Source organism: Pseudacidovorax intermedius (assembly GCF_003350475.1).
Classification (GTDB): domain Bacteria; phylum Pseudomonadota; class Gammaproteobacteria; order Burkholderiales; family Burkholderiaceae_C; genus Xenophilus; species Xenophilus intermedius.
Genome location: NZ_QQAV01000010.1, coordinates 1 through 56,753, shown reverse-complemented (window position 1 = coordinate 56,753; position 56,753 = coordinate 1). Strand labels below are relative to the sequence as shown.

The window sequence follows — 56,753 nt, the reverse complement described above, 5'->3', positions numbered from 1 at the left end:
GCCCGCTGGGGCCGCGTGGTAGAGGGCTATGGCGAGGACGTGCTGCTCACCCGCCGCTTCGCCGCCGCCCGCGTGCGGGGCTTCCAGACCGCGGACCTCTCGCGCGCCGACGCCATGCTGGCGACGCCCAAGCACTTCGCCGGCTACGGCGCGGCCGAGGGCGGGCTGGACTATGCGGCTGTGGACCTGTCGGAGCGCACCCTGCGCGACGTCTACCTGCCGCCCTTCAAGGCCGCCATCGACGCCGGCGCGCTGTCGGTGATGGCCGCCTTCAACGAGATCGGCGGCGTGCCCTCCAACGCCAACCCCTGGCTGCTGACCCAGGTGCTGCGGCGCGAATGGGGCTTCGAGGGCTTCGTGGTCTCGGACTACACCGCCGATGAGGAGCTGATCGCCCACGGCTTCGCCGCCGACGAGCGCGAGGCCGCGCGCCGCGCCTTCCTGGCCGGCACCGACGTGAGCATGCAGAGCGGCCTGTACATGCGCCACCTGCCGGAACTGGTGAGGAGCGGCGACGTCTCCATGGCGCGGCTGGACCAGGCCGTGCGGCGCGTGCTGCGCGTCAAGCAGCGGCTCGGCCTGTTCGAGCATCCCTTCCGCGGCCTGCAGGAGGATGCGCCCGGCGCGCCGCCGCGCTTCGACGGCACCGCCCACCGCCGGCTGGCCCGCGAGGCAGCGCAGCGTTGCATCGTGCTGCTGAAGAACAGCGGCGACCTGCTGCCGCTGCCCAAGTCGGGCAAGCGCATCGCGCTGATCGGGCCCTTTGCCGATGCGCAGTCGCTCTTCGGGCCGTGGCGGCCCTTTCCGGGCCAGCTGCCGCCGGTGGGCATCGAGGACGCCATCCGGGCGCAGCTGGCCGATCCCTCGCTGCTCAGCACGGTCCGCGGCAGCGACGTCGAATCGCCGCTCGATGGCGGCATCGCCCAGGCCGTGGCGGCCGCACGGCAGGCCGACGTGGTCGTGATGACGCTGGGCGAAAGCGACCAGATGTCGGGCGAGTCACGCTCGCGCACCGACATCGAGGTGCCCCAGGCCCAGCAGCAGTTGGCCGAAGCCGTGGCCGCCACCGGCAAGCCGGTGGTCGTGCTGCTGCGCAACGGCCGCGCGCTGGCCCTTCGCGGCGCGGTGCGCAACGCGCAGGCCCTGCTGGTCACCTGGTTCCTGGGCACCGAGACCGGCCCGGCCATCGCCGACGTCCTGTTCGGCGATGTGGCGCCCTCGGGCCGGCTGCCGGTGAGCTTTCCGCAGACGCCAGGCCAGGTGCCCTTCTACTACGCCCACAAGCGCACCGGCCGGCCCGATGCGCAGGGCGGGCCCGGACGCTTCCGGACCCGCTATCTGGACGCGACCAACGAGCCGCTCTACGCCTTCGGCCATGGGCTCGGCTACTCGGCCGTGCACTACGGCGCCCTGGAAGTAAGCCCCAGCCGCATGGCGCCCAGCCAGCCGCTGCGTGTGGTGGCCAGCGTGACCAACACCGGCACGCGCGCCGTCGACGAGACGGTGCAGCTCTACATCGGCGCCCGCGCGGCCAGCTTCACGCGGCCGGTGCGCGAACTCAAGGCCTTCCACCGCGTGCACATCGAGGCCGGGCAGACCGTGCAGGTGCACTTCCTGCTCACCCGCGACGACCTGCTCTTCACCGGTGCCGACATGCGGCCCACGGTGGACACCGGCGAGTTCGACCTGTGGGTGGGCCCTTCGGCCATCGCTGGGCTGCATGCCACCTTCATGCTCGTGCCGGGCTGAACAGCGGCTGCGACGCCCGCGGACAGCGGCGCTCGGCCATTCCGCGAGCCATGGCACTCGTGCCCACGCGACGACACACCGGTTGCACATGGAAGGACATACCGCCCTGACAGGCCGCATCGGCGCTCTCCCACATGGCGCCCAACGTATGCCACGCAAGGTGCTCCCATGTGCTGGCGCACTGCCAGCCGACAAAGGAGCACACCATGGCCAGAAGCAGCATCCTGGGCAGCGCGGACAACACCCTGCCCCACGACGACGACACCACTCTCCTGGGCCCGAGCGACAACTCGGACAGCGGCAGCGACACGGTGGGCGAAGACGCCTTTCTCGCACGTCCCGAAGACAGTCCGGGCGGCCCCATGCTCGAGCCGCTCGGCGGAGCCACCGATGCTTCCGGCACCGGCGAGCGTGCCGATGTCGAAGGCACTGTCACCTCCGATGCCGACATCCTGCCCGACCGCGTGATCGGACCGGGGGAGGGTATGACCGATGAGGACGTCCGCGTCGCCGTGGGTGAGATGGTCGACGACGAAGAAGACGCCGACGCCGAAGAGGACGGCGACGTCTGAGGCCCATTGAAGCGGGCGCCATTACGAAACGCCCTTAGACGCCCACGAAAAAGGGTGGCCCGACACCCGTCGGACCGCCCTTCCCTTTTTCTGCTGAAAGCGCCACTGCCTTGCGCAGTGGCAGGCCTTCGTCAGTCCGCCTGGATGCCCAGCTCCTTCACCACGCGCATGAACCGCTCCAGATCGGCGGCCGTCGTCTTGGCCAGCACCTCCGGGGCGCCACCGACGGGGATGGTGCCCAGCGTCTTCATCTTCGCGGCCACGTCGGGCATCTTGATGATGTCGTTGAACTGCGCGTTGAGCGTCTTCACGATCTCGGGCGGCAGGCCCTTGGGACCGTACAGCCCATTCCAGGCCGTGACCTCGACATTCTTGTAGCCCAGCTCGCCCAGCGTCGGCACATCGGGGGCCAGCGGACTACGCTGGGCCTGGGCGACCGCGAACAGACGCATCTTTCCATCGGCAAGGTAAGGCGCGATGGGGCCGTAGGTGATCCAGGTCAGCGGCACATGACCGCCGGCGATGTCGGTCAGCGCCGGCGCGACGCCGCGGTACGGCACATGGCGGAAGTTGGCGCCGGTGCTCTTGTTGAACATCTCGCCCAGCACATGCATGGGCGAGCCGCTGCCGGGGCTGGCATAGGCCAGCTCACTCTTCTTCGACTCGTCCATGGCCTCCTTGAGCGACTTGGCCTTGGTGCCCGGACCTGCGGCGATGAACAGCGGCTGCGCGCCGGTCTGGATGATGGGCGTGAAGCCGTTCAGCACGTCATAGCCGGCCTGGGGCGTGGTCTTGAGTACCAGCTGTGCCATGGCGAAGGTATTGGGTGCCATCAGCAAGGTGTAGCCATCGGGCTGGGCCTTGCCCACGAAGGCGCTGCCGATCACGCCGCTGGCGCCGGGCTTGTTGTCCACCAGCACCGGCTGGCCCAGGCGCGGGGCCAGCTTCTCGGCGAAGACACGGGCCAGGGCGTCCGTGTCGCCGCCCGCCGGATAGGCGACGACGATGGTGATCGGCTTGGACGGCCAGTTGCCCTGCGCCAGTGCGGCGCTGGCGGCACCGACCAGTCCCAGGCCCAGCATCAGGGAGCGGAGGAGTTTCGTGGGAAAGGACATGATTGATTAATAGGTGAAACGACGATTCTTTTCTGAAATACGACAGCGAGAGTAAGGGCTGCCAAAGGCTTTGCTATGCGGGTTGTTCCCAAGTTGGAGGGTTCGTTTGATTCACCAATGAATCAACGATCTATTACAGGAACATTTTATGCAGGAAGCATGCCCAAGCAAAACGCCCCGGCGCATGTGGCGGCGGGGCGTCTTTGGGGAAATTGGGCAGACGTCGGTGCGTCCGGCCTGGCAGCCGCACCGTACGGGTGCGCGCGCCTCAATACGTCTTGTAGGGCAGGAACTTGCCCGACAGCACCACATTCACGCGGTCTCCCTTGGGGTCGGCCTCGCGCACGATGTCCATCTTGAAGTCGATGGCGCTCATGATCCCGTCGCCGAACTCCTCGTGGATCAGCTCCTTGATGGTGGTGCCGTAGACATTGACGATCTCATACCAGCGGTAGATCAGCGGATCGGTCGGCACGGCCGTGGGCAGCGAGCCCTTGTAGGGCACCACCTGCAGCCATTTCTGCTCGTCGGCGCTCAGGCCGAAGATCTCGCCGATGGTGGCGGCCTGGGCCGCGTCCAGCGTCATCTGGCCCAGGCAGGCGGCCGTGACCCATTCCTTGGACAGGCCCACCTGCTCGGCCACGGAGGTCCAGGTGATGCCCTTGGACACCTTGGTGGCGATGATCTTTTCGGTGACGTCGTTGCGGTTCATGCGATGGCTCCTTGTGCGGGGCAGGGTTGAAAGAGGGAAACGGGTCACGCCGCATGCGCGCGGCTGACCAGGAAATCGACGATGTGGTTGCGCAGCTCGTAGTAGCCGGGCAGCCGGTGCAGGCCGGCGCGGGTGCGCTCGCGCGGCAGCGCCACCTGCACCGATTCGGCAATGCCGCCCGGCCGCCATTGGCCGTCCGGCAGTTCGACGCCATTGCGCATCAGCAGGACGCGGTCGGCCAGCAGGATGGCTTCGTCCACGTCGTGGGTGATCATGAACACCGTCTGCTGGCTGCGCTGGACGATGGCCAGCAGCTCGTCCTGGATCGTGCCGCGCGTCAGCGCATCAAGGGCGCCGAAGGGTTCGTCCAGCAGCAGCATCTTGGGTTCGATGGCGAAGGCGCGGGCGATGCCCACGCGCTGCTTCATGCCGCCCGAGAGTTGCGAAGGCTTCTTGTCCAGCGCTGCCGACAGGCCGACCAGGGCCACGTACTTCTCGACATGGGCCACCACCTGCGCCCGGCTCCAGCGCGGCCAGCGCGACTCGACGGCGAAGGCGATGTTGCGGCGCACGGTGAGCCAGGGCATGAGCGCATGGTTCTGGAACACCACACCGCGCTCCAGACTGGGCCCGCGCACCTCGCGGCCATCCATGAACACATGGCCTTCGCTGGCCTCGTCCAGCCCGGCAAGCACGTTGAGGATGGTGGTCTTGCCGCAGCCGGAGTGGCCGATGATGCAGACGAACTCGCCGCGCGCGACGCCGAAGTCGACGTCGGCGAACACCGGGCGCCCGGGCTGGAACACGCGGCCCAGGCCCTGCACCTGCAGGAAGGCGCCGGTGGTCGGCGAGCGCGGTGCGGCAGCCTCCGTCGCAGTGAGGCCGGCCTGGACCGGGGACATGGACATCATGGCGGGCTCACTCCACATAGGTCACCTTCTTCTGCAGCGCCGCGAAGCCCAGGTCCAGCAGCATGCCCACCACGCCGATCAGCAGGATGGCGAAGATCACATGGGCCAGCGACAGGTTGTTCCACTCGTTCCACAGGAAGTAGCCGATGCCGGTGCCGCCCACCAGCATCTCGGCCGCCACGATCACCAGCCAGGCGATGCCCATGCTGATGCGCATGCCGGTGAAGATGGTGGGTGCGGCGGCCGGCAGGATCACCCGCAGCGCCCGCCGCAGGGGCCGCACTTCGAGCGTGCTGGCCACGTTGAGCCACTCCCGCTTGACCGAGGCCACGCCGAAGGCGGTGTTGATCAGCATGGGCCACACCGAGCAGATGAAGATCACGAACACGCCCGACACCGACGAATCCTTGATGGTGTAGAGCGCCAGCGGCATCCACGCCAGCGGCGAGATCGGCTTGAGCACCTGGATGAAGGGGTCGAAGGCCTTGCGCATCAGCGGCGACATGCCGATCAGGAATCCCGCCGGCACCGCCACCACGCAGGCCAGGGCAAAGCCCAGCCCCACGCGCAGCAGCGACCAGCCCAGCTGGATCGCGATGCCCTTGTCGTTGGGCCCGTTGTCGTAGAAGGGATCGGACAGCTCCTCCACGATGGTGCGTCCCAGTTGGGCGGGCGTCGGAAAGCCGCTGCTCTTCTGGGTCCCGGCTGCCGGGTCCTTGCCCATCAGCTTGAGGTAGTCGATCTGCTCCTGCGTCAGGCCCGCCGTGCTGCCAGCGGAGGCCACCGGGGCGGTGGCCAGGTGCCAGCCGCCCAGCATCAGCACGAGCAGCAGCAGCGACACAATGGCCGCACGCACGGTGAGCGAGGTCGAAGTCCTGTTCATGGCCATGGCGGTGCCCGCCTCAGGCCGTCTTCGCGATGGCGAAGCTCTTGACGTACGCCTCGGGGCGGGCCGGATCGAACTCCTTGCCCATCACCTTGAAGCGCGGATAGGCGCCCTCCGGCGCCTTCCAGCCGGCGGCGGCCATCTGCCTCTTGGCGTCGGTCAGCAGGAAGACCTTCTCGGCGATCTGGCGGTAGTCGATCTCGCCCTTGACGTAGCCCCAGCGCTTCATCTGCGTGAGCATCCAGACGGCCATGCTCTGCCAGGGCACGGGATCGAAGTTGGCGCGGTCGGGCACGTTCTTCACGGCGCCCAGGCCGTCGGCGTACTTGCCGGTGAGCACCTGCGCGATCACCGTCTCGGGCTGGTTGAGGTACTGCGTGGGCGCGATCACCTTGGCGATCAGCTCGCGGTCCTTGGGCTGGCTGGCCATGAACGAGGCATTGATCACCGCGCGGTACAGCGCCGCGAAGCTGGCCGGGTTCTGCTGGATGAAAGCCTCGCTCACGCCGAAGGCGCAGCACGGGTGGCCGTCCCAGATCTCCTTCGACAGGATGTGGATGAAGCCCACCTCGTCGTACACCGCGCGCTGGTTGAACGGATCCGGCCCCAGGAAGCCGTCGATGTTGCCGGCGCGCAGGTTGGCCACCATCTCGGGCGGCGGCGTGACACGAATCTGCACGTCGGTGTCGGGGTTCACGCCATGCTCCGCCAGGTAGTAGCGCAGCAGGAAGTTGTGCATGCTGTATTCGAAGGGCACCGCGAACTTCATGCCCTTCCACTGCTTCGGGTCGCGCTTGTCCTTGTGCTTGACGTGCAGCGTGATGGCCTGCCCGTTGGTGTTCTGGATGGTGGCCACCTTCATCGGCACCTGCGTGGAGCCCAGCCCCATGCTGATGGCCAGCGGCATGGGCGACAGGAAGTGGCTGGCGTCGTGCTCGCGGCTGAGCATCTTGTCGCGGATGAGCGCCCAGCCCGCGGTCTTGTTGAGCTGGACGTTGAGGCCTTCCTTCTTGTAGAAGCCCAGGGGGTCGGCCATGATCAGCGGCGTCGCGCAGGTGATGGCGATAAAGCCGATCTTGAGGTCCTTCTTCTCGGGCGGGCGTTGCTCCTGGGCCATGGCCTGCAGCGAGGCCACCGGCAGCAGCGAGGCGATGGCCGCGCGCGCGGTACTGGCACCGACGGCCTGCAGAAAACGCCGCCGCAGCGGCTCGTGCGGGAACAGCGCCTTCACCAGGCTGGCCTCGACGAAGTCGCGCGAGGCTTCTTCCACCGAGGTGGCGGTGGTCGGATGGTCGCCCGGGGCGTGGTCCTGGCCGCAGGCGCAGCGCAGCATCAGCGGACGGTCGGCGTCGTAGGGGTCGGAACGGCGGTCGATGGCAGGCAGACGGGACATGCTTCACCTCTTTGATGGAATGTCCTCGCCCTTGCAACGCGCGGGCCGGAACAGGCCAACACGGCCGCGCCATCGGCAAATCGTGCCCGCACCGTCGAGCCCGTGTAGGGCTGCCACTACACGGGCAACCCGTTTCAGGGCCGGGTGCCGCCCTGGGCCAGCCGCTCGGCGTAAAGCGCCAGTTCCACGTCGTTCTTCGTGCCCGTCTTTTCGAGGATGCGCGCGCGGTAGGTGCTGACGGTGTTGGGCGCCAGGCCCAGGCGCGCACCAATCTCGCTCACGCTGTGCCCTGTCGTGAGCAGTCGGAAGACCTGGTGCTCCCGGTGCGAAAGGGCCTCGGTGGCGGCGCCGCCCCGGCCCACGGCCGCGGCCAGCGCCTCGGCGGTGGCCGCCGTCACGTAGATGCCGCCCGCGGCCGCCTTGCGCACGGCGGCCACCATCTCGTCCGCATCGGCGCTCTTGTTGAGATAGCCGGCCGCGCCCAGGCGGATGCAGCGCACGGCGTACTGGCGCTCGGGGTAGGTGGAGATCATCACGACCGGGAGCTAGGGCCAGTCGGCGCGCAGCGCCTGCAGCACGTCGAGCCCGTCGCGGCCCGGCAGCGCAATGTCCAGCAGCACCAGGTCGAGGCCGGCGCGTCCGCCCAAGGCGGCCACCTGCGCCAGCACCTCGGGCCCGGTCACGGCCTCGGCGGCGACCACGATCTCGGGCGCGCCATTGGCCGGGTCGCCCAGCACCTGGCGCAAGCCTTCGCGCACGATGCGATGGTCGTCGCCGATCAGCACGCGCACGGCGATGGGGCGCGAAACAGAGACCGAGGTGTTCATGTCGATGAGACAGGCATCCGCAGGTGAAGCGTGGTGCCCTGCCCCACCGTGCTGTGCACGTCCACGCCGCCGCCGAAATGCAGCGCGCGCTCCCGCATGCCACGGATGCCGTACGAGCCCGGCGCATGGAAGGCCTGCGTCGGCGCGCCCACGCCATCGTCGCTCACGATCAGGTGCAGGCTGCCGTTCGCCACGTGGATGTCGATGTCGACCCGGCTCGCGCGGGCATGGCGGACGACGTTGCTCAGCATTTCCTGGAAGATGCGGAACACGGCCATCGCGGCCGGCTCGGGCAGATCGGGCGCGCCCTCCACGGCCATGCGCCAGCCCAGCGCCAGTTCGGCCGACTGCACGAACTCGTTGGCCTGCCACTCCAGCGCGGCCCACAGGCCCTGGTGGTCGAGGATGCTGGGCCGCAGGTCGGTGATGATGCGCCCCACGTTGTCCACGGCCCGCTCGATGAGCCGGCTCATGTTGTCGCACTTGGCCTGCAGCTGCAGGCGCATGGCCTCGGCCTCGGCCGGTTCGCGCGCCTTCTGCTCGCCCAGGCGGCGGTTGACCCAGTCGACGTCCATCTTCATGCCCACCAGCAGGCTACCGAGCTCGTCGTGCACTTCGCGGGCGATGCGCGTGCGCTCCTCCTCGCGCACCGAGTCCATCCAGGCCGACAGCGCACGCACATGGCTCAGCGCGGCGCTGAGTTCGGCCGTGCGCTCGGCCACGCGGCGCTCCAGCTCGTCGCGCGATTCGCGCATGGCCTGCGCGGCACGCTTTCGCTCGGTGATGTCGACGAAGGTGATGACGGCGCCGCGCACCGTGTCGCCGTCCACGATGGGATAGCTGGAGTATTCGACCGCGAAGCAACTGCCGTCGCGGCGCCAGAACACCTCGCTGTCGATGCGGCACGGCAGGCCGCGTCGGAAGGCGTTGAAGATGGGGCAGTCGGTGTCGGCGTAGACCGAGCCGTCGGCATGCGAATGGTGCGTGAGCTCGTGCATGTTGCAGCCCAGCACCTCGGCGGCCTCATGGCCCAGCAGCGCAGCACCGGCCCGGTTGATGAACATGCAGTGCCCATCCAGGTCGATGCCGAAGATGCCCTCGCCGGTGGACTCCAGCAGCAGGCCCAGGCGACGGTGCCAGGGCACCCCATCGCCCAGGTCCATCGGAGAGAACGCGCCCGCGAAGGCGCCAGGATCGTGCACAGCCATGCACCAGAGGCATGCAACCGCCGTGCCCGCGAGATGCACGGCGTGCAGCTCAGAGACCGAGTTCTTCCAGCCCCGGATGGTCGTCCGGCCGCCGGCCCAGCGGCCAGTGGAAGCGCCGGTCGCTTTCGACGATCGGCAGGTCGTTGATGCTGGCGAAGCGGCGCTGCATCAGGCCCTGGGCGTTGAATTCCCAGTTCTCGTTGCCATAGCTGCGATACCAGTGGCCCGAGTCGTCGTGCCATTCGTAGGCGAAGCGCACCGCGATGCGGTTGCCATCGAACGCCCACAGGCCCTTGATCAGCCGGTAGTCCAGTTCGCGTGCCCACTTGCGCTGCAGGAAGGCGCGCGCGGCCTCGCGGCCGACCGGGAACTCGGTGCGGTTGCGCCAGACGGTGTCCTCGGTATAGACCTGGGCCACCCGGTCCGGGTCGCGGGAGTTCCAGGCGTCCTCGGCGCCGCGCACCTTCTGGGTGGCGGTCTCGAGCGTAAAGGGCGGCAGGGGTGGGCGGGTGTCGGTCATCAGAGTCAGGCTCCTGGGGTGGCAAGGGTGGAAAGCGGCCGATGTAGACAGACCTGTCTATATCGGCGGCCGCACGATACTGCATGTAGACAGACCTGTCTACAATGGCGGCATGCCCTCCCCTGCCCCCCAGGATTCCGAGCTGCCTGCGCGCGACCGCATCCTCTCGACCGCCCACGACCTGTTCTACCGCGACGGCATCCGCGCCACCGGGGTGGACCGGCTGATTGCCGAGTCGGGCGTGGCCAAGCTCACCTTCTACCGGCACTTTCCGAGCAAGGATGCGCTGGTGCGCGCCTTCCTGGACCTCCGGCATGCGCGCTGGATGGCCTGGTTCATCGACGCGCTGGGCCGCCATGGCGCCGGCGAGGCCGCGCACGGCAGCGCACACATCCTGCTGCTCGCCGACGTCCTGGACGAATGGTGCGCGCAGCCGGACTTCCGCGGCTGCGCCTTCATCAACACCGTGGTCGAGCTGGCGCCCGCCATGCCCGATGCCGCCGCGGTGGTGCAGGCTCACAAGGCGGAGATGACGCAGGTGATCGCGCAACTGCTGCCGGAAGGGCCGCTGCAGGGCCTGCTGGCCGATGCCGCGGCCCTGGCCTTCGACGGCGCCATCGTGCGGGCACAGATGGCCACCGACGAGGGCGGACGGCAGGCGGCCGTCGCGACGCTGCGCGCCGTGCTGTCCGCACTGGTCGCGCGGCGCTGAGCGCCCTCAGAGCCCCAGCGCCTGCCGCAGTTCGGCTGAACCCAGGCGCGGCGGCGGCGCGGGCCAGCCGCCATCCATCAACGCGACCATGCGCGCGTTGCGCGGCGCATCCAGGCCGTGGCCGCGGGCCAATCGGACCACGGCGCCGCACAGCGCATCGACCTCGGTGCGACGGCCCAGCGCCACGTCGTCGGCCATGCTGGAGCGGGCCTTGGCGTCGACCTTGAGCATGGGCGCCGCCACGCGGCGGAACAGCCAGTCCGGCAGGCGCAGCAGTCCGGGCAATCGGCCGGGCGGCACAGCGGTCATCTGTGCGGGTTCGATGCCAGCGGCACGCAGCACCGCCAGCGCTTCGTCGATCAGCGCGGCGAAGCAGCGGCGGTAGCCGCGGTCCAGCAGCTCATCGCGCAGCGGCAGGCCCGACAGCGCGTTGACAGGGTTGTTGAGGTTGAGCAGCAACTTGCCCCACTGCACGCCGGCCATGTCGGCCTGCAGGTCCAGCGGCAGGCCGGCGGACTCGAACACCGGCACCCAGGCACGCAGCGCCGCATCCTCCTGTGCTGCCAACCGGCCCGGCGTGCCGCGGTGGTAGGCACCGGGCGCCAGCTCGGCGATGTTGTAGGGCACCATGCCCGGCAAGGCGCGCAGCGCGGGCGCGGTCTCTTGCACCACGCGGTCGTTGCCGATGCCGTTCTGCAGCGAGAGCACCGGTGTGCCGGACGGCAGGCTCGCTGCCAGCTCGGCCGCCGCCTGCGCCGTGGCGCCGCCCTTGACCGTGAGCAGCACCAGCGCCGGTCGCGAATCGGCAGGAACGGCCTCGGTCAGGCGCAATCGGGCCGCGGCGACAACGCGGCGTGCGCCATCGCGATCGGTCAGCGTGAGCCCGTGGGCCGCCAGTGCCTCCATCACGCGCGGACGGCCGATGAAGGTCACCGGTACGCCTGCGGCAGCCAGGCAGCCACCGACGTAGCAGCCGACGGCGCCCGCGCCCATGACCAGCACCTCGCCCGGCACGGGCGGCTGGGAGGCGAGCGGCACGTTCATCTGCCTGGAGCGAGCAATGCGGCTGCGGATCAGACCCGCTCGGCCACCCAGCCCTGCACCGAGGCCAGGGCCTGCGGCACCGCCGCGGCATCGGTGCCGCCGGCCATGGCCATGTCCGGCTTGCCGCCGCCCTTGCCGCCCACCTGCTGGGCGACGAAGTTGACCAGCTCGCCGGCCTTGGCCTTGGCCGTGAGGTCGGCGGTGACGCCCGCGGCGATCTGCACCTTGGCGCCGTCGACGGCGGCCAGCACGACGATGGCGCTCTTGAGCTTGTTCTTGAGCTGGTCCATGGTGTCGCGCAGCGTCTTGGCGTCGGCGCCATCCAGCTTGGCCGCCAGCACCTTCACGCCCTTGACGTCCACCGCCGAGCCGGCCAGCTCGTCGCCCTGGCTGGAGGCCAGCTTGCCCTTGAGCGAACCGATCTCCTTCTCCAGCGCGCGAACCTGGTCGAGCACCTGCGCCAGGCGCGGCTGCACCTCGGTGGCGGGCGTCTTGAGCGTGGCGGCCACGCTCTGCACGGTGCCTTCCAGGCCCTGCAGGTAGGCCAGCGCGTTCAGGCCGGTGACGGCCTCGACGCGGCGCACGCCGGCGGCCACGCCCGATTCGCTGACGATCTTGAACAGGCCGATGTCGCCGGTGCGCTGCACATGGGTGCCGCCGCACAGCTCGCGGCTGCTGCCGATGTCCAGCACGCGCACGGTCTCGCCGTACTTCTCGCCGAACAGCATCATGGCGCCGGTCTTCTGCGCTTCTTCCAGCGGCAGCACGCGGGCCTGCGTGGCGGCATTGGCCAGCACCTCGGCATTGACGCGCTGCTCGATCTCGGTGATCTGCACGGCGGTCACGGGCGCGTTGTGGGCGAAGTCGAAGCGGGTCTTGTCGGCATCGACCAGCGAGCCCTTCTGCTGCACATGCGTGCCCAGCACTTCGCGCAGGGCCTTGTGCATCAGGTGGGTGACGCTGTGGTTGCGGGCGGTGGAGGCACGGCGCTCGCCGTCGACGGCGGCCGTGACGGCATCGCCCACCTTGAGCGTGCCCTGGGTCTGCATGCCGTGGTGGCCGAACACGTCGGCCTTGATCTTCTGCGTGTCCTGCACGCCGAAGACCACGCCCTCGGCCGTGATCAGGCCCTGGTCGCCGACCTGGCCGCCGCTCTCGGCGTAGAAGGGCGTGGTGTCCAGCACCACGATGCCGGCCTGGCCGGTGGACAGCTGCTGCACGGCCGCGCCCTCGTGGTACAGCGCGACCACCTTGGCGGCCTCCTGCAGGTGCTCATAGCCGGTGAAGACGTTGCCAGCGCCGGCATATTCGACGGCGCGCTCCATCTTGAATTTGCCGGCGGCGCGGCCGGCGGCCTTCTGGCGCTCCATGGCGGCGTCGAAGCCGGCCTCGTCGACCGTGACGTCGCGCTCGCGGCAGACGTCCTGCGTCAGGTCCAGCGGGAAGCCGTAGGTGTCGTGCAGCTTGAAGGCGACCTCGCCCGGCAGCGTCTTCTGGCCACCGGCCAGGGCCGTGTCCAGGATGTCCATGCCGTTGGCCAGCGTCTCGTAGAAGCGCTCTTCCTCGGCCTTGAGGGTGTCGGTGATGTGCTGGGCTTGCGCCTGCAGGCGCGGATAGGCAGCGCCCATCAGCGCGACCAGGTCGGCCACCAGCTTGTGGAAGAAGGGCTTCTTCTGGCCCAGCTTGTAGCCGTGGCGGATGGCGCGGCGGATGATGCGGCGCTGCACGTAGCCGCGGCCTTCATTGCTGGGCACCACGCCGTCGCTCACCAGGAAGGAGGTGGCGCGGATGTGGTCGGCGATGACCTTGAGCGAAGGATTGGCCAGGTCGGTGCAGCCGGTCTCGCGCGCGGCGGCCTTGATCAGCGCGTCGAAGATATCGATCTCGTAATTGCTGTGCACGTGCTGCAGGATGGCCGCCAGGCGCTCCAGGCCCATGCCGGTGTCCACGCAGGGCGCGGGCAGCTTGACCACGCTGCCGTCTTCCTTCATGTCGAACTGCATGAACACGTGGTTCCAGATCTCGATGAAACGGTCGCCGTCTTCCTCGGGGCTGCCCGGGGGGCCGCCGGGGATGTGCGCGCCGTGGTCGTAGAAGATCTCCGAGCAGGGGCCGCAGGGGCCGGTGTCAGCCATCATCCAGAAGTTGTCGGACTTGTACTTGCCACCCTTGTTGTCGCCAATGCGGATCACGCGCTCGGGCGGCAGGCCGATTTCCTTGGTCCAGATGTCGTAGGCCTCGTCGTCGTCAATGTAGACGGTGGCCAGCAGCTTCTCGGCGGGCAGCTTGAAGACCTGCGTCAGCAGTTCCCAGCCCCACTTCAGCGATTCGCGCTTGAAGTAGTCGCCGAAGCTCCAGTTGCCCAGCATCTCGAAGAAGGTGTGGTGGCGGGCGGTGTAGCCCACGTTCTCCAGGTCGTTGTGCTTGCCGCCGGCACGCAGGCAGGCCTGCACCGACGCGGCGCGGACGTAGGGCCGCTTGTCCTCGCCCAGGAACACGTCCTTGAACTGCACCATGCCCGAGTTGGTGAACATCAGCGTCGGGTCGTTGCCCGGCACCAGCGGGCTGGACGCGACCACGGTGTGGCCCTTGGATTCGAAGAAGTCGAGGAAGGTCTTGCGGATGTCCGCAACCGTGAAGGTGGGCTGGCTCATGTGGTGTGGTCGCTCTGTACCGCGGTGCGCCGCGGCTTGGGGGCGCCTGATGCAGGCCCCGATGGCCGGCCCAAGTGCCTGATTTCGCAGAACATTCGATTATAGGTTTGGGGGTGTGGCCGATTCGCCCCGCAAGGGATAGCGGGCCAGCACCTCGTGGTGCACCGGATGCGGGGGCAGCCAGGAGCGCACCAGCAGGAATTCGTCTACCGCCCAGTCGATGACCTCGCCCTGCGGCGCAGCCGCCTCCCAGGCGCGGTGCGCCAGCGTGACATGGGGTGTCCAGGGCGGCGGCTGGGGCACCCAGCGGCCCAGCACCTGTGCGATGTCCGCGTGCAGCCGCACCAGCGCCGGATCCCCCTCGGCCAGCAGCACGGCGACGCCGTTGTGCGTCCAGACGCGGGCACCGCCGAGGCGCAGGTGCAGGGCCGGGCCGTCCACGGCGGCCAGCGCCTGCCGGATGTCCGCGATCGCCGTATCCGGCTGCGGACCGAGTACCGCCATCGTCAGGTGCAGCCGGTGCGCCTTGGGCCGCTTGGCTGGCTGGGACCAGTACCACCGCGCCCGGTGGCCGTCCAGCGCCTTCTGGACGGCCGGGCCGGGCATGAGGAAGACGTAGAGGACGGGCGGACGGAGGTCGGTCATCGGACGAATGTGGGCCTTGCCCGCGGAACAGATCTCCCGGCGAAAGCCGGTCGGAGGCTCAGGGCGCCGGTGGTCATCATGCGGTCAGCTGAATGGCATGCGAATTGGGGCATCATCCAGCACGGCTCGGACGGTTCGTGACGATTTCCTACTGAATGGAAACAGTAAAAGCCCTAGTGTGTCGGCTTGCCGGCACGGCATCCGCCGAAGCCCGCAAGGAGAACCCATGCTGGATGTGCCCACCAAACCGCACTGGACCCTGGATGACCTCGACTTCTCGCGCATCGACATCGACAAGGCGCGCGGCGACGACACGCTCTTCTACCTGGCCTGCTCCGCCTCCTTCATCGAGAGCGGCTCCGACCTCTACACCCGCAACCTGATCGACTATTTCGAGGGCGACGACGAGGTGGCCGGCTGGCTGTGCAGCCAGTGGGAGCCCGAAGAGCTGCAGCACGGACGTGCGCTGCGCGCCTATGTGGAGCATGTGTGGCCCGACTTCGACTGGCAGCCGGCCTACGACGCCTTCCTGGCCGAATACGCCACCTACTGCAAGGTGGAGCTGCTCGCGCCCACGCGCGGCCTGGAGATGTCGGCCCGCTGCGTCGTCGAGACCGGAACTGCCACCTACTACAAGGCACTGGCGCGCTTCACCCGCGAGCCGGTCTTCCACGATCTGGCCACGCGCATCGCGGCCGACGAGGTCAACCACTACAAGCACTTCTACCGCTACTACCGGCGCTACCGCGCCCAGGAGAAGCTGGGCCGCGCGCGCGTCTTCGGCACGGTGGCCAAACGCACGCTGGAACTCAAGAGCGAGGATGCCGACTGCGCCATCCGCCACATCGCGCCCGCCCGGGCGCCTGCACAAGGCCATGATCCCCAGTACCTGCGCAAGGTCAGCCAGGACCTGAACCGCGTGATCCGCACCAACCTCGAAGTCGGCCCCACCCTCAAGATGCTGATGCGTCCGCTGGAGCTGCCGCCGCGCGTGCAGGCGGCCATGCAGGTGCCGGTGGCCCAGTTCATGCAGAAGGTCTTCCTGCGCTGACCCTGCGCCCGAGCCGCGGGGCGGCGCCCCATAATCGCCGCCCCATGAAAGCCGCCGACATCGGTCCCTTCTTCGCCACGCTCCAGGCCGCCAACCCGGCGCCCGCCACCGAGCTGGAATACACCACCCCCTTCGAGCTGCTGGCCGCCGTGCTGCTGTCGGCCCAGGCCACCGACGTCGGTGTCAACAAGGCCACGCGCAAGCTCTATCCCGTGGCCAACACGCCGCAGGCCATCCTGGACCTGGGCCTCGAAGGCCTGGAGGGCTACATCAAGACCATCGGCCTGTACCGCAGCAAGGCCCGCCACCTGATGGAGACCTGCCGCATGCTGGTGGAGCAGCACGGCGGCGAGGTGCCGCGCAGCCGCGAGGCGCTAGAGGCCCTGCCCGGCGTGGGCCGCAAGACGGCCAACGTGGTGCTCAACGTGGCCTTCGGTGAGCCCACCATCGCGGTCGACACGCACATCTTCCGCGTCAGCAACCGCACCGGCCTGGCGCCGGGCAAGACGCCGCTGGCGGTGGAGCTCAAGCTGGGCAAGCGCGTGCCGGCCGAATACCGCCTGCATGCCCACCACTGGCTGATCCTGCACGGCCGCTACGTCTGCGTGGCACGCAAGCCGCGCTGCTGGGAATGCGCCGTGGCGGCCTGGTGCGACTTCAAGCCGAAGACGCCGGCGCCCGCCACGAAGTAGCCCGGGCGCCTTTCTCAACCAACTGATCCACACAGCCACCGCCACCCGTCCTTTCACCCGACGACCGCCGCCATGACCCGCCACATCGTCCTCATCCACGGCGCCTGGCAAGGCGCCTGGGCCTTCGACGCCTGGCTGCCGCTGCTGCGCGAACGCGGCTGGCAACCGCATGCAGTGGACCTGCCGGGCAATGGCTGGCCGCCGCTGGGCGATGCGCCCGCCAGCCTCGACAGCTACACCGCCCATGTGGCGGGCGTGATCGACGCTTTGGGCGAGCCGGCCGTGGTGCTGGGCCACAGCGGCGGCGGCATCACCGCCTCGCAGGTGGCCGAGGCGCTGCCCGAGCGCGTGGCCGCCCTGGTCTACCTGGCCGGGATGATGCTGCCCTCGGGCGTGGGCTTCGGCGAACTGGTCCGGCAGGTACAGGCCGAACAGCCCGGCCGCGATTTCTCGGGCATCGGACCCTGGCTGCAATGGAGCGCCGACCGCAGCGCCAGCCACGTGCCCGCCGAAGGCGCGCTGCGCTGCTTCGTCCACGACTGCGAGCCCGCTGCCGCCGCACAGGCCGCCGCGCTGCTGCGCCCGCAGCCTGAAAGCGGACGGGCCATGGTCAACCGGCTGAGCGCCGAACGCTTCGGCCGCGTGCCGCGCTTCTATGTGGAATGTCTGGACGACCAGTCCGTCTACCACCCCTTGCAGGCGCGCATGCAGCAGCTCAGCCCCGGCGCCCACCGCCTCACCCTGCCCTGCGGCCATGTGCCGCAGTTGGCCGCCCCGCAGGCCTTGACGGACCTGCTGACCGCCGAACTCGAAGCCCTGCTGCCATGACCGACACCACGCCGACGACCTATCCGCCCCAGGGCCTCGCCCCCACGCAAGAACAGATCCTGCGCCACCTGCGCCGCTCCAACGAGGTCGCGCGCCGCGCCATGGCGCTGGGCCACCATCCCTTCGGCGCGATCCTGGTCGGCCCGGACCAGGAGACGGTGCTGCTGGAGCAATGCAACATCGACACGGTCAACCACGCCGAGTCGACGCTGGCGCGCGTGGCGGCCACCAACTTCACGCCGGAGTTCCTGTGGAACTGCACGCTCTACACCGCCGTGGAGCCCTGCTGCATGTGCGCCGGCACCGCCTACTGGGCCAACATCGGGCGCGTGGTGTTCGGCATGACCGAGCATCAGCTGCTTGAGGCCACGGGCGACCACGCCGAGAACCCGACGATGAGCGTGCCGTCGCGCTATGTCTTCGACCACTGCCAGAAGCCGGTCGAGCTGATCGGGCCGGTCCCGGAGATCGCGGCAGAGACGGTGGCGATGCAGAAGGCGTTCTGGGCGGGGCGCTGAACCCCGGGGCTCAGGGCGCTGTCCACAAGGTGCATTGGCCGAAGGCCACGGGGGTGGCCGGCCAGTCCGCCGCAGTGGCGATGCGCCGCCGGCCCTGGCCGATCAGCTCGACCGCGCGGATCACACCGGCATGGGTGATCCAGACTTCAGGCTGCCCCGCCTGCTGCCACGCGTCCCAGGCGGCGCCGATACGGTCCAGGAAGCGGTGCACGCTCTCGCCATGCAATCCCGGCGGCGTCTCACCGAAATCACGGGTCCATGCCTCCATGGCCTGCCGGCCGATGTCTGACCACAGGCGGCCCTCCCAGGCGCCGAAGTCCATCTCGGCCAGACGGGGGTCGGTGCTCGGCACCAGGTCCGGACGCAGCGTATGGAGCGCAAGCGCCAGGTCCTGGCAGCGACGGGCGGGCGAGCAACGCAACGCCATACCCTGCGGCAGCCGCTGCGCTGCCTGCGCCGCGGCCTCCTGCGTGGCCACCGGGTCGGCCTCGACCTCGGCGATGCCGTAGCACAGCCCGGGCGCCACCCGCACGCGCGCATGCCGCATCAGCCACAGCGCGGGCAGCGCGCCCTCTGCATCGTTCACCACGGCCGCCATGCCAGCGCCAGGTAGATCGCCAGTTCGCACAGCTGCTGCGTGGCGCCCAGGCCGTCGCCCGTGAAGCCGCCGAGCCGGTGCCCCAGCAGGCGGAACATCCACGCCGCCGCAGCTGCGCCCAGCAGCAGCGCGGCGAGCCCGTGCAGCAGGCCCTGAGCAGCCAGCAGCAACAGCGCGGCAGGCACGGACCAGGCCAGGCCCACCGTCAGCGCACCAGCGGGCAAGGCATCGGCCAAAGGCTTGGACTTGGAGGTCGCACTGTCGCCCACATGCGGCAGCGCGCGGATGATGAACAGGGGTGCCAACCGCGACAGCACGTGGGCAGCGAGCAGCGACGCCACGGCAGCCGCCGCGCCCTGCTCCGCCAGCGTGGCCAGCAGGGCCGCCTTGAGTCCCAGCGCCAGCACCAGCGCGAGCGCGCCGAAGCTGCCGATGCGCGAGTCCTTCATGATCTCCAACGCACGCTCGCGCTGCGACGAACCGCCCAGCCCATCGGCCGTATCGGCCAGCCCATCCTCGTGGAAGCCGCCCGTGGCCCAGACCGTCACGGCCGTGGCCAGCACGGCGGCGGCCAGCGCGCCCATCGGCCCCCGCAGGCCGGCAAGCCCCAGCGCGAACACCACGGCCGCGATCAGCCCAACCACCCAGCCGACGCCCGGGAAATGCGCCGCGCTCCCCCGCAGCATCTGCGGGCTGTAGCCCACCCAGGCCGCCAGCCGGCCCGTGACCGGGATGCGCGTGAAGAACTGCAGCGCCAGCAGGAAGTGCCGCACGCCGTTCATGCGGCCCTCATTCCGACTGGCGCGACACGCCGGCCGATTCGAAGCTGGCCATCTCGCCCAGGATGCGGCATGCCGATTCGAGCAGCGGCCAGGCCAGCGCGGCGCCGGAACCCTCGCCCAGGCGCAGGCCCAGGTCCAGCAAGGGCTGCAGCCCCAGTGCCTGCAGCAGGCGCGCATGTCCCGGTTCGGCCGAGCCATGGGCCGCGACACAGCGCTGCACCACCTGCGGCCGCAGGCCCTGCGCCACCAGCACGGCCGCACTGGCGATGAAGCCATCGACCACGATCACCCGCCGCTCCTCGGCCGCCTGCAGTACGGCGCCCACCAGCGTGGCGATCTCGAAGCCGCCGAAGGCGCACAGCGCCGCCAGCGGTCCCTGCGCATCGGCATGCCGCGCCAGCACCTGGCGCAGCACGGCACGCTTGCGGGCCAGGCCGGCGGCATCGAGGCCGGTGCCGGGGCCTGTACAGGCATCGATGTCCGTGCCCGTCAGGCGAGACAGCAGCAGTGCTGCGGCCGAACTGTTGCCAATGCCCATCTCGCCCAGCAACAGCGCATTGCCGGGCAGCCCGCGCACCACCTCGCGGCCGTTGGCGATGGCCTGCGCGCATTGCTCCGGCGTCATGCCTGGGCCCTGCGATGCATCGGCCGTGCCGGCACCGACGCGGCGCGAGAGCAGGCCCGGCGCAGGTTCGAAGGGCTGGCGCACGCCGCAGTCCACGACGGTGAGCGCCAGCCCGTGCTGGCGTGCCAGCACGCTCACGGCCGCACCGCCGGCCAGGAAGTTGTGGACCATCTGCCAGGTCACGTCGGCCGGATAGGCCGACACGCCCTGCTGCGCCAGGCCATGGTCGGCCGCGCAGACCAGCACCTGGGGCTGCTGCAGCGTGGGCGCGGTGCTGCCCAGAATCAAGCCCAGGCGCAGTGCCAGGGCCTCCAGCCGGCCGAGGGCGCCCAGGGGCTTGGTCTTGTTGTCGATGGCCGCCTGCAGGCGTTCGGCCAGGGCGGCGTCGTGCAGGTCGGCGACGGGGGGCAGGTCGAGGTCCTGCAGCGAGGAGTCTGATGGGAAGGTCATGTCAGTTTCAATGGCGCCGACCAGCTTGGGCGTCTGTCAGTCAGTGTGAGGCAGGGCGCTGTGCGTGGCCAAAAGGGCCGCCCCCGCAAGGTCACGGATCGATCAGCCCGGCCAGCACGCCGGGCGCGAAGTGTCGGTCGATGTAGTCGGCCAGGCCGTCGAAGGTGGCATCGAGCGTGGGCACCTGCGCGCCGAACAGCGCGCGCACCACGCCGGCATCCTCGAACAGACCGTGCAGGTAGAGGCCCAGCACATTGCCCGCGGTGTTCTGCCAGCCGAGCCCGTCCGGCAGAACGGCCCGGCCCTGTGCCGCCAGTTGCGGATGCACGCCGGTCTGGCCGTGGTGGATCTCGTAGCCTGCCAGCGGCACCTGCGCCAGCGCGGACCAAGGACCGCTCACGGCCTCGAAGCGGGTGCGGCGCAGGCGCACGGTCTTCTCGCGCGCGAACACCGTGACCAGTGGCAGCAGCCCGAGGCCGGGCGCATTGCCGTCGATGCCATGCGGATCGACCAGCGCCTCGCCCAGCATCTGCAGCCCGCCGCAGATGCCCAGCACCCGGCCGCCCGCCGAGGCATGCGCGGCAATGGCCCGGTCCAGCCCCTGCGCGCGCAGCCACGCCAGATCGCTGGCGGTGGCCTTGGAGCCGGGCAGCACGATCCAATCAGCGCCTGCCAGCGCCTGCGGCGTGCGTGCCCACACGAGCCGCAAGCCGGGCACCTTCTTGAGCGGCTGGAATTCGTCGAGGTTGCTGATCCGGGGATAGGCCACCACCGCCACCGTGAGGCCGCCCGCCGCACGATCACCGCTGGGGCGGTCGTCGAACACGCCGTCTTCCTCCGGCAGGCCGTGCTGCCACCACATGGGCAACGTGGCCACGGTGGGCACGCCGGTCAGGCCCTGCAACTGCTCGGGCCCGGGCGCCAGCAGCGCCGCATCGCCGCGGAAGCGGTTGAGCACGAAGCCCGCCAGGCGCGCACGGTCGGCCGCGGGCATCAGCGCCCAGGTGCCGTAGAGATGGGCGAAGGCGCCGCCACGGTCGATGTCGGTGACCAGCAGGCAGCGCGCATCGGCATGGCGGGCCATGCGCAGGTTGACGATGTCGCTGGCCATCAGGTTGATCTCGGCGGGCGAGCCGGCGCCTTCGAGCACCACCACGTCGTGGTCGGCGGCCAGGCTGTCGAAGGCCTCGGCGATGCGCGGCCACACGGTGGCGCTGCGCTCGCGCCAGGGCGTGCGGGTCAGCGCCTCGTGCACCTCGCCCATCAGGATCACCTGGCTGGCGGTGTCGCGCTCGGGCTTGAGCAGCAGCGGGTTCATGCGCACGTCGGGCACGGCACGTGCGGCCTGGGCCTGGAAGTACTGGGCGCTGCCGATCTCGCCGCCGTGGTCCGCGTCGGTGCGGGCCGGCACCACGCGGGCGTTGTTGCTCATGTTCTGCGCCTTGAAGGGCGCCACCCGCAGGCCCTGCCGCGCATACCAGCGGCACAGCGCCGTCGCCAGCCAGCTCTTGCCGGCACCGCTGGTGGTGCCGAGGACCATGACGCAGCGCGCGCCCATCAGCGGCCTGGGCGCCATGCGCTGGGACGGATCGGCAAATGGGGGCAGCAGGCGCAGGGCATCGAAAAATCATAGCCGCCGCGGCATGGGCGATCCGGCCGGCGAGACGGTCGGCCTGTTCTGCTGCAGTGCCCTTCGATCTGTTCCGGCTCCTGCGCGGTCCGGCGTGGCATGCTCCGGTGCATGACCGAGCTGACCCTCCCCACCTACGACGATGTGGCCGCTGCGGCCGCGCGCATCGACGGCCATGCCCACCGCACGCCTGTGATGCGCTCACGCACAGCTGACGCCGAACTCGGCGCCGAGGTCTTCTTCAAGTGCGAGAACCTGCAGCGCATGGGCGCCTTCAAGTTCCGTGGTGCGTTCAACGCGCTGTCGAAATTGGACGCCGCACAACGCCGCGCCGGCGTCGCGGCCTTCTCTTCGGGCAACCACGCGCAGGCCGTGGCGCTGGCCGCGCGCGAGCTGGGCATGCCGGCCGCCATCCTGATGCCCGAGGATGCGCCGGCCGCGAAGATCGCCGCCACCCGCGGCTACGGCGGCGAGGTCATCACCTACGACCGCTACACGCAGGACCGCGAGCAGCTGGCCCGCGGCCTGGCCGAGCAACGCGGCATGACGCTGATTCCGCCCTACGACCACCCGGATGTGCTGGCCGGCCAGGGCACGGCCGTCAAGGAGCTGATCGAGGACACGGGCCCGCTCGACGCGCTCTTCGTCTGCCTGGGCGGCGGCGGGCTGCTGTCGGGCTCGGCGCTCGCGGCGCGGGCGCTGTCGCCGCTGTGCAAGGTCTATGGCGTGGAGCCCGAGGCCGGCAACGACGGCCAGCAGTCCCTGCGCGCTGGCCGCATCGTGCACATCGACACGCCGCGCACCATCGCCGACGGCGCGCAGACGCAGCACCTGGGCGCCTACACCTTCGCCATCATCCGCCGCGAGGTCCAGGACATCCTCACCGCCACCGATGCGCAGCTGGTCGAGGCCATGCGCTTCTTCTTCACGCGCATGAAGCTGGTGGTCGAGCCCACCGGCTGCCTGGGCTTCGCGGCAGCACGGGCCATGAAGGACTCGCTGCGCGGCCAGCGCGTCGGCGTGATCCTGAGCGGCGGCAATGTGGACATGGCGCGCTTCTGCGCGCTGATGGCGGAACCGGCCCAGCCCCGCTGAGCCGCACGGTGGGCAGCAGGGACTTCCGCTTTTCACGGCCTTTGCGTCACCCCCGCCGTATGAACTGGCCCTGGGACAAAGATCGAAGGGCCGCGGAGCAGGCCACGCCCGAGCACCCCAGGAACTGGCTCTGCCAGGCCTGCGGGTGCGCCCCCCCTCCAAGCCGAAGGCGCCAGAGAGGGGGGAGCCGCGAAACGGCATGGGGGGTGCCTACTTCGGCGGATCGAGCTTGTCATGGCGGATCGCATCGTCTTCCATCAGCTCGAACCACATCGCGTTGAGCACGGCGAAGGCCGCCGCGAGCGGCAGGCCGAGGAGCCAGGAGAAATACCACATGGTGTTGTTCCTTCGTGTTGTTGAGAGGGGGCGCCGGCACGCTCAGTAGGCGTGCCCACGCTCCTCGCGGATCGCATCGGGATCGACCTTGCCGCGCATGACCGAGAACACCCAGCTGGTGTAGGCCAGGATGATCGGCATGAAGACCAGCGTGCACACCAGCATGATGAAGAGCGTGAGGTGGCTGGATGAGGCGTCCCACACCGTCAGGCTGGCGCGCGGGTCCAGCGACGAGGGCAGCAGGAAGGGGAACATCGACACACCCACGCTGACGATCACGCCCGCAATGGCGAGGCCACTGGCCAGCAGCGCCGGCAACTCGCGCCGGGCCATGAAGCACAGCGCAGCGAGCAGCGCGCCCGCCACGCCCAGCGCCGGCACCAGCCACAGCGCGGGATGCGCCGCGTAGTTGGCGAACCAGGCGCCCTGCCCCACCGCCACCGTCTTGAGCAGAGGCGCGGATGGGCCGACCGGATTGATGGGGCTCGTGATCTCGTAGCCGCCCACGATGCGCGCCAGCAGCAGGCCGGCTACCGCATACAACAGGGCTGTCAGCGACGCGGCCACGATGCCGATGCGGCGTGCCCGCTCAGCCACGGCGCCGCCCGTCTTCAGCTGCAGCCAGGCCGCGCCGTGCATGGCCAGCATGGCCACCGACAGCACGCCGGCCAGCAGCGCGTAAGGATTGAGCAGGCCGAGGAAGCTGCCCTCGTAGAAGATGCGCATGTCGTCGCTGAAGCGGAAGGGCACGCCCTGCAGCACATTGCCCAAGGCCACGCCGAAGATCAGCGCAGGCACGAAGCCACCGACGAAGAGCGCCCAGTCCCAGCGCGAACGCCAGGCCGGGTCTTCCTTCTTGCTGCGGAACTTGAAGCCCACCGGCCGCAGGATGAGCGCCACCAGGATGGCGAACATGGCCAGGTAGAAGCCCGAGAAGGACACGGCGTAGATGTGCGGCCAGGCGGCGAAGATGGCGCCGCCGCCCAGGATCAGCCAGACCTGGTTGCCTTCCCACACCGGGCCGATGCTGTTGATGACCACGCGGCGCTCGGTGTCGTCGCGGCCCACGAAGGGCAGCAGCATGGCGCTGCCCAGGTCGAAGCCGTCGGTGAGCGCGAAGCCCACCAGCAGCACGCCTAGCAGGGCCCACCAGATGAGGCGCAGGACGTCGTAGGAAATCAGTTCGTGAAGGATCATGATGCAGCTCCTGCGGTGATCAGCGCACCAGCGCCAGTTCGGGGGCGGCCTCGGCGCGCAGCGCGGCGGGCGGCGGCACCGGATGTTCCTGCGGCCCCTTGCAGATGGCCTTGAACATCAGCTTCATCTCGATGACCAGCAGCACGCTGTAGATGGCGATGAAGCCCAGCAGCGTGGCCAGCACGGTGCCGGCGCCCAGGTTGGAGACGGCCACGCCCGTGGGCAGCACGCCTTCGATGATCCAGGGCTGGCGGCCGAACTCGGCCACGAACCAGCCGCATTCGGCGGCGATCCACGGCAGCGGAATCGCCCACAGCGCCACCTTCAGCAGCCACGGGTGCGCCTCCAGCCGGCGCCGCGCCGACAGCCAGAAGAAGGCGGCCGTGAGCACGATGAAGAACAGGCCCAGCGCGACCATGATGCGGAAGGTCCAGTACAGCGGCGCGACCTGCGGCACCGTGTCCCAGGCGGCCTTGGCGATCTGCTCGGGCGTGGCCTGGCGCGGATCGTCCACATAGCGCTTGAGCAGCAGCGCATAGCCGAGCTGGCGGCCGTTGGCCTCGAAGGCGGCCTTGGCCTCGGGCGGCACCGCGCCGCTGGCGCCTGCGGCGCGGATCTTCTGCAGCGCGTCGTAGGCCACCACACCTTCGCGGATGTTGACCTCGGCGCGCTTGACCAGGTCGTCGATGCCGGGGATTTCGGTGTCGAGCGAGCGCGTGCCGATCAGGCCCATCACCCACGGGATGTGCACGGCGAAGTGCGTCTCGCGCGCCGCCTGGTCGGGAAAGCCGAAGGCGGTGAAGGCAGCCGGCGCGGGCTCGGTCTTCCACATGGCCTCGATGGCGGCCAGCTTCATCTTCTGGTGCTCGGTGGAGAGGTAGCCGCTCTCGTCGCCCAGCACCACCACCGACAGCGAGGCAGCCAGACCGAAGGAGGCCGCAACGGTCATCGAGCGCTTGGCCAGATGCACATGCCGGCCCTTGAGCAGGTACCAGGCCGAGATTCCCAGCACGAAGAGCGCCGCCACCACGTAGGCGGCCGAGACCGTGTGCACGAACTTGGCCTGCGCCACCGGGTTGGTCAGCACGGCGAAGAAGTCGGTCACCTCCATGCGCATGGTCTGCGGATTGAACTGCGCGCCCACCGGGTTCTGCATCCAGCCGTTGGCGATCAGGATCCACAGCGCCGACAGGTTGGAGCCCAGCGCCACGCACCAGGTCACGATCAGGTGCTTGAGCTTGGACAGTCGCTCCCAGCCGAAGAAGAACAGCCCAACGAAGGTGGCTTCGAGGAAGAAGGCCATCAGCCCCTCGATGGCCAGCGGCGCGCCGAACACGTCGCCCACATAGTGGCTGTAGTAGCTCCAGTTCATGCCGAACTGGAACTCCATGACGATGCCGGTGGCCACGCCCATGGCGAAGTTGATGCCGAAGAGCAGGCCCCAGAACTTGGTCATGTCGCGCCAGATGGCGCGGCCGGTCATGACGTAGACGGTCTCCATGATCGCGATCAGGATCGCGAGCCCGATGGTCAGGGGCACGAAAAGAAAGTGGTAGAGGGCCGTGACTGCGAACTGCAATCGTGATAGGCCGACGATGTCGAGGTCCATGGTGAGACTCCTTCTGAAATGCGTGGCGTCGGAATGCGGGGGGAATCAGGTTCAGTCGTCGCGCAAGGCGGCGAGTGCGGTGTCGAAGGCAGGCGTGCCGCGCCGCAGGTCGGCACGCAACTCACCGGCCTCGATGCAGAGCAGGCGGTCCGCGAGCTGCGCCTCGCGGCGCAGGTGGGTGGCGATGAGCAGCGTGCGGCCCGGCGCCCGCGCTTCGAGGCGCAACAGGACTTCGCGGGCGGTGATGGCGTCGAGGGCTTCGGTCGGCTCGTCCAGCAGCCACAGCGGCGCGTCCTGCAGCAGCAGGCGGGCCAGCGACAGGCGACGCATCTGGCCGCCCGACAGGCCCAGGCCGCCTTCGCCGAGCGGCGTGTCCAGCCCTTGGCGAAGGCGCGCGACATCGGCCTGCAGGCCGGCATCGGCGAGTGCCGCGCTCAACTGCGCGTCGGTGGCCTGAGGCGCGGCCAGCCTGAGGTTGTCGCGCAGGCTGTCGCGAAAGAGTTCGGGCCGCTGCGTCATCCAGGTGGCGCGCGGCGCGCGCACGTCGCCGACGGCGGGCGCGAGTTCGCCGGCCACCAGCGCGAGCAGCGTGGACTTGCCTGCGCCGCTGGGGCCAACCACCGCCACGCGCTCGCCGGGCCGGATGTGCAGAGACGACAGTTGGAGTACGGGGCGGGTCCCGCCTTCACGGCGCACCACGGCGCCATCAAGATGGATGCCACCGTCGGTCGCCGTGCGCAGGTGGCCCTTCGGCGCCTCGCCCAAGGCTGCGGACTCCGCCGCGGCCACGGCCGGTGCCAGTCGTCGGGCGGCGAGCCAGGTGCGGCCCGACTCCAGCGCGCCACGGCGCAGCGCCGCGATCGGCTCGCCCGCGGCCAGGGCCGTGAGCATCAGCAGCGCCGCGGTCGGCGCGCCGATGCGGCCCTGCTCCACCAGCCAGGCGGCCGCCAGCAGCACGCCCACCAGGGTGGCCGTGTGAATCAGTCCGTGCGCGAAGCTGGCCCGCGCTTCCAGGCCGGCCATGCGCAGGTCGGTGGCGGCCAGCCGTGCGTCGGCCTCGGCCAGCGCCTCGCACTGGGCCGTCAGCCGGCCGGCCATGGCCAGTTCGGTCTGCCCCGCCACGAGGTCGACGGCGCGGGCGCGCAGGCGCTCCAGCGCCAGCGCCCGGCGCACCGCCACGGGGCGGGCCCGGCGCGCGACCACCCACGCACTGCCCCAGCCGGCCACCAGCAGCCAGGCGGTCAGGGCCAGACCCAGCCGCAGGTCGTGCAAGCCGGCCACGACGCCGGCCATCGCCGCCGCAGCCAGGCTGACGGCCAGCGGCACGGCCATGCGCAGGTAGAGGGCGTCGAGCGCATCGATGTCGGCCGTCAAGCGCTGCAGCAGCCGCGCGGGACGCAGCAGCAGGCGCTGCGCCGCCTCGGGTTGCGCCCAACCGCGCAGCAGACGCTCGCGCAGGCCGGCCAGCACGCCGAGCGTGGCGTCGTGCGTGACGAGGCGCTCGGCATAGCGCGCGCCGGTGCGGCCCAGGGCCAGCAGCCGGATGCCCGCCGAGGGCATGAAGACGTCGAACACCAGCGCCGTCGTCAGTTGCAGACCCGCCAGCGCCGTCGCCGTGATGAACCAGCCCGACAGACCCAGCAGGCCGATGCCGGCCAGGCTGGTGAGCACGGCCAGCCCGGCGCCCAGCCACAGCGCGCCGCGTCGCTGGCCGATGAAATGGCGGCGCAGCACCTGGAGATCATGGGCGACGGAACGGGTCATGGCGTGGGCTCCTGATGGATCACGGCTTCAGGCCGCTTCGCGCAGCGGCGTCGGTTCGAGGCGGAGCACACGGTCCATGCGCGCAGCGAGGCGCGGGTCGTGAGTGGCCAGCACCAGCGTCCGGCCGCGACTCAGGGCGAGCAGCGCGTCGATGACGCGGTCGGCCGTCTCGGCATCGAGGTGGGCGGTGGGCTCGTCCGCCAGCAGCAGGCCGGCTTCGTCGTTCACGGCCAGGCGGGCCAGGGCGAGGCGGACGGCCTCCCCGCCCGACAGACCCACACCGGCCTCGCCGAGGCTCTGGCCGGGACGGCCGGCGGCCACGTCGGCGAGGCCTGCGAAGTCGATGGCGCGGGCGACGGCCTGCGCGTCCGCGACCGGCCGGCCCAGGTCCACGTTGGCGTCGAGGGAGCCGGCGAACACATGGGCCCGCTGTCCCATCCAGCCCATCCGGCGGCGCAGGCCCGGCGCATGGGCCTCGTCCAGGGGAACGCCGCCGATGAAAACCTGCCCCGCCTGCGGCGCGACAAGCCCGGCCAGCAGCGACAGCAAGGTCGTCTTGCCCCCACCACTGGGCGCGAGGATGGCCAGGCGTTCACCGGGGCGGACGTCGAGGTCGAACGCGTCGAGCACCGGCCGCTCGCCCGCCGGGGCAAAGCGCAGCCCCCGCACGCGCACGCCCAGCGCACCGGCAGGCGCCGGCTCTGCCGGCAGGGCAGCGTCAGACTGCCCGGGAAGCCGCGGCCCCGCGCCATCGAGTGACGCCAGCGCCTTGCGCGCGGCCTCGCCAGCCGCACGGTCATGCCACACGGCCGACAGCTCGCGCAGCGGCTCGAAGAAGGCGGGCGCCAGCAGCAGGATGAACAGGCCCTGCCCCAGGCTCAGCGTGCGGCCCCAGCTGCCGAACTGAAGGTGACCCAGCAGATGGAAGCCCACATAGACCGCCACCATGGCCACGCCGAGCGCGGCGAACAGCTCCAGCACCGCCGACGACAGGAAGGCGATGCGCAGCACGGCCATCGTGCGGCGGTGCAGATCCTGCGCCGAGGCCCTCAGCCGCAGCGCCGTGTGATCGACCGCGCCCAGCGCGCGCAGGGTGGAGAGGCCCCGCAGCCGGTCGAGCAGGAAGGCGTTCATGTCGCCCTGCCGCGCCAGTTGCGCTTCCGACGCAGCCTGTGCGCGGCGGCCGACCAGCGCCATGAACAGCGGGATCAGCGGCGCGGCCACCACCAGGATGGCCGCAGCCACCCAGGACAGGGCGCCCACCGCCAGCGCGATGGCGATGGGTACCACCATGAGCCTCAGCCGCACCGGCTGGAAACGCGCCAGCCAGGGCACGATGGCCTCAGCCTGCTCCGCCAGCACGCTGGCCGCCAGGCCGGAGGCCGGCCGGTCGCGGTCGACCGGCGATCCGCCAGCCAGCGCCGCCGTTGCCGCGCGCCTCAGCGTACCGAGCGCCTGCCGCGCATCTTCGAAGGCGCGGCGCACACCCCATGCATCGAACGCCGCGCGCAGCAGCCCGACCGCCGCCACGCCACCCGCCAGTGCAAGCACGCCATGCAGGCCGCCGCCGTCGGCAAGCCTCTGGACCGCCCAGGCCAGCAGTGCCGCCTGCGGCAGCCACAGCAGAGCGGCCATCGCCTGTGCCGTGGCCGCCATCGACACCGGGCTCGGCAGCCGGTCGGGATCAACGGACGTGGATTCAGTCATGGCGAAGCGGCAAATGTTGAAATTTCAGTAATTACCGAAATTTCAATCATGATAAGCCGCCATGGGTCCGTTGACCCACCTCAAGCGGCGAAAGGTCTACTGCCGCTGTAGGAATTGACTGGCGTCCAGGCGCGCGAGATCAGCGGCCGGGGCGACCTTGCGTGGGCGGATGCCGGTGGGTCCGCCCGGGTTGGCGCCGCCGCGCCTCAGCCCACCTCGGCTTCGCGGGGAAAGCGGTCCATCATCTGCCGACCCAGCGGCGTGATGGCAGACACCGTGGCCGCCGGCTGGTGGTGGCCGGTCAGGGTGCGCACGGGACGGGGGATCACCGCCTGCACATGGCCGGCGAGCGCCAGCATGCGAATGGCGTCGATGTCGCCGCCCTCCGTGAAGGAAACAGGAAGCTGCGCGCTGGCCAAGCGGTGGAGAAGGGACAGAGGCATGGGCGAAATGTTGGGCCCCGCCGGGACCGGCGTCGCGCAACAAATTCACACAAAGTCAATTTTGCTTTATCAGAGCAGCGCCCGCAGTTCGCGCGCAGCCTCGGCAAGCAAGGGCAGCATGCTGCGCTCCAGCGCCTCGGGCGGCTGCAGTCCGCCCGACAGGACGAGGTTCAGGGCGGCCACGGTCCGGCCCTGCATGTCCCGCAACGGCACCGCCAGCGCCTGCACGCCCAGTTCGTGCTCCTCGCTGGCCAGCGCATGGTCGTCCTTACGGATCTGCGCCAGCCGCCGGCGCAGCTCTGCCGGCCGGGTCAGGGTGTGCGGCGTGAGCCGCGCGAGGCTGCGCCCCTTGAGCCAAGCCGACAGCGCCGCTGGCGCCATGGCCGCCAGCAACAGTTGCCCCGTCGACGTGGCATGCGCCGGCAGCCGGGCCCCCAGGTGCAGGCCGTAGGCAAGCACGCGAGAAGGCGCGCCATAGCTGCCGCTGCGGGCGACGATCACCACCTCCTCACCATCGAGCACCACGGCGGAGAAGGACTCCCCCGTCTGCGCCGACAGCCGGTTGAGCGTGGGCTGAAGTGCCCGCGGCAGGCGCGACGAGGCCAGGTAGCTGCCGGAAAAACGCAGGACCCGCGGCGCCATCCAGAAGTAACTGCCGTCGGTCTCCAGGTAGCCCAGGTGCGCCAGCGTGAGCAGGTGACGCCTCGCCGCCGCTCGGGTGAGCCCGGCGCGCTGGGCCGCCAGCGTCGCGTTCAGGCGCTGCCGCTCGGTGTCGAAGCTTTCGAGCACCGCCAGGCCCTTGGCCAGGCCCTCGATGAAGTCCGCTTTGGCGATGGTCATGGATCGGCTCCGTGGATCTGCAATGTTGCGCGATCATCGCGCAACCCGACGAATCATCGCGCGGCGGGGCCTGACGGACCACCGGATCGGGGCAGCTTTTTTCTACGCTTCGGCCCATTCCCTTTGTTGCCCCTGGATCAGGAGACCCTTCCCATGCGTACCCAAGTCGCCATCATCGGCGCCGGCCCGGCCGGCCTGCTGCTGGGCCAGCTGCTTCACGTCGCCGGCATCGACAACGTGATCGTCGAACGCCAGACCGGCGACTACGTGCTCGGCCGCATCCGCGCCGGGGTGCTGGAGCAGGTCACGATGGACCTGCTCAAGAAGGCCGGCGTCGATGCCCGCGCGCATGCCGAGGGCCTGCCGCACCACGGCATCGAGCTGCTGTTCCAGGGCCAGCGCCACCGCATCGACATGCATGCGCACACGCACGGCCGGCAGGTCATGGTCTACGGCCAGACCGAGGTCACTCGCGATTTGATGGACGCCCGCGCCGCCGCCGGCCTGACCACGATCTACGGTGCGGCCAATGTCAGCCTGCACGACTTCGACGGCGAGCGCCCCCGCGTGCGCTACGAGAAGGACGGCGCCACGCATGAGATCGAGTGCGACTTCATCGCCGGCTGCGACGGCTACCACGGCGTGAGCCGGGCCAGCGTGCCGGCCAGCGCCGTCAAGCTCTACGAGAAGATCTATCCCTTCGGCTGGCTGGGCATGCTGGCGGATGTGCCGCCGGTGTCGGAAGAACTCATCTACTGCAACACGCCGCGCGGCTTCGCGCTGTGCAGCATGCGCAGCCGCACCCGCAGCCGTTACTACGTGCAGGTGCCGGTGGAAGAGAAGGTCGAGAACTGGAGCGACGACGCTTTCTGGAACGAGTTGCGCCTGCGCCTGGACCCGGAAGGCCGCGAGCGCCTGGTGACCGGCCCCGCGCTGGAAAAAAGCATCGCGCCGCTGCGCAGCTTCGTGGCCGAGCCGATGCGCTTCGGACGGCTGTTCCTGGCCGGCGATGCCGCCCACATCGTGCCGCCCACCGGCGCCAAGGGCCTGAACCTTGCGGCCTCGGACGTGGGCTACCTGTACCAGGCGCTGGAGCGCTACTACGGCGAGCGCAGCACCAGCGCGCTCGACCGCTATTCCGACCTCTGCCTGCGCCGCATCTGGAAGGCCGAGCGCTTCTCGTGGTGGTTCACCTCGCTGATGCACCGCTTCCCCGACACCGGCGACTTCGGCCAGAAGATCCAGGAGGCCGAGCTGGACTACCTTGTGCACTCGCCGGCGGCCTCGACCTCGCTGTCCGAGAACTACGTCGGCCTGCCGCTGGAATCGTTCTGAGCGGCACTCCGCGGACGCGGCCGGCGACTCGGCAGCGTCTCGCGGAGATGGATCGTCTCGAAGGCCGCGGCTTCCTGCCCGCGCAGGTGCAGCTCCAGCGCCAGCGTCCAGTGCCCGTCGGCGCCTTCGGACTGCCGGACGGCCAGCCAGCCTTCCCCGTCCCAGGCGCCCACGCCCTCGACCTGCAGCGTGAGGCCGCCGACGAGCGGAACCGACTCTTCGAGCAACACGGTGTCGGCCAACGAGTTGGCGAAGCGCATGGGTGCATGCAGGGGTGGCGCCACGATGGCGAGGCCCTGCAGGTCGGGGCCGATGCGCAGGCGCGCCACGGCCGAGCAGTGGTAGTCGCTGGACAGCAGCACCACGTTCTGGATGCGGTGCCGCACCAGCAGGTCGAAGAAGCGTTGCCGGTCGGCGGGCGACATCTGCCAGTTGTCGGCCTGCCGCGGCGCGGGACGACCAGCAAACTCCCGCAGCCCCGGCGCGATCACCGAGCCGCACATCACCCACTTCGGCGCATCGCCATGCGTCTGCTGCTCGCGGCACAGCCAGGTCTCCAGCAGCGTCCAGCCGGTTTCCGACAGCAGGCGACGCGGGCCGAGCTGCCGTGAGGTGCGCGCATCCAGCATGAAGGCGGAGATGTCGCCGCAGCGGAAGGCACCGTGGTGGCGCGCATCGTCGGTTTCGCCGTCGGCGGCCGGAAAGGGATCCGGCCCGTGGGCGCGCTGGAAGGCGCGGTAGGCCGCGCGTGCGGTGAGCGCCCGCCACAGCCCGCCCTCGCCCAGCCACAGCTGCTCGCGCGTCCAGTTGTCGACGATCTCGTGGTCGTCCAGCACCATGAAGAGCGGCAGCCGCCGGGCCAGCGCCCGGAAGCCGGGCGAGCCCATGGCATCGCGGTAGCGAGGCAGGATGCGTTCCAGCTCCGAGGCGGTGTCGAAGAGGCCGGCGCGCGCATCGGCGTAGACCTGGTCGCCAAGCATGGCCATGAAGCGGGCGTCGCCCGTGCGGACATGGGCGTCCGCCAGTGCCGACAGGCTGGCATCGGCACGCGCCGACTCGAAACCCGTGATGCCCGGGTGCCGGCATCCAGCGGCGAAGAAGCAGGTACCCGCCTGCGCGGGTCGGCGCAATGCGTCGGCCACATGCAGCCGCGCCTGCTCAGGCGTCGCCAGTTCACGGGCCACCCGCGACAGCGTGGCCGGGTCGGCCCGGCGCGCAGCGGCGGCCCGACGCTCCAGCTCCGCGCGCAGCCCGGCCACCAGGCCATCGGCAAACGCGTCCGGCAGCGACGCGCCCTGCTCGACCACCGGGCCGATCAAGCCGTCTTCGGGCAGCACGATCTCGTCCGTGCTCGTCGCCACCGCAAACGGCGCCGGCACCCGGTCCTCGGGCAAGGGCATGCGCCGTGCGGCACGGACGAGCAGGCTCGGGTCGATGGTCAGGCGGAAAGGCGTGGTGGTGTCCGCAGTGGCAGCCGACACCCTGCCCGGCGTCCGGCCGGTCAGCACGGCCAGGTCATGGGCGGCCTGGGCATCCTCGTCCGGCATTTCCGCGGCCTCCAAAGCGCCGGTGGATGCCTGCACGAAGGTCTGGTCCGGCGTGCCGGCGGGCGCCAACGGCACCGCCCCCTCCGGCGCGACGCTGGCGTCGAAGGTGTAGAGCCCGAAGACGTCGATGTGCACGTCTTCCACCTCCGCGGGCAGCACCACGTCGGCGACGAGCACGCTGACCGGGAAGGCCGTGCCCGGCGGCACAGTGTCGGACACCTGCGCCGGCGGCCGTGTCTGCAGGACCACGGTCCTCAGGGGCCAGGCTTGCGAGAGACGCCATGGCTCCCCCCGGAGCTGGCCGCACGCCAGCGTCATGCCGCCCACCAGCAGGCCGCCGTGGCGGCGCCGGAACTCGGCCCACACCCGCACCACCGTCGCGCCGCCCTGCCCCGGCCGCACCCAGCCCATCAGCGGGCCGGTCGCCGGCAGTTGCGCCTCGGCATGGCGCTGCACCTGCGGGGGGGCCAGCGGGCGCGTCCACGCATCGGCCAGAAACTGCTCGATGCGGGGAAAAACCTGCTGCGCCGCAGCGCGGCCGATGGTGCAGTCGAAATGCGCGAAGCCCGGCAGCGGGTGGGCCGTGACCCGCGGCATGGGCTGAGCCGGATCGGAGGCGGTCGAGCGGCCTTCCTCGCCGAAGACCCGGCGCAGTTGATCGGCGCTTCGCGCGAGGGACGCGACGTCGAACAGCTGGTTGTCGCTGCCGTGCATGAGCATCATCGGCATGTCGAAATAGCGCCGGACCCTGTCGTTCGACAGGTAGTCGCGGCCATCGTCGTCGACCAGCCGTTCGTGCTGCACGCATTTGGCGCCATGCAGGAAGACGCCCAGGTTGGTGCGGCCGAAGTAGATGTCCAGCCGCTCGTGGAAGGTCTCGCCGAGGCGCCCGTGATCGAACAGCGGACTGAGCAGCCCGGACATGCGCTTGCAGGTGGTGGTGTCGGGCTGCTCGACGCGCAGGTCGGCTTCGTGCGGGCAGGCCTGCAGCCTGTGCGGACAGTGCTGGGCATGCGGGCACGCCGGATCGTCGTGCGGGCAGGCCTCGCCGCGCGGGACACAGGGCAGGTCTGCATGCGGCATCGTGGCGAAGAGCCGGTCCAGCAGCCCATGCAGCAGATCGGGCGTGCCGACACCGGCGGCGAACTCCAGGAACTCGCGGCCGAGCACGTTGTGCATGAAGGCCCCCAGCTGAAGACGCTGCTGCGCCGAGTTGGAGCCGATCACATAGGGTTGGAACTGCGAAAAGACGGCCCCGCCGAGGCGATGCACCTGGCCGTCGCCATGGGGATGGCGCACGACCAGGTGTCCGCCCGCCAGCGACATCGCCAGCGAAGCAGCGCCCACGCAATGGCTGAAGGCGTGGATGCGCAGCAGCTCGGGCGTCAGGTCGAGCTCCTGGCCCAGTTCTGCGCACACGCGGGCCACGGCCGACGCAATGTCGAAGGCCGCGATGTCGTCCATGGTGGAGAAGCGGGCGGAGGCGTCCAGCAGCGGGCTCACGCGGTACTCCAGCAGCCACAGGTCCCAGCCTTCGTCGTACAGCCGCGCCGCCAGCGCATCGGCGCCCATCAATGGCTCGACGAAGGGCAGCGTCGACTGGGCGAAGCCGTTGATCATCAGCAGCGCACGCACGCGGCGGGCCCCCTGCCCGTCGGGGGCGTGCACTTCGGGCCGGGACTGCCGGTAGCGCACCAGCGCCAGGTCCACGGGCGAGGCCGCCGGATCGGCCAGCCGCGCGCGCACGCGCAACCGGATCGGCGCACAGGGCGGCACCCGGCCGTGCCGACGGGTCTGCAGCAGAGGAAAGCCGCCATGGGTCCAGCCCTCGGGGAAATGCAACCAGACCTGCTCGGCCTCGCCACCTGCCGGCGGCGCGGGCGGCACGGTGCGGCGAGCGTAGTCCGGCGCACGGAAGTCCAGCAGCCGCGTGCGCAGCAGCCCGCGCGCGAGCATCAGCGGATAGCCCAGCGCGGCCATCGTCGCCGTCACGCTGTCGCGGCCGCTGTGCAGCTGGGGCAGCAGGTTGCGGGCGATGTCGGGCATGTCCATGCGCAGCCGACCCTGCAGCAGGACCTGGCCGGACGCGTCGCTCAGCGACAGGGGCAGTTCGCCCAGTTGGCTCCAGACGCTGGGGCGCGGCACGGCGGGCCAGCCACCGGCCCATGCAGCGCGGCACCACTGCCCCAGGTCCTTCCAGGACGCTGCACCATCGATGACCTTGGTGCCGCGCAGATGAAGCGGCGGCTCGGCCCTGGCCTTGTCCTTGTCCTCGACCTCCATGCGCAGGACCATGCGGTAATCGAAGACCCGTACTTCCGCGGCCTGCCACAGCATCCGGGCCACGCGCCACAGGTTGGCGGGTTTCAACGAGAAGCTTCCGCCGCCCTCCTTGCCAGAATCCGGCAGCCAGCGGCTGAGGGTGTAGGTGAGGACCAGCCGCAGCCAGCGACTCGCATGCCGCGGCCAGGACTCCGGCTGGCGGGCATACAGGTCGGCATGGCCCTCTTCCACCCACAGCGTGCGCGGTGCGCGGCCTTCGAGCTGCACCAGCAGGCGCGACGCCTCATAGGCACTGGAGGGCGCCATCCGCGAGGGCTGGACGAGCGCCCGATGGCGCGGGTCGGCCAGGAAGCGCGCCCAGTCGCTCACCTCCATCTGGACGAAGAGCGAGGCGGCATCGCCCACGGGCACCGCGTCCCGAGGCAAGGGCCCGCACCATTGCTGCGAGGGCGATGGCTGCACGAGGCCGCGAAGCACCTCGCGCAGCGACGCACCCGGGGCGACGGCGCCGGCGGTGCTCGTCGGCCTGGGCGCAGGCACGACCGGCGCAGACAAGGGCCGAGGCACGGCGCCAGCCGGCGGGGGCATCCGTGCGGCCGACCCGGCATTCAGGCGCTGCACCAGGTCGGCGCAGCTGCGCTCGGCCAGGGCGGTGATGGTGAGCATGGGATTGACACCGAGCGATGTCGGCACCACCGAGCCGTCCATCACATACAGGCCTTCGTGCACATCGCTGCCCTGCGGTCCGCGGAAGACCTGCCCCAGGTGGTTGCACACCCCTTGCACCGCATCGTCGCCCATGGGGCAACCGCCGAGCGGATGGACGGTGACCAGCAACTGGCCCATGCCGGCCCCGCCCAGCAGCCCGTCCATGGTGGGCGGCAGGATGCCGCTGCCCGGATTGCGCAGGTAGCGCCCATCCTGGCCCGTGGCGGGCGCCACGCGCGCCCGGTGCAGCGGCGGCGCGGACGCCGCCTCGGGACGCGGCCACTGCCAGCGGATGCGGTCGCTGCGCGTATCCAGGTCGATGCGGGCGGGGCTGTCGTCATGACCCATGCCCAGCAGCGTGAGCGAGTGGGTGAGCACCTTCGGCTGCGGCGCCAGGTCGTCCACCTCCGTCGATGCCGGACCGGGGGGGTCGTCCAGCCGGGCGAGCGTGGTGAGCGTCTGGATGAGCTCCTGGAACACGGGCGCCAGCAGCCCCGGCACGCCGCCATCCTGAACCAGGGTCGAGCGACGCTCGTCGCCGGCATCCCGGAAGCGGATCATGGCGGAGATGGTCGGCCCGGCGGGTTCGGGGCTTCGGCCAGCGGCCGTGTCGCCCAGTGCGTTGGCCGGCGCATCCAGCTCGGCAATGCAGGCCACGTCGTCGCCGTTGCCGGACACGCGCTCGCCGAGCCGGTCGCTGGTGCCGAGCGGCGCGCGTGGCGTGCCCTCTGGCGCGGAACGGGAGCGCAGCAGGATCTCCGTGCTGCCGAAGGTGCCGGCCGCCAGGACCACCTGCCGGGCGCGCAGTTCATGCACCCAGCCGGCGCGGGCCGCCGCACCTGCATGCTGGCGCTGGCCCTCGTACAGGCTGCGCTCGGCCGTGCGGACCACGCGCAGCACCCAGGGGAAGTCGCCATCCTCCTCGCGATGGACGCTGAGCACCGTCACGCCCGCAAACAGCCGCGCCCTCGCCCGCCGGGCAGCGGGCAGGTAGGTCTTGGTGAGCGTCAGCTTGGCGTCGTCGTTGCAGCCGCTGACGCAGTTGCCGCAGCCGGTGCAGGCCGACCGCGGGCCCAGCGCGCCCTCGTGCGCCATGACCTGCCAGGGATGCAGGCAGACGGCGATGGGCACCTCCTCGAATTCGGGCCGGACCGCGGCGGAGTCGCCCCGGGCCGGCCGGGAGGGCAGCCGGTCGTGCAGCCCGCGCAGCGCCTGGTACTTGCGCGTGCCCTGCGGGTCGAAGCAACGCTGACCGTCGTCCGGCCTGGACAACTCCAGCATGGCACGGGCTCGGTCGAACCACGGCTGCAGGTTGGTGCGCCGGATGGCGGCAGGCCAGTGTTCGGACTGGAACACCGCCGCTTCGGGCTGCAGGCCGACACCGGCGTTGATCAGGCTGCCGCCGCCCAGGCCGTTGCCCACGAGGGCCGCGGCGCCCTGCCCCACCCGGAAGTCGAAGAGCGCATCCTCGTAGCCGGCCCCCTGGACGCCGGTCGCGCCCTGCCACTGGGCACGTACGTACTTGCCGACATCGCCCAGGTCGCTCGGGAATTCGCCAGCCACGTACTCCTGCCCGCGTTCGAGCACGCCGACATTGAACCCGGCTTCGGCCAGCCGCAGTGCCGCCACCGAGCCGCCGTAGCCGGAGCCCACGACGACGGCGTCGAAACGTCGCTGCTCATCGGGCGCTTCGAGCAGCGCCTCCAGGTTGTCGGAGAGCCACTGCATCGATCACCCTTTCGTTCATCATTCGTCCATGGCGCGGAACAGGCCCAGCACGGCGCGCAACTCTTCGGGATCCACCGGCTTTTCCAGCACCGGCAGGCCCTCATCGGCCAGTCGCTGACGGATGGCCGCATCGGATTCGCCCGTGACGATGACGCAGCCCATCTCGGGCTGATCGCGGCGCAACGCCTCCAGGGCCATCAGGCCGTTTTCCGAGGGGCCGAGGTGGTAGTCGGCCAAGGCGACATGCGGCGGTCCCAGGCGCTGCACGGCAGCGGCCACCTCGCTGCCGCTGCGGCAGGTGGCGACCACGCAGCCCCATTGCTCCAGCAGGGCGCGGGTGGCGTCGAGCACCGTGGCCTCGTCGTCCAGCACCAGCACGCGCAGGCCCTGCAGGTCGGGCAGCACCACCTCGGACTCGACGGCCTGCTCGTCGCTGGGTTGCGCCAACGGCAGCATCAGGGTGACCCGCGTGCCGGTGCGCCGGACCGGGTCGACGAATTCCATGTGCAAGCGGGCGTTGAGCAGCCTGGCCAGGCGCTGCACGATCGACAGCCCCAGCCCCATGCCGGACGAGACCACGTGGCGGCTGCGGTAGAACTCGTCGAACACCCGGTCCTGCTCCTCCACCGGGATGCCCGGGCCCGTGTCGGAGACCTCCAGCATCACGCCATCGGGCTGCGTGGACAGCGCCAGGCACACCCCGCCATCGGCGCCATGCTTGAGCGCGTTGTCGAGCAGGTTGCGCAGCACCCGCTCGAGCAGCGCCAGGTCGGTGCGGACATGCGCCGTCTCGGCCCGGCACTCCCAGCGCCGGCCGCCTTCGAGGCACAGGGCGCGGTACTCGATGTCCAGGCGCGCGACCAGCGGCGCGATGGGCACGTAGCGCAGCTCGGGCCGCAGCGCCCCGCTGTCCATCCGCGAGAGATCCAGGATGGCGGAGAAAAGCTGCTGAAGCCCCTCCAGCGCGATGGCCAGGGCCTCGCGCGCCCGGTGGATGTCCTCTGCGGTGGTGGCACGCGCGAGCACCCCACCCAGCAGCCCGATGGCATGCAGCGGCTGGCGCAGGTCGTGGCTGGCCGTCATGATGAAGCGGGTCTTGGCGGCGTTGGCCGCCGACAGCTGCTTGACCAGTTGCGCGTTCTCGGCGCGGATGGCGATGCCCTCGGCCACGCGGCGGGAAAAGCCGTGGGCGAAGACGCTCAGCACCAGCCAGTACATGAAGAGGCCGCCGAAAATCGCCGGGGCGAGCTGGGGCGTGAAGTCCCGCGCCCAACCCGCGGCCACGCCTCCCACCATCAGCCCCAGGTAGCCGGCGTACAGCCTCGGCACGATGCCCAGGGACGACATGCCGGCGGCGCCCCAGCAGCAATAGAACAACGTTACCAGCAGCCGGGTCTCGGTCTGCATGTGCGGCAGGCCGAGCAGGGGCAGGCTGACCAGGGCAAAGGCCAGCACCAACGACGAGGCCCAGAGGATGCGTCGCGCGCTGCGCGTGGGGTGCCCCTGAGACAGCCAGCGGGCAGCCACGGCCATGACGCGGTTTCGCAGCAGCAGGGAGCCCGCCGCGGCCACGCCCCAGGCGAGAACGCCCGGCGCACCCACGTCCCGCCATGCGACCGCGGCGAGGATCAACACACCCACCAAGGCCAGCCTGGCCGCGGCGGCGGCCTGGGCCAAGGCGAAGCTGATCAGGTCGCGGTCGTGCGCCTCAGCATCCAAGCGTGATGCCTCGCCGATGCGCTTCCACCACCGCCTGCGCACGGGAGCTGACATTGAGGGCCCGGAACACCGCCACCGTGTGGCTCTTGACCGTGCCTTCGGACAGGCCAAGCGTGCGTGCCACCTGCTTGGCCGACATGCCGTGCAGCAGGCAGTTCAGCACGTCGCGCTGCCGGGCCGACAGCGACAGCCCATCGTCCGGCACCGCGCGGCCCCGGCCGCCGGCCTTGGCCGTGATGCTTTCGGGCAGCGCAAGCCGGCGACCGCAGACATCCTTGAGCGCCTGGAAGAGCACCGTCTCGCTCGCCGACTTGAACAGATAGCTGGAAGCACCGGCCTGCAGCGCAGCATCGACGCTCTGGGGGCTTTCGTCCGCAGAAAGGACGAGTACGGCGAGTTCTGGCCGCAGCTGCTTGACCTCCGACAGGACGCTCAGGCCGGACATGCCCGGCAACTGAAGGTCGAGCACCAGCAGGTCGAAATCGCGGCGCCCACGCAGAACCTCGACGAGGTCGCGGGCGTTGCCGGTCTCGGTGACATCGCTGGTGGGATCGACCTGACGCGCGAGCAACCGCAGTGCCGTCCGGATGGGCGGATGGTCATCACAGATCAGCAGGCGGAACACGCAAGCTCCAGGAAAGGCGGATCGCCTCGAATAGTTCTCCACGCCGGCAAAGCCTTGGGCCGGCGCCCTCATGGCTGCCTCGCGGCGGCCGGCCGAGAGTGTGCCGCAATCCAGGCCCTTACCCTTCGCCTTTTTGGGGGAAATCGGAGAGTGCGGCCCATTGGAAGCGGCGCGTGCCGGGATCGCGCCCGGCATGCGCCAGAATCCAGCCGTGGCACGACTCCCCCGCAAACTGCCCTGGCTCGCCGCTGGTGAGCCGCTCCCACCACCGGCCACCGCGTGGGGCCCCGAAGATCCCGTTCCGGGCGTCGTGGCGGCCGGCGGCGCGCTGGACGTGGCGACGCTGCTCGACGCCTATGGCCACGGCATCTTCCCGTGGTTCGGCGACGACCAGCCCATCCTGTGGTGGAGCCCGGACCCGCGGATGGTGCTCCGGCCGGGCGCCTTCCGCTTGCACCGCTCGCTTCGCAAGACCCTGCTGGCGTTTCGCCAGCAGGCGCCGCGGTGCGAGGTCCGCATCGACCATGCATTCGCCGACGTGATTGCCGCCTGCGCCGAGGCGCCCCGGGCCGGCCAGTCGGGCACCTGGATCCTCCCCGAGATGCAACAGGCCTACGTGGCACTGCACCGCGCCGGCCACGCGCACAGCGTGGAGACCTGGATCGACGGGCAACTCGCGGGCGGCCTCTATTGCGTTGCGCTGGGCCGCGCGGTCTTCGGCGAATCGATGTTCGCGCGGCGCACCGACGCCTCGAAGATCGCATTGGCGGCCCTGGTGGCCTTCTGCCGCCACCACGGCGTGCAGGCCATCGACTGCCAGCAGAACACCGCCCATCTGGCCAGCCTGGGCGCGAGCGAATGGCCACGGGCGCAGTTCCTCGCCCACATCGGCGATGCATGCAGGCAGCCGCCCATTCCTGCATGGCAATTCGACCCCATATACTGGAACGAACTTCTGCCGGCACAGCAATGACGCTCCTCAAGGATCTGCCGCTCCAGACGCTGCAGTTCTACGCGACAGCGCCCTACCCCTGCAGCTATCTGCCCGACCGTCAGGCGCGCTCCCAGGTGGCCACGCCCAGCCACCTCATCAACAGCGACGCCTACTCCGACCTGGTGCTGGGCGGCTTCCGCCGCAGCGGCATGTTCACCTACCGACCCTACTGCGACGGTTGCCGCGCCTGCATCCCCCTGCGCATCCTGGCGGAACGTTTCGCGCCCAGCCGCAGCCAGCGCCGCGCAGCGCAACGCCACCAGCATCTGCAGGCCCGGGTGCTGCGACTGTGCTTCGTGCCCGAGCACTACCAGCTTTACCTGCGCTACCAGAACGGCCGCCACGCCGGCGGGGGCATGGACCACGACAGCATCGACCAGTACACCCAGTTCCTGCTCCAGAGCCGCGTCAACTCACGACTGGTCGAGTTCCGCGAGCCGACCGACGACGGCAGCCCAGGCGCCTTGAAGATGGTGTCCATCCTGGACGTGCTCAACGACGGGCTGTCGGCCGTCTACACCTTCTACGAGCCGGAGGAAGGTGCTGCCTATGGCACCTACGGCGTGCTCTGGCAGATTGCCCAGGCGCGCGAACTCGGCTTGCCGCACGTCTACCTGGGCTACTGGATCGAGCACAGCAACAAGATGGCCTACAAGGCCAAGTTCGCTCCCCACCAGATCCTGGTGGACGGTGAATGGCGCGAAGTTTGATTTCACGCTATAAAATGGCGGCCGTTTGGTTCAGCGCCGTCCCATGAGAAAGAACAACACCGACGTTCCTGCCACGCCCGTCATCCAGGTCATCGAGCGCATGTTCGCCCTGATCGACGTGCTGGCGTCTCGCGAGGACGCGATCTCTCTCAAGGAGATCAGCGAAAAGACGGGGCTCCATCCCTCCACCACCCACCGTATCCTCAACGACCTCGCCGTCGGGCGTTTCGTGGACCGGCCGGAACCGGGCAGCTATCGCCTCGGCATGCGGCTGCTCGAACTGGGCAATCTGGTGAAGGGCCGGCTGAATGTGCGCGACGCCGCCCTGGGGCCGATGCGCGAATTGCACAAGCTCACGCAGCAGCCGGTCAACCTGAGCGTGCGGCAAGGCGACGAAATCGTCTACGTGGAGCGGGCCTACAGCGAACGCTCCGGCATGCAGGTAGTGCGGGCCATCGGCGGCCGCGCGCCGCTGCACCTCACCTCCACCGGCAAGCTGTTCCTCGCCGCCGACGAACAGCAGCGCGTGCGCAGCTACGCGACGCGCACCGGCCTCGCAGGCCACACCCGCAACAGCATCACGCAGTTGCCTGTCCTGGAGCGCGAACTCGCCCGGGCGCGGCAGTACGGCATCGCGCGGGACAACGAGGAGCTGGAGCTCGGGGTACGCTGCATGGCGGCAGGCATCTACGACGACCAGGGCAAGCTCGTGGCGGGCCTGTCCATCTCGGCCCCCGCCGATCGGCTCGATGACGGCTGGCTCCCCAAGCTGCAGGCCACGGCGAACGAGATCTCGGGCGCACTCGGCTACTCGGATGCGACGCCGCCCTCTGCGGACATGGCACAGCCGGCCAGGGCGGCCTGACGCCGCAGCGCCACTCACATTTCCCGGCGTGCGCGGGGTGCGCCGGCGCAAAACGCAAAGGGCCCTCGAGAGGGCCCTTTGTTCATCTGGAGCAGCCCATACTGCCCCGGAGATCAGCCAGAAATCTGGCTGCTGGCCGTATGCATCGGCGCGAAGCGGTTGGTCTCCACCCAGCGGCGAACGCGCTCGGCATCGGCGATCCGGCTGAACTTGCCGGCAGAGTCCAGAAACACCATGATGAGCTTGCGACCGGCGACGCGCGCCTGCATGACCAGGCACTGTCCGGCCTCGGAGATGTAGCCCGTCTTCTGCAGACCGATATCCCAATCGGGGCTACGCACCAGCCGGTTGGTGGTGTTGAACTGCAGCATGCGATTGCCCACCTCCACCTGGTATTCCGGCGAGGTCGTCAGGCTGCGCACCAGCGAGTCCTGCGACGCCACGGCCACGAGCAGGGCCAAGTCCTGGGCCGTGGACTGATTGCTGCTCGACAGGCCCGTGGGCTCGACATAGCGGGTGTCCTTCATGCCGATCATCCGCGCCTTGGCGTTCATCACGCTCACGAAGGTGGCGAGGCCGCCCGGGTACGTCCGTCCCAAGGCATGGGCGGCCCGGTTCTCGCTCGACATCAGCGCAAGATGCAGCAGTTCGCCACGCGGCAGCGTGGTGCCCACGGCCAGGCGGGAACGGCTGAACTTCTCGGTGTCCACATCGTCCTGGGTGATGGTGATCGGCTCGTCCATCGGCAACTTCGCCTCGCTGATCAGCAGGCCTGTCATGAGCTTGGTGATCGAGGCGATGGGCAGCACGGCATGGTCGTTCTTGCTCAGCAGCACTTCGCGGGTGTCCTGATCCATCACCAGCGCCACGCTCGACTTCAGGTCGAGCGGGTCCTGCGAGTGATGAAGGCCAGCGAGTTGGCCATAGGACTGGCGGGGCGGCTCGGCGACGCGGACCACGGAGCGACGCTGCACGGCCACCACCGTCTTGCCGCCACTCTTTCGCACCGTCGCGACCACGTTCCGGCCGCCGCGCACGACACGCTCCTCAGTGCGGGTCTTGGAGGCCTTGGTGGCGGGCTTGGCCGCGACCTTGCTGGTGGCAGCTGGCCGCTTGGCCGCGGCCTGCTGTTTCTTGCCATTGGCATGGGCGGCGGGCGTCAGGAAGGAAACTGCGCAAAGCGCCACGGCCAGAAGGCGCAGCGCGGGCAAGTACCGCTGTGAAGAAATTTGGGGCAAAACAGGCTGCGCGGGGGCTTCGGCCATCAACTACTCCAGCGGCATGGAAATCGACAAGGTGCCGCAGTCTATCGAATACAAAAAAGAGACGCAAATCAGTGACTTGCGCCCCCTTCTTCATGCAAGCCGAAGAACGCTCGAAACTAACCCTGCGCCGCCACGCGCTCAGTCTGGCTGTGCAGCTTGTTCAGGGCGCTGAGGTACGCCTTGGCCGAGGCCACAACGATGTCGGGATCGGCCCCGACACCGTTGACCACGCGCCCCGCATTCTGCAGCCGCACCGTCACTTCGCCCTGGCTTTCGGTCGAGCCACTGATGGCATTGACCGAGTACAGCACCATCTCGGCGCCACTCTTCACATGGGACTCGATGGCCTTGAGAGAAGCATCGACCGGGCCATTGCCACCCGACTCGCCCACCACCTCCTTGCCCTGGTCGATGAAGACCACACGCGCATGAGGCTGCTCACCGGTCTCGCTGTGCTGTGAGAGCGACACAAAGCTGAACTGCTCGTCAACGTTCGACTGCTGCTCGGCGCTGACAAGGGCGAGGATGTCCTCGTCGAAAATCTCGGCCTTGCGATCGGCCAGTTCCTTGAAGCGCAGGAAGGCGGCGTTCAGGTCGGCCTCGCTGTCCATCGACACACCCAGATCCTGCAGGCGCTGCTTGAAGGCGTTGCGGCCGCTGAGCTTGCCCAGCACGATCTTGTTGGCCGTCCAGCCCACGTCTTCGGCGCGCATGATCTCGTAGGTGTCGCGGGCCTTGAGCACGCCGTCCTGGTGGATGCCGGACGCATGGGCGAAGGCATTGGCGCCCACCACAGCCTTGTTGGGCTGCACGACAAAGCCAGTGGTCTGGCTCACCATGCGGCTCGCCGCCACGATGTGCTGGGTGTCGATGTTGAGCTCGAGCCCGAAGTAGTCCTTGCGGGTCTTCACGGCCATCACGATCTCTTCGAGCGAGCAGTTGCCGGCACGCTCGCCCAGTCCGTTGATGGTGCATTCGACCTGGCGGGCACCGCCGATCTTTACGCCGGCCAGCGAGTTGGCCACGGCCATTCCCAGGTCGTTGTGGCAATGCACCGACCAGATGGCCTTGTCGCTGTTGGGAACGCGTTCGCGCAGCGTCTTGATGAACTGGCCGTAGAGTTCGGGGATCGCGTAGCCCACCGTGTCGGGCACGTTGATGGTCGTGGCGCCTTCGGCGATCACGGCCTCGAGCACGCGGCAGAGGAAGTCCACGTCGCTGCGGTAGCCGTCCTCGGGGCTGAACTCCACGTCGGCCACCTTGTTGCGGGCGAAGCGCACGGCCAGCTTGGCCTGGTCCAGCACCTGCTCCGGCGTCATCCGCAGCTTCTTCTCCATGTGCAGCGGCGAGGTGGCGATGAAGGTGTGGATGCGGGCGCGGGCCGCGCCAGCGAGCGCGTCGGCGGCCCGCGAGATGTCGCGGTCGTTGGCCCGCGACAGGCCGCACACGGTGGAGTCCTTGATGGCATTGGCAATGGCCTGCACCGCCTCGAAGTCGCCGTTGGAACTGGCCGGGAAGCCCGCCTCGATCACGTCGACCTTGAGTCGCTCCAGTTGCCGCGCGATGCGCAGCTTCTCGTCACGCGTCATCGAGGCGCCAGGCGACTGCTCGCCGTCGCGCAAGGTGGTGTCGAAAATGATCAACTGGTCGGTCATCGTGGGCTCCTTTGTCCGTGTACGTTCTGCGTCAGGCCGACATTTCGGCAACCGACGATTGTGCCTTCTGGGCGTCGGCGCCCCCGGCGCGCTGCATGCCCGAGACGATGGCCTTGAGCGCGGCGGCCGTGGTGTCGGCATCGATGCCAACGCCGAACACCGTGCGCGAATCGCCCATGCGCATCTCCACATAGGCGACCGAGCGCGCGTCGGCGCCAGCGCCGATGGCATGCTGGTGGTAGTCCATCACGCGGATCGGCTGGCCGATGGCCTCGGCCACGGCCCGGCTGAATGCATCGATGGGGCCGTTGCCGCGGCCTTCGATGGCCACCGGCTCGCCGCGCCACACGAGTTCGCCTCGCAGGACAGTGAGTGCCTGATCGCCCTCGCCTTCCACGGACTGCGCGCGGTGGCGCAGACCTTGGGCGCCGTCCATGCGGTATTCGCGGCGGAAGATGCTCCAGAGGTCGGCCGCACCCAATTCCTTGCCCTCCACGTCCATCACCTGCTGCACCACCTGGCTGAACTCGATCTGCAGACGGCGGGGCAATTCGAGGCCGTACTCGCTCTCGAGCAGGTAGGAGATGCCGCCCTTGCCGGACTGGCTGTTCACACGGATCACGGCCTCGTAGCTGCGACCCACGTCCTTCGGGTCGATGGGCAGGTAGGGGATGTCCCAGATATCGCCGTCCTTTCGCGCCGAAAAGGCCTTCTTGATCGCATCCTGATGCGAGCCTGAGAAGGAGGTGTAGACAAGGTCGCCGACGTAGGGATGGCGCGGATGTACCGGAATCTGGTTGCAATGCTCGACCGTGGCGCGAATGTCGTCGATGTGCGAGAAGTCGAGGCCCGGCGACACGCCTTGCGTGTAGAGGTTGAGCGCCACGTTGACGATGTCGAGGTTGCCGGTGCGCTCCCCATTGCCGAACAGGCAGCCCTCGAGCCGGTCCGCGCCGGCCATGACAGCGAACTCGGCGGCGGCCGTGCCGGTGCCCCGGTCGTTGTGCGGATGCGCGCAGAGCACGATGGAATCGCGCCGCTCCAGGTTGCGGTGCATCCACTCGATCATGTCCGCGAAGATGTTGGGCGTGGAATGCTCGACCGTGGATGGCAGGTTGACGATGCACTTGTGCTCGGGCGTCGGCACCCAGACCTCGGTGACCGCATCGACCACGCGCTTGGAGAAGGCCAGGTCGGTGCCGGAGAACATCTCGGGCGAATACTGGAAGGTCCACTGCGTGGCCGGCTGGCGCGCGGCATGGTCCTTGAATATCTGCGCATGGGTGACGGCGAGGTCGACGATGCCGTCTTCATCCAGGCCGAGCACCACGCGGCGCATGACCGGCGCGACGGCGTTGTAGAGGTGCACGATGGCGCGCGGTACGCCTTGCAGAGATTCGAAGGTGCGTTCGATCAGGTGTTCGCGGGCCTGGGTCAGGACCTGGATCGTCACGTCATCGGGAATGCGGTCTTCCTCGATCAGCTTGCGCACGAAGTCGAATTCGGTCTGCGACGCCGAGGGGAAGCCGACCTCGATCTCCTTGAAGCCGATGGCCACGAGGGTCTCGAACATGCGCATCTTGCGATTGAGATCCATCGGCTCCACCAAAGCCTGGTTTCCGTCGCGCAGGTCGGTCGACAGCCAGATCGGCGCACGGGTGATGACGGCGTCGGGCCAGGTGCGGTCCTTGAGGCCGATCGGTGCGAAGGCGCGGTACTTGGTGTGAGGCTGCTGAAGCATGTCGATTTCTCTGCAAGAGGTTGGAACCGACCAGCAACCCCATAGACAAACGGCCCGTTGCTGGTGCAAACGGGCCGTGTCGAGGGTGTTTTGCGCGTGCGCCTTTACCTTCTCCGCCCGTCGGGGGAGATCAGTAGTAGGGCCAGGGCAAAAACGTTCATGAGGGCTCCGACTCTAACACAGGGCCCGATCATTCGTGCAACCCACGCTCGTCGGGCTCGTCGGTGGAAATGCTGATCATGCTCACCGGTTGGCCTTTGGCCTTGCGCCATGCATAGATCGCGTAGCCACTCAGGCCATAGAGCACGAAGAGGCAGAACAGCACGGTGGGCGGATGGATGTTGATCACCGCGATGCCAAGCGCGATCAGCACCAGGGTGGCGAAGGGCACGCTCTTGCGGATCTGCATGTCCTTGAAGCTGTAAAACGGCGCATTGGTCACCATCGACAGGCCAGCATAGAGCGTGAAGAAGAAGGTGATCCAGGTGATCTGCGTCCAGCTCAGATACCAGACATCGGCACCCCGACGTCCCCAATCGGTCATCAGCCAGATGAAGCCGGCCACGAGCGCGGCGGCGGCCGGCGAAGGCAGGCCCTGGAACCATCGCTTGTCGACCACGCCGGTGTTGACGTTGAAGCGCGCCAGGCGCAGCGCAGCACAAGCGCAGTACACGAAGGCGGCGATCCAGCCCCAGCGGCCGAGGCCTTTGAGCGACCATTCATAGGCGATGAGCGCGGGCGCCGCGCCGAAGGACACCATGTCGGCCAGCGAATCCATCTGCTCGCCAAAGGCGCTCTGGGTGTGCGTCATGCGGGCCACGCGGCCGTCAAGGCTGTCGAGCACCATGGCGCAGAACACGCCTACCGTCGCCAGGTCGAAGCGGCCATTCATCGCCATGACGATGGCATAGAAGCCACCGAACAGCGCCGCCAGCGTGACCAGGTTGGGTAGTACGTAGATGCCCTTGCGGCGCTTGCGGATCGGCGCGTCGTTCAAGGGGGAGTGGTCGTGCATGAATTCGGCCTCCGGCCTACCGGGAAACACGGCAGTGTAGTCAAAGGTGCCGGGCACACTGCCCCCGGCCCCGCCCGCGCAGGGACATCGGCCGCCCCGCCCGCGCAGGCAAGAAAAAGGCCACCGCAGGCGGTGGCCTCTGGATCGGCAGCGGGGGCCGAAGCCCCGCGCAAGGCCGATCAGTTGCGGCTCTGGTCAACCAGCTTGTTCTTGGCGATCCAGGGCATCATGGCGCGCAGCTGGCCGCCGACTTGCTCGATCGAGTGATCGGCGGTGTTGCGGCGGCGGGCCGTCATCGACGGGTAGTTCAGGCGGCCTTCCTGGATGAACATCTTGGCGTAGTCGCCGTTCTGGATGCGCTTGAGGGCGTTGCGCATGGCGGCGCGCGACTGATCGTTGATCACCTCGGGGCCGGTCACGTACTCGCCGAACTCCGCATTGTTGGAGATCGAGTAGTTCATGTTGGCGATGCCGCCTTCATAGATCAGGTCGACGATCAGCTTGAGCTCGTGCAGGCACTCGAAGTAGGCCATCTCGGGCGCGTACCCGGCTTCCACCAGCGTCTCGTAGCCCATCTTGATCAGTTCGACCGCGCCGCCGCACAGCACGGCCTGCTCGCCGAACAGGTCGGTCTCGGTCTCTTCCTTGAAGTTGGTCTCGATGATGCCGGCCTTGCCGCCGCCATTGGCCATGGCGTAGCTCAGGGCCAGGTCACGAGCCTTGCCGGACTTGTCCTGGTGCACGGCCACGAGGTGGGGCACGCCGCCGCCCTGGGCATAGGTGGAACGAACGGTGTGGCCCGGAGCCTTGGGCGCCACCATCCACACGTCCAGATCGGCGCGGGGCACGACCTGGTTGTAGTGCACGTTGAAGCCGTGGGCGAAGGCCAGCGAGGCGCCTTCCTTGATGTTCGGCTCGACGTTGTTCTTGTAGACCTCGGCGATCTGCTCGTCGGGCAGCAGGATCATCACGACGTCGGCGGACTTCACGGCGTCATTGACCTCGAGGACGTTCAGGCCGGCCTTGCCGACCTTGTCCCACGAAGCGCCGCCCTTGCGCAGACCGACCACGACCTTCACGCCGCTGTCGTTCAGGTTCTGCGCATGCGCGTGGCCTTGCGAGCCGTAGCCGATGATGGCGACGGTCTTGCCCTTGATTAGGCTCAGGTCACAGTCCTTGTCGTAAAAAACTTTCATGTCTTCTCTCCGGTTGGATGATGCGTTTGCGATGCGTGGATGCCGTCCGTGCTGAGCCTGTCGAAGGGCTCATTGCAGTCCCGCAGGCCGGCTGGCGCGCGGGGCTTCGACAGGCTCGGACCGGACGGGCAAGGACCGAGCCCCGATCTCGTCACACGCGCAGGATGCGTTCGCCACGCCCGATGCCGCTCGGGCCCGTTCGCACCGTCTCGAGGATGGCGCTGCGGTCGATGGCGTCGAGGAAGGCGTCGTTCTTGCCGTGGTCGCCGGTGAGCTCGATGGTGTAGCTCTTGTCGGTCACGTCGATGATGCGGCCACGGAAGATGTCGGCCATGCGCTTCATCTCCTCGCGTTCCTTGCCCACGGCGCGCACCTTCACCATCATGAGCTCGCGCTCGGTGTAGGCGCCTTCGGTCAGGTCGACCACCTTGACCACCTCAATGAGGCGGTTGAGGTGCTTGGTGATCTGCTCGATCACGTCGTCCGAACCCTGGGTCTGGATGGTCATGCGCGACAAACTCGGGTCTTCGGTGGGGGCGACCGTCAGCGACTCGATGTTGTAGCCGCGGGCCGAGAACAGGCCCACCACGCGGGAGAGTGCGCCGGGCTCGTTCTCGAGCAGCACGGCAATGATGTGCTTCATGGTGTCGATTCCTCTTTTCGCCGCCCTCCCCTGCGCACGGTAATGCGCAGGCTTGGCGGGCAATAGATTCGTCTGGAAGAAAGGGAGAAGAAGGCGCCAGCCGGCGCCGCCGGCGGCGCCGGGTGCGTCAGAGGTCTTCGCTGCCCAGCAGCATCTCGGTGATGCCCTTGCCGGCCTGCACCATCGGGAACACGTTCTCGGTGGGGTCGGTGCGGAAGTCCATGAACACGGTGCGGTCCTTGAGCTTGCGGGCCTCGCGCAGGGCGGGCTCGACGTCCTGCGGGCGCTCGATCAGCATGCCGACGTGGCCGTAGGCCTCAGCGAGCTTCACGAAGTTGGGCAACGCGTCCATGTAGCTGTGGCTGTAGCGGCCGGAGTATTCGATCTCCTGCCACTGGCGCACCATGCCCAGGTAGCGGTTGTTGAGCGAGCAGATCTTGATCGGCGTGTTGTACTGCAGGCAGGTCGACAGTTCCTGGATGCACATCTGCACCGAGCCTTCACCGGTGATGGTGAAGACCTCCGCCTCCGGCTTGGCCAGCTTGATGCCCATGGCGTAGGGAATGCCCACGCCCATCGTGCCCAGGCCGCCGGAATTGATCCAGCGCCGCGGCTCGTCGAAGCGGTAGTACTGCGCGGCCCACATCTGGTGCTGACCCACGTCGGAGCACACATAGGCCTCGACGTCTTTGGTCATGTTCCAGAGGGTCTCCACGACGTACTGGGGCTTGATCACGTCCTTGTTGTCGCGGTCGTACTTCAGGCAATCGCGGCTGCGCCAGGTTTCGATGGTCTTCCACCAGTCGGCCAGGGCCCCGGCGTCGCGCTTGGTGCCACTCTCGCGCACCATGGAGATCAGCTCGGTCAGCACATCCTTCACGTCGCCGACGATGGGCACGTCCACCTTGACCCGCTTGGAGATGCTCGACGGGTCGATGTCGATGTGGATGATCTTGCGTTCGTTCTGCGCGAAGTGCTTGGGGTTGCCAATCACGCGGTCGTCGAAGCGCGCGCCCACAGCCAGCAGCACGTCGCAGTTCTGCATCGCGTTGTTGGCTTCGATGGTGCCGTGCATGCCCAACATGCCCAGGAACTTGCGGTCGCTCGCAGGATAGGCGCCGAGGCCCATCAGCGTGTTGGTGACCGGATAGCCCAGCATGTCCACCAGCGTGCGCAGCTCGTTGGTGGCATTGCCCAGCAGCACGCCGCCGCCGGTATAGATGTAGGGACGCTTGGCTGTCAGCAGCAGTTGCAGCGCCTTGCGGATCTGACCGCCATGGCCCTTGCGCACCGGGTTGTACGAGCGCATTTCGACCTTGTCCGGGTAGCCGTGGTAGCCCACCTTCTTGAAGGACACGTCCTTGGGCACGTCCACGACCACCGGGCCCGGCCGGCCGCTGCGGGCGATGTGGAAGGCCTTCTTAATGGTCATCGCCAGATCCTTGGGATCCTTGACCAGGAAGTTGTGCTTGACGATGGGCCGGGTGATACCCACGGTGTCGCACTCCTGGAAGGCGTCCAGGCCGATGGCCGCCGTCGGCACCTGGCCAGCGACGATCACCATGGGGATCGAATCCATGTACGCCGTCGCAATGCCGGTGACGGCATTCGTCAGGCCGGGGCCCGAGGTGACCAGTGCCACGCCTACGTCGCCGGTGGCGCGAGCATAGCCGTCGGCGGCATGCACGGCGGCCTGCTCGTGACGCACCAGCACGTGCTGGATGGTGTCCTGCTTGTAGAGCGCGTCGTAGATGTAGAGAACGGCGCCACCGGGATAGCCCCAGATGTACTTCACCCCTTCGGCCTGCAGTGCCTTGATCAGCACTTCAGAACCCATGAGTTCTTGAGGTTGGCCAGCCGCGACGGCGGCGGTTTCGGCCTTGGAGATTTCCATTTGATGAACCTTCCGAGTTTTCGGGAACGAAAAACCTTGGGTGCCCCTTGCCAGCCCTTGTGGGGCCGCGCCAGGACTTGAGGCCAAAACCATGGGCGGACAGGTGAACCGCCGGACTTTGACCCGTTTGCCTTTTGACTGCGAGCCAACGATTATGACACCGGACAGGACAAAAGCCAGCCTCCTGTCAGCCAATGCAATAATCCATGAGTTTGTCTGCGGGCCTTTGTCACAGGTTCGCGCCATAGCCCCCGCAGTCGCCCCTCCCTCGCCCTACGGCAACCTCGCGCTTGGCCACCGAACAAGAACTCTCAGATTTCCTCAAGAGCGTCGAAAAGCGTGCATTCAAGCGCTCGCTGTACCACGTTCGCGATGAAGAGGCGGCCCTAGACATCGTGCAGGACAGCATGATGAAGCTGGCCGAACACTATGGCGACAAGCCACCGGCCGAGTTGCCGATGCTGTTCCAGCGGATCCTGTCCAACTGCACCCTCGACTGGTTTCGGCGGCAGAAAACGCGGCGGGCATTGTTCTCGAACCTCAGCGACTTCGAGAGCGACGACGACGCGGGCGATTTCGATCTGCTCGGCAGTTTCAACGGCGACCTCGACACCCGCGAGACCGAAAGCGCCGAGGATGTCACCCGCCGCACCCAGGTCTTCCACCAGATCGAAGCGGAGATCGCGGCGCTTCCCACTCGTCAACGAGAAGCTTTCCTGTTGCGTTACTGGGAAGAGATGGATGTGTCCGAGACAGCCGCCGCCATGGGCTGCTCAGAAGGCAGCGTGAAGACGCACTGCTCCCGGGCCATCCAGGCACTCAGCCGCGCCCTCAAGGCGAAGGGGTTTCTGCCGCCATGACTTCGACACGCATGACCTCCTCCTCCAATCCGGAAGACCTGTTCGGCCGCGCCATCGCCGCTCGACTGAGCGCCGGTGCCGACGACCTGCCGCGCGACATCAGCGAGCGCCTCCGAGCGTCCCGCACACGGGCGCTTTCCCAGAAAAAGCGCGAAATGGGCCACGCCGTCGTGGTCGACACCGGCGGCAGCGCCATGCTCGGCCTTCAGGGCTGGTGGCAACGCGCGCTGGCCGTAGTGCCCTTGCTGCTGCTGACCATTGGCCTGCTCACCATCGGTCTGACCCAGGAAGAGCGCCGTACCGCCGAACTGGCCGAGGTCGATGCAGCCTTGCTGACCGACGACCTCCCGCCCGCCGCCTATACCGACCCCGGTTTTGCTCAGTTCCTGAAGGCGAACGCCGCCGCTGCGCACCAGTGATGGAGGTCGATATGACCCGGCCTTCCCACAAGAGTTTTTCGCCTGGCGACCATGCCAAAGGCCGTCAAATGTTGCCGAAACGCAACATTGTTGCGCTGATCCTGGCCGCCATGACGGTCGGGGCAGGTTCGGTTGCAGTGCATGCCGGCGAAAGTGGCCCGGCCGCAGGATCGATCAAGTCGGCAGCGCAAACGCGCAGTGGACCGCGGTGGACCACGCTCACCAAGGCCCAGCAGCAGGCGCTTGCGCCCCTGGCACCCCACTGGAACACCCTGAGCGATGCCCAGCGCCGCAAATGGATCGCGCTGTCCCGCAACTTCGACCACATCGGGCCAGCAGAACAGGCCAAGTTGCATGAACGCATGACGGATTGGGCTGCGCTGAGTCCGCGCCAGCGCGCGCTGGCTCGGCTCAATTTCGCCGAAGTGCGCAATCTCGCGCCGGCCGAGCAGCTCAAGGCCAAATGGGAGGCCTATCAGGCCCTGAGCGAAGCGGAGCGACGCAAACTGGCGGAAAGTGCGGGTGGGCGCAGCATCGGTGCCGCTCCTGCAGCGCGGCCGGTGCCGGCAGACAAGCTGGTTCCCGTGCCCGCCACCGCCTTTCAGCAGCCGCATGGCGGCCCGCGGATCCAGATCACGCCCTCGCCCGGGCCGGAGGCTGCCAATGCCGCGCCGATCGGCGACGCCACGGGGCAGGACGCGGGCAACGTCCTGATGACGGGACGGCCGTCGGCCGAGCCGACTGCCACGGCGCCTTAGCCGGCGTGCCCGACAATAGGGCATGCCTTCGTTGCACACCCCGGCTTCCTCCATTCCTCCAGCCCGCCAAGACATACCGACGCCAGTGGCCACCCCAGGCATCTGGCGCCGGATGGCCTGCTGGCTCTACGAGGGACTGCTGCTTTTTGCCGTCGTGTTCGTGGCTGGCTGGCTCTTCAGTACGCTGGGGCAGATGCGTGACGCCATGGATGCACGTCGCCCCCTCCTCCAGGCTTTTCTCTTCGTCGTGTTCGGCATCTATTTCACGGTGTTCTGGTCCCGCGGCCAGACACTCGCGATGAAGACCTGGAGGCTGCGCATGGTGGACCGGAGCGGACGCCCCCTGACCCAGGGTCGCGCGCTGGTCCGCTACCTGCTCGGCTGGATCTGGTTCCTGCCGCCGTTGGCGGCCATCCATGCCCTCCCGTTCAAGGTGAGCGGCGGCGAAGTGCTCGTTCTGATGACAGGCTGGGTCGCCATCTGGGCCCTGCTGGCACGTTTTCACCCTCAACAACAGTTCTGGCACGACGCATGGGCAGGCACCCGCATCGTCGATGCCTCGCCGATTCCCCGATGAGCACTCCTGACCCCACCCTGCATGTCAATCCCCAGAAAGCGCGCAAGGGTCTAGACCGTCTTTGGCATGCCACCCTCTACTCCCTCAATGGGCTGAAGGCAGGCTGGGGCGAGCCTGCCTTCAGGATGGAGGCCTGCCTCGCGATCGTCCTCCTGCCGCTGGCCTTCATCGTCGGGCAGAGTTGGATCGAGACGGCGCTTCTGGTCGCCGGCGTGCTTCTGGTGATGATCGTGGAACTGCTCAACACCGCGGTCGAGGCCGCTATCGACCGCATCGGTCCTGAATGGCACGACCTGTCCAAGCGTGCCAAGGACATGGGCAGCGCCGCCGTCTTCCTCACAAGCCTCCTGGCAGGAGGCATCTGGCTTGCCGCGCTCTGGCAACGTTTCTTCGCCTGACCAGGAAGGCGCGCACGCATGAATCACCCCGCTTCCTTTTCCGTCTGCGTGTACTGCGGCTCCCGGCCCGGCACGCGACCCGAGTACCTGGAATCGGCCGAGGCCACGGGCCGCTGGATCGGCGCAAACGGTGGGCAACTGGTCTATGGCGGCGGACGCACAGGCCTGATGGGCGCCGTCGCCGAGGCCACGCGAGTCGCGGGCGGCCGCGTGGTCGGCATCATTCCCAAGGCGCTGGTCGACAAGGAACTGGCCAACACCTTGTGCGACGAACTGCACGTGGTCGACACCATGCACGAGCGCAAGGCCATGATGGCCGCGCGTGCACACGCCTTCCTTGCGCTGCCGGGCGGCATCGGCACCTTCGAAGAACTCTTCGAGATGTGGACGTGGCGCCAGTTGGGCTACCACGACAAGCCCATCGGCCTGCTCAACGTCGCGGGCTACTACGACGGACTGCTCGCTTTCGTGGACCAGAGCATCCGTGCAGGGCTGATGAATGACTGGCAGATGGGCCTGATCGAATCGGGCAGCGAGCTGGATGTCCTTCTTGAGAAACTGCGGCAGCAGGCCCCTCCAGACCGCCGCGCGCCGCTCCTCACCCAGAACATCTGAGCATCCCAGGCCCATGACCGCGCCCGGCGTTCGCGAAGAAACGATGGTGCTGCTGCGCTACAAGGTGAACGGCAGCGCCGATATGACCGA

At 68.9% G+C, this 56,753-nt stretch carries 49 protein-coding genes and 1 pseudogene (1 of these 50 running past the window's edge); 18 read left to right on the top strand and 32 right to left on the bottom strand.

The features are described from left to right. Positions 1 to 1,749, top strand: the 3' portion of a protein-coding gene (locus DFR41_RS21245; RefSeq protein ID WP_114804179.1) for a glycoside hydrolase family 3 N-terminal domain-containing protein. It extends 534 nt beyond the left edge of the window; 1,749 of the gene's 2,283 nt are visible here — the last part of the coding sequence; its start codon lies off the left edge, out of view; it ends in the stop codon at positions 1,747 to 1,749. A 206-nt stretch (positions 1,750 to 1,955) separates the two neighbouring features. Continuing rightward, complete coding sequence (locus tag DFR41_RS21240) at positions 1,956 to 2,321, top strand: hypothetical protein (protein WP_017760076.1); 366 nt, start codon at positions 1,956 to 1,958, stop codon at positions 2,319 to 2,321. Between the two features lie 131 nt (positions 2,322 to 2,452). Here DFR41_RS21240 and DFR41_RS21235 read toward each other — a convergent pair whose 3' ends face one another. The 8 genes and pseudogenes from DFR41_RS21235 to DFR41_RS21200 form a co-directional block, all read right to left on the bottom strand. Further along, a complete protein-coding gene (locus DFR41_RS21235; RefSeq protein WP_244917831.1) occupies positions 2,453 to 3,403 on the bottom strand; it encodes a Bug family tripartite tricarboxylate transporter substrate binding protein in 951 nt (316 codons plus the stop codon). Positions 3,404 to 3,704: 301 nt separating this feature from the next. After that, positions 3,705 to 4,148 (bottom strand): cyanase, encoded by a 444-nt coding sequence (gene cynS / locus DFR41_RS21230; protein WP_017760078.1) that lies wholly within the window; start codon positions 4,146 to 4,148, stop codon positions 3,705 to 3,707. A 44-nt stretch (positions 4,149 to 4,192) separates the two neighbouring features. Beyond that, entirely contained in the window at positions 4,193 to 5,050 is an 858-nt protein-coding gene (locus tag DFR41_RS21225; RefSeq protein WP_244917830.1) for an ABC transporter ATP-binding protein, read from the bottom strand. 16 nt (positions 5,051 to 5,066) lie between these two features. Beyond that, positions 5,067 to 5,942, bottom strand: coding sequence for a nitrate ABC transporter permease (gene ntrB, locus DFR41_RS21220; RefSeq protein ID WP_114804278.1), 876 nt, complete (start codon positions 5,940 to 5,942; stop codon positions 5,067 to 5,069). A 19-nt stretch (positions 5,943 to 5,961) separates the two neighbouring features. Continuing rightward, positions 5,962 to 7,338, bottom strand: a complete 1,377-nt coding sequence (locus DFR41_RS21215) for a CmpA/NrtA family ABC transporter substrate-binding protein (RefSeq protein WP_114804176.1) — start codon at positions 7,336 to 7,338, stop codon at positions 5,962 to 5,964. 134 nt (positions 7,339 to 7,472) lie between these two features. Further along, positions 7,473 to 8,165: pseudogene (locus DFR41_RS21210) on the bottom strand (response regulator). Further along, positions 8,162 to 9,328 (bottom strand): PAS domain-containing sensor histidine kinase, encoded by a 1,167-nt coding sequence (locus DFR41_RS21205; RefSeq protein ID WP_114804175.1) that lies wholly within the window; start codon positions 9,326 to 9,328, stop codon positions 8,162 to 8,164. The pseudogene DFR41_RS21210 and the gene DFR41_RS21205 overlap by 4 nt, the downstream one beginning before the upstream one ends. 94 nt (positions 9,329 to 9,422) lie before the next feature. Then, positions 9,423 to 9,893 carry a nuclear transport factor 2 family protein gene (locus DFR41_RS21200; RefSeq protein WP_114804174.1) on the bottom strand — a complete coding sequence of 157 codons (471 nt, stop codon included), beginning with the start codon at positions 9,891 to 9,893 and terminating at the stop codon, positions 9,423 to 9,425. Between the two features lie 112 nt (positions 9,894 to 10,005). Here DFR41_RS21200 and DFR41_RS21195 point away from each other — a divergent pair, with 112 nt between their 5' ends. After that, on the top strand, positions 10,006 to 10,605 hold the full coding sequence (locus tag DFR41_RS21195) for a TetR/AcrR family transcriptional regulator (protein WP_114804173.1): 600 nt from the start codon (positions 10,006 to 10,008) through the stop codon (positions 10,603 to 10,605). A gap of 6 nt (positions 10,606 to 10,611) precedes the next feature. Here DFR41_RS21195 and DFR41_RS21190 read toward each other — a convergent pair whose 3' ends face one another. From DFR41_RS21190 to DFR41_RS21180, 3 genes are all read right to left on the bottom strand, one after another. Beyond that, on the bottom strand, positions 10,612 to 11,598 hold the full coding sequence (locus DFR41_RS21190; RefSeq protein ID WP_244917829.1) for a 2-dehydropantoate 2-reductase: 987 nt from the start codon (positions 11,596 to 11,598) through the stop codon (positions 10,612 to 10,614). Between the two features lie 80 nt (positions 11,599 to 11,678). Then, positions 11,679 to 14,303 (bottom strand): alanine--tRNA ligase, encoded by a 2,625-nt coding sequence (alaS, locus tag DFR41_RS21185; RefSeq protein ID WP_114804171.1) that lies wholly within the window; start codon positions 14,301 to 14,303, stop codon positions 11,679 to 11,681. A gap of 99 nt (positions 14,304 to 14,402) precedes the next feature. Then, complete coding sequence (locus DFR41_RS21180; protein ID WP_017757886.1) at positions 14,403 to 14,948, bottom strand: 2'-5' RNA ligase family protein; 546 nt, start codon at positions 14,946 to 14,948, stop codon at positions 14,403 to 14,405. A 226-nt stretch (positions 14,949 to 15,174) separates the two neighbouring features. On the opposite strand from DFR41_RS21180, the gene DFR41_RS21175 reads away from it, so the two are divergent. The 4 genes from DFR41_RS21175 (at position 15,175) to DFR41_RS21160 (ending at position 18,037) form a co-directional block, all read left to right on the top strand. Next, positions 15,175 to 15,999 (top strand): ferritin-like domain-containing protein, encoded by an 825-nt coding sequence (locus tag DFR41_RS21175; RefSeq protein WP_114804170.1) that lies wholly within the window; start codon positions 15,175 to 15,177, stop codon positions 15,997 to 15,999. A 44-nt stretch (positions 16,000 to 16,043) separates the two neighbouring features. Then, a complete protein-coding gene (gene nth, locus DFR41_RS21170; protein WP_114804169.1) occupies positions 16,044 to 16,691 on the top strand; it encodes an endonuclease III in 648 nt (215 codons plus the stop codon). 72 nt (positions 16,692 to 16,763) lie between these two features. Beyond that, positions 16,764 to 17,519 carry an alpha/beta fold hydrolase gene (locus DFR41_RS21165; RefSeq protein WP_114804168.1) on the top strand — a complete coding sequence of 252 codons (756 nt, stop codon included), beginning with the start codon at positions 16,764 to 16,766 and terminating at the stop codon, positions 17,517 to 17,519. Further along, a complete protein-coding gene (locus tag DFR41_RS21160) occupies positions 17,516 to 18,037 on the top strand; it encodes a nucleoside deaminase (protein ID WP_017757882.1) in 522 nt (173 codons plus the stop codon). The genes DFR41_RS21165 and DFR41_RS21160 overlap by 4 nt, the downstream gene beginning before the upstream one ends. Positions 18,038 to 18,047: 10 nt before the next feature. Here DFR41_RS21160 and DFR41_RS21155 read toward each other — a convergent pair whose 3' ends face one another. From DFR41_RS21155 to DFR41_RS21140, 4 genes are all read right to left on the bottom strand, one after another. Continuing rightward, positions 18,048 to 18,635, bottom strand: coding sequence for a histidine phosphatase family protein (locus DFR41_RS21155; RefSeq protein ID WP_017757881.1), 588 nt, complete (start codon positions 18,633 to 18,635; stop codon positions 18,048 to 18,050). Continuing rightward, positions 18,620 to 19,417, bottom strand: coding sequence for an adenosylcobinamide-GDP ribazoletransferase (locus tag DFR41_RS21150; protein ID WP_114804167.1), 798 nt, complete (start codon positions 19,415 to 19,417; stop codon positions 18,620 to 18,622). Before DFR41_RS21150 ends, DFR41_RS21155 begins: the two co-directional genes overlap by 16 nt. A gap of 7 nt (positions 19,418 to 19,424) precedes the next feature. Next, positions 19,425 to 20,492 (bottom strand): nicotinate-nucleotide--dimethylbenzimidazole phosphoribosyltransferase, encoded by a 1,068-nt coding sequence (gene cobT / locus DFR41_RS21145; RefSeq protein WP_114804166.1) that lies wholly within the window; start codon positions 20,490 to 20,492, stop codon positions 19,425 to 19,427. Positions 20,493 to 20,583: 91 nt separating this feature from the next. Further along, complete coding sequence (locus tag DFR41_RS21140) at positions 20,584 to 22,050, bottom strand: cobyric acid synthase (protein WP_114804165.1); 1,467 nt, start codon at positions 22,048 to 22,050, stop codon at positions 20,584 to 20,586. 183 nt (positions 22,051 to 22,233) lie between these two features. On the opposite strand from DFR41_RS21140, the gene DFR41_RS21135 reads away from it, so the two are divergent. Next, positions 22,234 to 23,217, top strand: coding sequence for a threo-3-hydroxy-L-aspartate ammonia-lyase (locus DFR41_RS21135; protein ID WP_114804164.1), 984 nt, complete (start codon positions 22,234 to 22,236; stop codon positions 23,215 to 23,217). 210 nt (positions 23,218 to 23,427) lie between these two features. Here DFR41_RS21135 and cydX read toward each other — a convergent pair whose 3' ends face one another. The 7 genes from cydX to DFR41_RS21100 all read right to left on the bottom strand — a co-directional run bounded on the left by cydX (position 23,428) and on the right by DFR41_RS21100 (position 31,113). Further along, positions 23,428 to 23,553 (bottom strand): cytochrome bd-I oxidase subunit CydX, encoded by a 126-nt coding sequence (gene cydX, locus DFR41_RS21130; protein WP_114804163.1) that lies wholly within the window; start codon positions 23,551 to 23,553, stop codon positions 23,428 to 23,430. A gap of 42 nt (positions 23,554 to 23,595) precedes the next feature. Next, positions 23,596 to 24,750, bottom strand: coding sequence for a cytochrome d ubiquinol oxidase subunit II (cydB, locus tag DFR41_RS21125; RefSeq protein WP_017761996.1), 1,155 nt, complete (start codon positions 24,748 to 24,750; stop codon positions 23,596 to 23,598). 19 nt (positions 24,751 to 24,769) lie between these two features. After that, positions 24,770 to 26,359 (bottom strand): cytochrome ubiquinol oxidase subunit I, encoded by a 1,590-nt coding sequence (locus DFR41_RS21120; protein ID WP_114804162.1) that lies wholly within the window; start codon positions 26,357 to 26,359, stop codon positions 24,770 to 24,772. A gap of 51 nt (positions 26,360 to 26,410) precedes the next feature. Then, positions 26,411 to 28,123, bottom strand: coding sequence for a thiol reductant ABC exporter subunit CydC (gene cydC, locus DFR41_RS21115; protein ID WP_114804161.1), 1,713 nt, complete (start codon positions 28,121 to 28,123; stop codon positions 26,411 to 26,413). Between the two features lie 27 nt (positions 28,124 to 28,150). Then, complete coding sequence (gene cydD, locus DFR41_RS21110; protein ID WP_114804160.1) at positions 28,151 to 29,830, bottom strand: thiol reductant ABC exporter subunit CydD; 1,680 nt, start codon at positions 29,828 to 29,830, stop codon at positions 28,151 to 28,153. A 206-nt stretch (positions 29,831 to 30,036) separates the two neighbouring features. Next, on the bottom strand, positions 30,037 to 30,273 hold the full coding sequence (locus tag DFR41_RS21105) for a hypothetical protein (protein WP_147284407.1): 237 nt from the start codon (positions 30,271 to 30,273) through the stop codon (positions 30,037 to 30,039). Positions 30,274 to 30,342: 69 nt separating this feature from the next. Next, positions 30,343 to 31,113, bottom strand: a complete 771-nt coding sequence (locus DFR41_RS21100) for an IclR family transcriptional regulator domain-containing protein (RefSeq protein ID WP_017758064.1) — start codon at positions 31,111 to 31,113, stop codon at positions 30,343 to 30,345. Positions 31,114 to 31,266: 153 nt separating this feature from the next. Between DFR41_RS21100 and pobA the strand changes: the two genes are divergently transcribed. After that, positions 31,267 to 32,448: a 4-hydroxybenzoate 3-monooxygenase gene (gene pobA, locus DFR41_RS21095; protein WP_114804159.1), complete on the top strand. Its 1,182-nt coding sequence runs from the start codon at positions 31,267 to 31,269 to the stop codon at positions 32,446 to 32,448. On the opposite strand, the gene DFR41_RS21090 is transcribed toward pobA, so the two are convergent. From DFR41_RS21090 to DFR41_RS21080, 3 genes are read right to left on the bottom strand one after another with little or no spacing between them, the layout of a single operon-like run. After that, positions 32,418 to 38,714: an alkaline phosphatase D family protein gene (locus DFR41_RS21090; RefSeq protein WP_114804158.1), complete on the bottom strand. Its 6,297-nt coding sequence runs from the start codon at positions 38,712 to 38,714 to the stop codon at positions 32,418 to 32,420. The genes pobA and DFR41_RS21090 overlap by 31 nt on opposite strands. Positions 38,715 to 38,732: 18 nt before the next feature. Beyond that, positions 38,733 to 40,433 (bottom strand): hybrid sensor histidine kinase/response regulator, encoded by a 1,701-nt coding sequence (locus tag DFR41_RS21085; protein ID WP_017759063.1) that lies wholly within the window; start codon positions 40,431 to 40,433, stop codon positions 38,733 to 38,735. Beyond that, the gene (locus DFR41_RS21080; RefSeq protein ID WP_017759062.1) at positions 40,423 to 41,058 is read right to left on the bottom strand and encodes a response regulator; all 636 of its coding nucleotides are present in this window, start codon (positions 41,056 to 41,058) and stop codon (positions 40,423 to 40,425) included. The genes DFR41_RS21085 and DFR41_RS21080 overlap by 11 nt, the downstream gene beginning before the upstream one ends. Positions 41,059 to 41,251: 193 nt before the next feature. Here DFR41_RS21080 and aat point away from each other — a divergent pair, with 193 nt between their 5' ends. From aat to DFR41_RS21065, 3 genes are read left to right on the top strand one after another with little or no spacing between them, the layout of a single operon-like run. Beyond that, positions 41,252 to 42,031: a leucyl/phenylalanyl-tRNA--protein transferase gene (aat, locus tag DFR41_RS21075; protein WP_043113321.1), complete on the top strand. Its 780-nt coding sequence runs from the start codon at positions 41,252 to 41,254 to the stop codon at positions 42,029 to 42,031. Continuing rightward, positions 42,028 to 42,762, top strand: a complete 735-nt coding sequence (locus DFR41_RS21070; RefSeq protein ID WP_017759060.1) for an arginyltransferase — start codon at positions 42,028 to 42,030, stop codon at positions 42,760 to 42,762. The genes aat and DFR41_RS21070 overlap by 4 nt, the downstream gene beginning before the upstream one ends. Before the next feature lie 43 nt (positions 42,763 to 42,805). Beyond that, positions 42,806 to 43,627, top strand: coding sequence for an IclR family transcriptional regulator (locus DFR41_RS21065; protein WP_017759059.1), 822 nt, complete (start codon positions 42,806 to 42,808; stop codon positions 43,625 to 43,627). 113 nt (positions 43,628 to 43,740) lie between these two features. Here DFR41_RS21065 and DFR41_RS21060 read toward each other — a convergent pair whose 3' ends face one another. From DFR41_RS21060 to DFR41_RS21030, 7 genes are all read right to left on the bottom strand, one after another. Next, a complete protein-coding gene (locus DFR41_RS21060) occupies positions 43,741 to 44,865 on the bottom strand; it encodes a serine hydrolase (protein WP_425326719.1) in 1,125 nt (374 codons plus the stop codon). A gap of 143 nt (positions 44,866 to 45,008) precedes the next feature. Continuing rightward, positions 45,009 to 46,547 (bottom strand): 2-isopropylmalate synthase, encoded by a 1,539-nt coding sequence (locus DFR41_RS21055; protein WP_017759057.1) that lies wholly within the window; start codon positions 46,545 to 46,547, stop codon positions 45,009 to 45,011. Between the two features lie 31 nt (positions 46,548 to 46,578). Next, positions 46,579 to 48,288, bottom strand: coding sequence for a 2-isopropylmalate synthase (gene leuA / locus DFR41_RS21050; RefSeq protein WP_017759056.1), 1,710 nt, complete (start codon positions 48,286 to 48,288; stop codon positions 46,579 to 46,581). 190 nt (positions 48,289 to 48,478) lie between these two features. Next, positions 48,479 to 49,303, bottom strand: a complete 825-nt coding sequence (gene pssA / locus DFR41_RS21045) for a CDP-diacylglycerol--serine O-phosphatidyltransferase (RefSeq protein WP_017759055.1) — start codon at positions 49,301 to 49,303, stop codon at positions 48,479 to 48,481. Between the two features lie 179 nt (positions 49,304 to 49,482). Beyond that, positions 49,483 to 50,499, bottom strand: coding sequence for a ketol-acid reductoisomerase (gene ilvC / locus DFR41_RS21040; protein ID WP_114804157.1), 1,017 nt, complete (start codon positions 50,497 to 50,499; stop codon positions 49,483 to 49,485). Between the two features lie 151 nt (positions 50,500 to 50,650). After that, entirely contained in the window at positions 50,651 to 51,142 is a 492-nt protein-coding gene (gene ilvN / locus DFR41_RS21035) for an acetolactate synthase small subunit (protein WP_017759053.1), read from the bottom strand. Positions 51,143 to 51,269: 127 nt separating this feature from the next. Further along, positions 51,270 to 53,036, bottom strand: a complete 1,767-nt coding sequence (locus DFR41_RS21030; protein ID WP_114804156.1) for an acetolactate synthase 3 catalytic subunit — start codon at positions 53,034 to 53,036, stop codon at positions 51,270 to 51,272. Positions 53,037 to 53,326: 290 nt separating this feature from the next. Here DFR41_RS21030 and DFR41_RS21025 point away from each other — a divergent pair, with 290 nt between their 5' ends. Genes DFR41_RS21025 through DFR41_RS21000 form a run of 6 tightly spaced genes read left to right on the top strand, consistent with a single transcriptional unit; the run spans position 53,327 to position 56,663 of the window. Continuing rightward, positions 53,327 to 53,896 (top strand): RNA polymerase sigma factor, encoded by a 570-nt coding sequence (locus DFR41_RS21025; RefSeq protein ID WP_114804155.1) that lies wholly within the window; start codon positions 53,327 to 53,329, stop codon positions 53,894 to 53,896. Positions 53,897 to 53,907: 11 nt separating this feature from the next. Continuing rightward, positions 53,908 to 54,315, top strand: coding sequence for a DUF3619 family protein (locus tag DFR41_RS21020; protein WP_017759050.1), 408 nt, complete (start codon positions 53,908 to 53,910; stop codon positions 54,313 to 54,315). Between the two features lie 11 nt (positions 54,316 to 54,326). Beyond that, the gene (locus DFR41_RS21015; protein ID WP_170159432.1) at positions 54,327 to 55,073 is read left to right on the top strand and encodes a DUF3106 domain-containing protein; all 747 of its coding nucleotides are present in this window, start codon (positions 54,327 to 54,329) and stop codon (positions 55,071 to 55,073) included. 22 nt (positions 55,074 to 55,095) lie between these two features. Further along, complete coding sequence (locus DFR41_RS21010) at positions 55,096 to 55,650, top strand: RDD family protein (protein ID WP_114804153.1); 555 nt, start codon at positions 55,096 to 55,098, stop codon at positions 55,648 to 55,650. Beyond that, positions 55,647 to 56,048, top strand: a complete 402-nt coding sequence (locus DFR41_RS21005) for a diacylglycerol kinase (RefSeq protein ID WP_043113319.1) — start codon at positions 55,647 to 55,649, stop codon at positions 56,046 to 56,048. Before DFR41_RS21010 ends, DFR41_RS21005 begins: the two co-directional genes overlap by 4 nt. 18 nt (positions 56,049 to 56,066) lie before the next feature. Beyond that, the gene (locus tag DFR41_RS21000; RefSeq protein ID WP_017759046.1) at positions 56,067 to 56,663 is read left to right on the top strand and encodes an LOG family protein; all 597 of its coding nucleotides are present in this window, start codon (positions 56,067 to 56,069) and stop codon (positions 56,661 to 56,663) included. Positions 56,664 to 56,753: the final 90 nt, after the last annotated feature.

Coding starts and splice junctions, on each gene's coding strand:
- cydD (WP_114804160.1), bottom strand. CDS start 29,830: ATGACTGAATCCACGTCCGTTGATCCCGACCGGCTGCCGAGCCCGGTG.
- DFR41_RS21200 (WP_114804174.1), bottom strand. CDS start 9,893: ATGACCGACACCCGCCCACCCCTGCCGCCCTTTACGCTCGAGACCGCC.
- ntrB (WP_114804278.1), bottom strand. CDS start 5,942: ATGAACAGGACTTCGACCTCGCTCACCGTGCGTGCGGCCATTGTGTCG.
- DFR41_RS21240 (WP_017760076.1), top strand. CDS start 1,956: ATGGCCAGAAGCAGCATCCTGGGCAGCGCGGACAACACCCTGCCCCAC.
- pssA (WP_017759055.1), bottom strand. CDS start 49,303: ATGCACGACCACTCCCCCTTGAACGACGCGCCGATCCGCAAGCGCCGC.
- DFR41_RS21005 (WP_043113319.1), top strand. CDS start 55,647: ATGAGCACTCCTGACCCCACCCTGCATGTCAATCCCCAGAAAGCGCGC.
- DFR41_RS21175 (WP_114804170.1), top strand. CDS start 15,175: ATGCTGGATGTGCCCACCAAACCGCACTGGACCCTGGATGACCTCGAC.
- ilvN (WP_017759053.1), bottom strand. CDS start 51,142: ATGAAGCACATCATTGCCGTGCTGCTCGAGAACGAGCCCGGCGCACTC.
- alaS (WP_114804171.1), bottom strand. CDS start 14,303: ATGAGCCAGCCCACCTTCACGGTTGCGGACATCCGCAAGACCTTCCTC.
- cydC (WP_114804161.1), bottom strand. CDS start 28,123: ATGACCCGTTCCGTCGCCCATGATCTCCAGGTGCTGCGCCGCCATTTC.
- DFR41_RS21235 (WP_244917831.1), bottom strand. CDS start 3,403: ATGCTGGGCCTGGGACTGGTCGGTGCCGCCAGCGCCGCACTGGCGCAG.
- nth (WP_114804169.1), top strand. CDS start 16,044: ATGAAAGCCGCCGACATCGGTCCCTTCTTCGCCACGCTCCAGGCCGCC.
- DFR41_RS21055 (WP_017759057.1), bottom strand. CDS start 46,547: ATGACCGACCAGTTGATCATTTTCGACACCACCTTGCGCGACGGCGAG.
- DFR41_RS21100 (WP_017758064.1), bottom strand. CDS start 31,113: ATGACCATCGCCAAAGCGGACTTCATCGAGGGCCTGGCCAAGGGCCTG.
- DFR41_RS21120 (WP_114804162.1), bottom strand. CDS start 26,359: ATGGACCTCGACATCGTCGGCCTATCACGATTGCAGTTCGCAGTCACG.
- DFR41_RS21215 (WP_114804176.1), bottom strand. CDS start 7,338: ATGTCCCGTCTGCCTGCCATCGACCGCCGTTCCGACCCCTACGACGCC.
- DFR41_RS21010 (WP_114804153.1), top strand. CDS start 55,096: ATGCCTTCGTTGCACACCCCGGCTTCCTCCATTCCTCCAGCCCGCCAA.
- DFR41_RS21155 (WP_017757881.1), bottom strand. CDS start 18,635: ATGGCGGCCGTGGTGAACGATGCAGAGGGCGCGCTGCCCGCGCTGTGG.
- DFR41_RS21180 (WP_017757886.1), bottom strand. CDS start 14,948: ATGACCGACCTCCGTCCGCCCGTCCTCTACGTCTTCCTCATGCCCGGC.
- ilvC (WP_114804157.1), bottom strand. CDS start 50,499: ATGAAAGTTTTTTACGACAAGGACTGTGACCTGAGCCTAATCAAGGGC.
- DFR41_RS21140 (WP_114804165.1), bottom strand. CDS start 22,050: ATGGGCGCGCGCTGCGTCATGGTCCTCGGCACCACCAGCGGTGCCGGC.
- DFR41_RS21105 (WP_147284407.1), bottom strand. CDS start 30,273: ATGCCTCTGTCCCTTCTCCACCGCTTGGCCAGCGCGCAGCTTCCTGTT.
- DFR41_RS21225 (WP_244917830.1), bottom strand. CDS start 5,050: ATGTCCCCGGTCCAGGCCGGCCTCACTGCGACGGAGGCTGCCGCACCG.
- DFR41_RS21020 (WP_017759050.1), top strand. CDS start 53,908: ATGACCTCCTCCTCCAATCCGGAAGACCTGTTCGGCCGCGCCATCGCC.
- DFR41_RS21150 (WP_114804167.1), bottom strand. CDS start 19,417: ATGAACGGCGTGCGGCACTTCCTGCTGGCGCTGCAGTTCTTCACGCGC.
- DFR41_RS21030 (WP_114804156.1), bottom strand. CDS start 53,036: ATGGAAATCTCCAAGGCCGAAACCGCCGCCGTCGCGGCTGGCCAACCT.
- DFR41_RS21065 (WP_017759059.1), top strand. CDS start 42,806: ATGAGAAAGAACAACACCGACGTTCCTGCCACGCCCGTCATCCAGGTC.
- cydB (WP_017761996.1), bottom strand. CDS start 24,750: ATGATCCTTCACGAACTGATTTCCTACGACGTCCTGCGCCTCATCTGG.
- DFR41_RS21090 (WP_114804158.1), bottom strand. CDS start 38,714: ATGCAGTGGCTCTCCGACAACCTGGAGGCGCTGCTCGAAGCGCCCGAT.
- DFR41_RS21070 (WP_017759060.1), top strand. CDS start 42,028: ATGACGCTCCTCAAGGATCTGCCGCTCCAGACGCTGCAGTTCTACGCG.
- DFR41_RS21015 (WP_170159432.1), top strand. CDS start 54,327: ATGACCCGGCCTTCCCACAAGAGTTTTTCGCCTGGCGACCATGCCAAA.
- DFR41_RS21165 (WP_114804168.1), top strand. CDS start 16,764: ATGACCCGCCACATCGTCCTCATCCACGGCGCCTGGCAAGGCGCCTGG.
- cynS (WP_017760078.1), bottom strand. CDS start 4,148: ATGAACCGCAACGACGTCACCGAAAAGATCATCGCCACCAAGGTGTCC.
- leuA (WP_017759056.1), bottom strand. CDS start 48,288: ATGCTTCAGCAGCCTCACACCAAGTACCGCGCCTTCGCACCGATCGGC.
- DFR41_RS21190 (WP_244917829.1), bottom strand. CDS start 11,598: ATGGGCGCGGGCGCCGTCGGCTGCTACGTCGGTGGCTGCCTGGCTGCC.
- DFR41_RS21000 (WP_017759046.1), top strand. CDS start 56,067: ATGAATCACCCCGCTTCCTTTTCCGTCTGCGTGTACTGCGGCTCCCGG.
- cobT (WP_114804166.1), bottom strand. CDS start 20,492: ATGACCTTCCCATCAGACTCCTCGCTGCAGGACCTCGACCTGCCCCCC.
- DFR41_RS21160 (WP_017757882.1), top strand. CDS start 17,516: ATGACCGACACCACGCCGACGACCTATCCGCCCCAGGGCCTCGCCCCC.
- aat (WP_043113321.1), top strand. CDS start 41,252: ATGCGCCAGAATCCAGCCGTGGCACGACTCCCCCGCAAACTGCCCTGG.
- cydX (WP_114804163.1), bottom strand. CDS start 23,553: ATGTGGTATTTCTCCTGGCTCCTCGGCCTGCCGCTCGCGGCGGCCTTC.
- DFR41_RS21135 (WP_114804164.1), top strand. CDS start 22,234: ATGACCGAGCTGACCCTCCCCACCTACGACGATGTGGCCGCTGCGGCC.
- DFR41_RS21195 (WP_114804173.1), top strand. CDS start 10,006: ATGCCCTCCCCTGCCCCCCAGGATTCCGAGCTGCCTGCGCGCGACCGC.
- pobA (WP_114804159.1), top strand. CDS start 31,267: ATGCGTACCCAAGTCGCCATCATCGGCGCCGGCCCGGCCGGCCTGCTG.
- DFR41_RS21205 (WP_114804175.1), bottom strand. CDS start 9,328: ATGGACCTGGGCGATGGGGTGCCCTGGCACCGTCGCCTGGGCCTGCTG.